Source organism: Collimonas sp. OK607 (assembly GCF_900111995.1).
In the GTDB taxonomy this organism is placed as follows: Bacteria; Pseudomonadota; Gammaproteobacteria; order Burkholderiales; family Burkholderiaceae_D; genus Collimonas.
Map to the genome: position 1 here is coordinate 57672 of NZ_FOKF01000006.1, position 57076 is coordinate 114747.

The 57076-nt window shown below is 57.2% G+C and carries 55 protein-coding genes and 1 riboswitch (2 of these 56 only partly in view); of the genes, 22 read left to right on the top strand and 33 right to left on the bottom strand.

The features are described from left to right. The 4 genes from BM029_RS06295 to BM029_RS06310 form a co-directional block, all read right to left on the bottom strand. Positions 1 to 64 carry the beginning of an SH3 domain-containing protein gene (locus tag BM029_RS06295; RefSeq protein WP_092433687.1) on the bottom strand. Its footprint begins 395 nt before the window's first position, so only the first 64 of its 459 coding nucleotides appear in the window; its start codon is at positions 62 to 64; its stop codon lies beyond the left edge, outside the window. 120 nt (positions 65 to 184) lie between these two features. Beyond that, positions 185 to 694 carry a protein-export chaperone SecB gene (gene secB, locus BM029_RS06300; protein WP_092433689.1) on the bottom strand — a complete coding sequence of 170 codons (510 nt, stop codon included), beginning with the start codon at positions 692 to 694 and terminating at the stop codon, positions 185 to 187. 180 nt (positions 695 to 874) lie between these two features. Then, positions 875 to 1138 carry a glutaredoxin 3 gene (gene grxC, locus BM029_RS06305; protein ID WP_092433691.1) on the bottom strand — a complete coding sequence of 88 codons (264 nt, stop codon included), beginning with the start codon at positions 1136 to 1138 and terminating at the stop codon, positions 875 to 877. Between the two features lie 57 nt (positions 1139 to 1195). Then, entirely contained in the window at positions 1196 to 1597 is a 402-nt protein-coding gene (locus BM029_RS06310) for a rhodanese-like domain-containing protein (RefSeq protein ID WP_092433694.1), read from the bottom strand. Between the two features lie 206 nt (positions 1598 to 1803). Here BM029_RS06310 and gpmA point away from each other — a divergent pair, with 206 nt between their 5' ends. The 5 genes from gpmA to BM029_RS06335 all read left to right on the top strand — a co-directional run bounded on the left by gpmA (position 1804) and on the right by BM029_RS06335 (position 8493). After that, the gene (gene gpmA / locus BM029_RS06315) at positions 1804 to 2550 is read left to right on the top strand and encodes a 2,3-diphosphoglycerate-dependent phosphoglycerate mutase (protein ID WP_092413868.1); all 747 of its coding nucleotides are present in this window, start codon (positions 1804 to 1806) and stop codon (positions 2548 to 2550) included. 80 nt (positions 2551 to 2630) lie between these two features. Next, the gene (locus BM029_RS06320) at positions 2631 to 4079 is read left to right on the top strand and encodes a murein hydrolase activator EnvC family protein (RefSeq protein ID WP_092433697.1); all 1449 of its coding nucleotides are present in this window, start codon (positions 2631 to 2633) and stop codon (positions 4077 to 4079) included. A gap of 3 nt (positions 4080 to 4082) precedes the next feature. Beyond that, the gene (locus tag BM029_RS06325) at positions 4083 to 5603 is read left to right on the top strand and encodes a S41 family peptidase (protein WP_092433700.1); all 1521 of its coding nucleotides are present in this window, start codon (positions 4083 to 4085) and stop codon (positions 5601 to 5603) included. 130 nt (positions 5604 to 5733) lie between these two features. After that, positions 5734 to 6492, top strand: coding sequence for a HesA/MoeB/ThiF family protein (locus BM029_RS06330; protein ID WP_092433703.1), 759 nt, complete (start codon positions 5734 to 5736; stop codon positions 6490 to 6492). Between the two features lie 198 nt (positions 6493 to 6690). Then, positions 6691 to 8493 carry an alkaline phosphatase D family protein gene (locus BM029_RS06335; protein WP_092433705.1) on the top strand — a complete coding sequence of 601 codons (1803 nt, stop codon included), beginning with the start codon at positions 6691 to 6693 and terminating at the stop codon, positions 8491 to 8493. Positions 8494 to 8554: 61 nt separating this feature from the next. Here BM029_RS06335 and BM029_RS06340 read toward each other — a convergent pair whose 3' ends face one another. The 7 genes from BM029_RS06340 to BM029_RS06370 form a co-directional block, all read right to left on the bottom strand. Next, entirely contained in the window at positions 8555 to 9091 is a 537-nt protein-coding gene (locus tag BM029_RS06340) for a 6,7-dimethyl-8-ribityllumazine synthase (RefSeq protein WP_092433708.1), read from the bottom strand. Between the two features lie 153 nt (positions 9092 to 9244). Beyond that, positions 9245 to 9398, bottom strand: a riboswitch (FMN riboswitch). 82 nt (positions 9399 to 9480) lie between these two features. Continuing rightward, positions 9481 to 10245, bottom strand: coding sequence for an ABC transporter ATP-binding protein (locus BM029_RS06345; protein WP_092433710.1), 765 nt, complete (start codon positions 10243 to 10245; stop codon positions 9481 to 9483). Continuing rightward, positions 10238 to 12049, bottom strand: a complete 1812-nt coding sequence (locus BM029_RS06350; protein WP_092433712.1) for a branched-chain amino acid ABC transporter ATP-binding protein/permease — start codon at positions 12047 to 12049, stop codon at positions 10238 to 10240. Before BM029_RS06350 ends, BM029_RS06345 begins: the two co-directional genes overlap by 8 nt. After that, entirely contained in the window at positions 12049 to 13104 is a 1056-nt protein-coding gene (locus BM029_RS06355; RefSeq protein ID WP_092433714.1) for a branched-chain amino acid ABC transporter permease, read from the bottom strand. Before BM029_RS06355 ends, BM029_RS06350 begins: the two co-directional genes overlap by 1 nt. Before the next feature lie 22 nt (positions 13105 to 13126). Continuing rightward, entirely contained in the window at positions 13127 to 14299 is a 1173-nt protein-coding gene (locus tag BM029_RS06360; protein ID WP_170851005.1) for an ABC transporter substrate-binding protein, read from the bottom strand. Positions 14300 to 14383: 84 nt separating this feature from the next. Next, positions 14384 to 14959, bottom strand: a complete 576-nt coding sequence (gene slmA / locus BM029_RS06365; protein WP_092433860.1) for a nucleoid occlusion factor SlmA — start codon at positions 14957 to 14959, stop codon at positions 14384 to 14386. A 141-nt stretch (positions 14960 to 15100) separates the two neighbouring features. After that, positions 15101 to 15799 (bottom strand): HAD-IA family hydrolase, encoded by a 699-nt coding sequence (locus tag BM029_RS06370; RefSeq protein ID WP_092413878.1) that lies wholly within the window; start codon positions 15797 to 15799, stop codon positions 15101 to 15103. Between the two features lie 38 nt (positions 15800 to 15837). Here BM029_RS06370 and BM029_RS06375 point away from each other — a divergent pair, with 38 nt between their 5' ends. Further along, a complete protein-coding gene (locus tag BM029_RS06375) occupies positions 15838 to 16773 on the top strand; it encodes a TraB/GumN family protein (protein ID WP_170851006.1) in 936 nt (311 codons plus the stop codon). Positions 16774 to 16781: 8 nt separating this feature from the next. Continuing rightward, entirely contained in the window at positions 16782 to 18623 is a 1842-nt protein-coding gene (gene mnmC / locus BM029_RS06380; protein WP_244544937.1) for an FAD-dependent 5-carboxymethylaminomethyl-2-thiouridine(34) oxidoreductase MnmC1, read from the top strand. A 91-nt stretch (positions 18624 to 18714) separates the two neighbouring features. Here the strand turns inward: mnmC and BM029_RS06385 are convergent, their stop codons facing one another. Then, entirely contained in the window at positions 18715 to 19032 is a 318-nt protein-coding gene (locus tag BM029_RS06385) for a YXWGXW repeat-containing protein (protein WP_092433718.1), read from the bottom strand. A gap of 269 nt (positions 19033 to 19301) precedes the next feature. On the opposite strand from BM029_RS06385, the gene BM029_RS06390 reads away from it, so the two are divergent. Then, complete coding sequence (locus BM029_RS06390; RefSeq protein WP_092433722.1) at positions 19302 to 20921, top strand: NAD(P)/FAD-dependent oxidoreductase; 1620 nt, start codon at positions 19302 to 19304, stop codon at positions 20919 to 20921. Positions 20922 to 20946: 25 nt separating this feature from the next. On the opposite strand, the gene BM029_RS06395 is transcribed toward BM029_RS06390, so the two are convergent. From BM029_RS06395 to BM029_RS06405, 3 genes are all read right to left on the bottom strand, one after another. Beyond that, positions 20947 to 21228 (bottom strand): type II toxin-antitoxin system RelE family toxin, encoded by a 282-nt coding sequence (locus BM029_RS06395; RefSeq protein ID WP_092433724.1) that lies wholly within the window; start codon positions 21226 to 21228, stop codon positions 20947 to 20949. Then, a complete protein-coding gene (locus BM029_RS06400) occupies positions 21218 to 21466 on the bottom strand; it encodes a type II toxin-antitoxin system Phd/YefM family antitoxin (RefSeq protein ID WP_092433865.1) in 249 nt (82 codons plus the stop codon). The genes BM029_RS06395 and BM029_RS06400 overlap by 11 nt, the downstream gene beginning before the upstream one ends. Before the next feature lie 279 nt (positions 21467 to 21745). Further along, positions 21746 to 22108: a MarR family transcriptional regulator gene (locus BM029_RS06405; protein WP_092413886.1), complete on the bottom strand. Its 363-nt coding sequence runs from the start codon at positions 22106 to 22108 to the stop codon at positions 21746 to 21748. 175 nt (positions 22109 to 22283) lie between these two features. Here BM029_RS06405 and BM029_RS06410 point away from each other — a divergent pair, with 175 nt between their 5' ends. From BM029_RS06410 to BM029_RS06440, 7 genes are all read left to right on the top strand, one after another. Further along, a complete protein-coding gene (locus tag BM029_RS06410) occupies positions 22284 to 22853 on the top strand; it encodes an MASE1 domain-containing protein (RefSeq protein ID WP_092433726.1) in 570 nt (189 codons plus the stop codon). 215 nt (positions 22854 to 23068) lie between these two features. Beyond that, positions 23069 to 23476 carry an ExbD/TolR family protein gene (locus BM029_RS06415; RefSeq protein WP_092433728.1) on the top strand — a complete coding sequence of 136 codons (408 nt, stop codon included), beginning with the start codon at positions 23069 to 23071 and terminating at the stop codon, positions 23474 to 23476. After that, on the top strand, positions 23476 to 24177 hold the full coding sequence (locus BM029_RS06420; protein WP_371329085.1) for a TonB family protein: 702 nt from the start codon (positions 23476 to 23478) through the stop codon (positions 24175 to 24177). The genes BM029_RS06415 and BM029_RS06420 overlap by 1 nt, the downstream gene beginning before the upstream one ends. Before the next feature lie 85 nt (positions 24178 to 24262). After that, entirely contained in the window at positions 24263 to 26659 is a 2397-nt protein-coding gene (locus BM029_RS06425; RefSeq protein WP_092433730.1) for a TonB-dependent receptor, read from the top strand. Positions 26660 to 26758: 99 nt separating this feature from the next. Next, the gene (locus BM029_RS06430) at positions 26759 to 27403 is read left to right on the top strand and encodes a MotA/TolQ/ExbB proton channel family protein (protein WP_092433732.1); all 645 of its coding nucleotides are present in this window, start codon (positions 26759 to 26761) and stop codon (positions 27401 to 27403) included. A 22-nt stretch (positions 27404 to 27425) separates the two neighbouring features. After that, the gene (locus tag BM029_RS06435; protein WP_244544938.1) at positions 27426 to 29156 is read left to right on the top strand and encodes a bifunctional metallophosphatase/5'-nucleotidase; all 1731 of its coding nucleotides are present in this window, start codon (positions 27426 to 27428) and stop codon (positions 29154 to 29156) included. Positions 29157 to 29184: 28 nt separating this feature from the next. Further along, entirely contained in the window at positions 29185 to 30402 is a 1218-nt protein-coding gene (locus BM029_RS06440) for a phospholipase D-like domain-containing protein (RefSeq protein WP_092433734.1), read from the top strand. A 28-nt stretch (positions 30403 to 30430) separates the two neighbouring features. Here the strand turns inward: BM029_RS06440 and ygiD are convergent, their stop codons facing one another. Continuing rightward, the gene (gene ygiD, locus BM029_RS06445) at positions 30431 to 31228 is read right to left on the bottom strand and encodes a 4,5-DOPA-extradiol-dioxygenase (RefSeq protein ID WP_244544939.1); all 798 of its coding nucleotides are present in this window, start codon (positions 31226 to 31228) and stop codon (positions 30431 to 30433) included. 43 nt (positions 31229 to 31271) lie between these two features. Beyond that, positions 31272 to 31676 (bottom strand): DoxX family protein, encoded by a 405-nt coding sequence (locus BM029_RS06450; RefSeq protein WP_092433736.1) that lies wholly within the window; start codon positions 31674 to 31676, stop codon positions 31272 to 31274. Between the two features lie 137 nt (positions 31677 to 31813). Between BM029_RS06450 and BM029_RS06455 the strand changes: the two genes are divergently transcribed. Continuing rightward, entirely contained in the window at positions 31814 to 32728 is a 915-nt protein-coding gene (locus tag BM029_RS06455; protein WP_092433739.1) for a LysR family transcriptional regulator, read from the top strand. Between the two features lie 77 nt (positions 32729 to 32805). Here the strand turns inward: BM029_RS06455 and phaP are convergent, their stop codons facing one another. From phaP to BM029_RS06470, 3 genes are all read right to left on the bottom strand, one after another. Then, complete coding sequence (phaP, locus tag BM029_RS06460) at positions 32806 to 33360, bottom strand: TIGR01841 family phasin (RefSeq protein ID WP_092433740.1); 555 nt, start codon at positions 33358 to 33360, stop codon at positions 32806 to 32808. Between the two features lie 102 nt (positions 33361 to 33462). Next, positions 33463 to 34269, bottom strand: a complete 807-nt coding sequence (locus tag BM029_RS06465; protein ID WP_244544940.1) for a M15 family metallopeptidase — start codon at positions 34267 to 34269, stop codon at positions 33463 to 33465. After that, complete coding sequence (locus tag BM029_RS06470; protein ID WP_092433742.1) at positions 34269 to 35453, bottom strand: patatin-like phospholipase family protein; 1185 nt, start codon at positions 35451 to 35453, stop codon at positions 34269 to 34271. The genes BM029_RS06465 and BM029_RS06470 overlap by 1 nt, the downstream gene beginning before the upstream one ends. A 216-nt stretch (positions 35454 to 35669) precedes the next feature. Here BM029_RS06470 and BM029_RS06475 point away from each other — a divergent pair, with 216 nt between their 5' ends. Continuing rightward, a complete protein-coding gene (locus BM029_RS06475; RefSeq protein WP_092433743.1) occupies positions 35670 to 36704 on the top strand; it encodes a Fe(3+) ABC transporter substrate-binding protein in 1035 nt (344 codons plus the stop codon). 187 nt (positions 36705 to 36891) lie between these two features. Here BM029_RS06475 and BM029_RS06480 read toward each other — a convergent pair whose 3' ends face one another. Further along, positions 36892 to 37968, bottom strand: a complete 1077-nt coding sequence (locus BM029_RS06480) for an ABC transporter ATP-binding protein (RefSeq protein WP_092433745.1) — start codon at positions 37966 to 37968, stop codon at positions 36892 to 36894. Positions 37969 to 38109: 141 nt separating this feature from the next. Between BM029_RS06480 and BM029_RS06485 the strand changes: the two genes are divergently transcribed. The 3 genes from BM029_RS06485 to BM029_RS06495 all read left to right on the top strand — a co-directional run bounded on the left by BM029_RS06485 (position 38110) and on the right by BM029_RS06495 (position 42212). Then, positions 38110 to 39741, top strand: coding sequence for an ABC transporter permease (locus BM029_RS06485; RefSeq protein WP_092433746.1), 1632 nt, complete (start codon positions 38110 to 38112; stop codon positions 39739 to 39741). Between the two features lie 115 nt (positions 39742 to 39856). After that, positions 39857 to 40534, top strand: coding sequence for an outer membrane protein (locus BM029_RS06490; protein ID WP_170851007.1), 678 nt, complete (start codon positions 39857 to 39859; stop codon positions 40532 to 40534). A gap of 163 nt (positions 40535 to 40697) precedes the next feature. Continuing rightward, on the top strand, positions 40698 to 42212 hold the full coding sequence (locus BM029_RS06495) for a B12-binding domain-containing radical SAM protein (RefSeq protein WP_092433749.1): 1515 nt from the start codon (positions 40698 to 40700) through the stop codon (positions 42210 to 42212). Here the strand turns inward: BM029_RS06495 and BM029_RS06500 are convergent. The 12 genes from BM029_RS06500 to BM029_RS06555 form a co-directional block, all read right to left on the bottom strand. After that, entirely contained in the window at positions 42201 to 42446 is a 246-nt protein-coding gene (locus BM029_RS06500) for a DUF3717 domain-containing protein (protein WP_092433751.1), read from the bottom strand. The two genes, BM029_RS06495 and BM029_RS06500, sit on opposite strands and share 12 nt — an antisense overlap. 53 nt (positions 42447 to 42499) lie before the next feature. Beyond that, the gene (rbsD, locus tag BM029_RS06505; RefSeq protein ID WP_092433753.1) at positions 42500 to 42892 is read right to left on the bottom strand and encodes a D-ribose pyranase; all 393 of its coding nucleotides are present in this window, start codon (positions 42890 to 42892) and stop codon (positions 42500 to 42502) included. Between the two features lies 1 nt (position 42893). Next, positions 42894 to 43808: a ribokinase gene (rbsK, locus tag BM029_RS06510; protein WP_092433756.1), complete on the bottom strand. Its 915-nt coding sequence runs from the start codon at positions 43806 to 43808 to the stop codon at positions 42894 to 42896. A 54-nt stretch (positions 43809 to 43862) separates the two neighbouring features. Further along, on the bottom strand, positions 43863 to 44855 hold the full coding sequence (locus BM029_RS06515) for a LacI family DNA-binding transcriptional regulator (RefSeq protein WP_092433757.1): 993 nt from the start codon (positions 44853 to 44855) through the stop codon (positions 43863 to 43865). 133 nt (positions 44856 to 44988) lie between these two features. After that, a complete protein-coding gene (locus BM029_RS06520) occupies positions 44989 to 45954 on the bottom strand; it encodes an ABC transporter permease (RefSeq protein ID WP_092433759.1) in 966 nt (321 codons plus the stop codon). 39 nt (positions 45955 to 45993) lie between these two features. Beyond that, on the bottom strand, positions 45994 to 47589 hold the full coding sequence (locus BM029_RS06525) for a sugar ABC transporter ATP-binding protein (protein WP_092433760.1): 1596 nt from the start codon (positions 47587 to 47589) through the stop codon (positions 45994 to 45996). Positions 47590 to 47707: 118 nt separating this feature from the next. Continuing rightward, positions 47708 to 48664 carry a sugar ABC transporter substrate-binding protein gene (locus BM029_RS06530; RefSeq protein ID WP_092433763.1) on the bottom strand — a complete coding sequence of 319 codons (957 nt, stop codon included), beginning with the start codon at positions 48662 to 48664 and terminating at the stop codon, positions 47708 to 47710. 228 nt (positions 48665 to 48892) lie between these two features. Beyond that, on the bottom strand, positions 48893 to 50071 hold the full coding sequence (locus tag BM029_RS06535; protein ID WP_092433765.1) for a pyridoxal phosphate-dependent aminotransferase: 1179 nt from the start codon (positions 50069 to 50071) through the stop codon (positions 48893 to 48895). A gap of 200 nt (positions 50072 to 50271) precedes the next feature. After that, entirely contained in the window at positions 50272 to 52914 is a 2643-nt protein-coding gene (locus tag BM029_RS06540; protein ID WP_092433767.1) for a DNA topoisomerase III, read from the bottom strand. A 275-nt stretch (positions 52915 to 53189) separates the two neighbouring features. Continuing rightward, on the bottom strand, positions 53190 to 53669 hold the full coding sequence (locus BM029_RS06545; RefSeq protein WP_092413911.1) for a Smg family protein: 480 nt from the start codon (positions 53667 to 53669) through the stop codon (positions 53190 to 53192). Positions 53670 to 53815: 146 nt separating this feature from the next. Beyond that, entirely contained in the window at positions 53816 to 54928 is a 1113-nt protein-coding gene (gene dprA, locus BM029_RS06550) for a DNA-processing protein DprA (protein ID WP_371329086.1), read from the bottom strand. Positions 54929 to 55035: 107 nt separating this feature from the next. Beyond that, entirely contained in the window at positions 55036 to 56109 is a 1074-nt protein-coding gene (locus BM029_RS06555; protein WP_092433771.1) for a LysM peptidoglycan-binding domain-containing protein, read from the bottom strand. A 173-nt stretch (positions 56110 to 56282) separates the two neighbouring features. Here BM029_RS06555 and def point away from each other — a divergent pair, with 173 nt between their 5' ends. Further along, positions 56283 to 56813 carry a peptide deformylase gene (def, locus tag BM029_RS06560; protein ID WP_092433773.1) on the top strand — a complete coding sequence of 177 codons (531 nt, stop codon included), beginning with the start codon at positions 56283 to 56285 and terminating at the stop codon, positions 56811 to 56813. A 99-nt stretch (positions 56814 to 56912) separates the two neighbouring features. Beyond that, positions 56913 to 57076, top strand: partial view of a methionyl-tRNA formyltransferase gene (fmt, locus tag BM029_RS06565; RefSeq protein WP_092433775.1) — the beginning only. The gene runs 790 nt beyond the window's last position; 164 of the gene's 954 nt are visible here — the first part of the coding sequence; its start codon is at positions 56913 to 56915; its stop codon lies off the right edge, out of view.

Genomic DNA, 57076 nt, shown 5'->3' on the forward strand with positions numbered 1-57076 from the left:
CGGCGACACCGAGCAAGCTTGCCAGCAACAAAGCGGTAGAGCCCGCTACGCGTGCAAAATTCATCTATTGCTCTCCAGTTGCGGTAAAACGTCCAGGGTGGGCAGCGCCGCTCATGCCCGCCGCCATTTATTTGACGCCAGGCAAGGCAAAACACCGTCGATCCACCCTGCTTGCTGTGCGAAATTAATTAATCGCTGTAGTACCGTCAACCGCGATGCTATCGCCACTGCCCTTTTGCGCTTGCTCGGCCAGTGCTTGCAGACGTTGTTGGTAGAACACTTCAAAGTTGATTTCGGCCAGGTGAATCGGCGGGAAACCAGCACGAGTGATAGCGTCTGCCAGATTGGCGCGCAGATAAGGATAAACGATGTTCGGGCAGCCGATGCCGAGCAATGGATCCAGTTGTTCGGTCGGGATGTTGCGCAACTCGAAAATACCGGCTTGCTTGCCTTCAACCAGGAACGCTACCTTGTCTTTCACCTTGGCAGTGACGGTAACCGTAACGGTCGACTCGAAAATGCCTTCAGCCAGCGCTTCAGCGCCGACATCTACCGCTACTTCGATTTGCGGAGCATCTTGCTCGAGGAAAATGGCCGGCGAATTCGGTTGCTCAAGCGACAAATCTTTCAGGTAAACGCGTTGAATCTGGAACACCGGTTGTGGTTGTTCAACTTGTTGATTCTCTTCAGCCATGACACTCTTTCAGTTAATTTAAATTAGCCAGATAACAAACACTGCCATCTGGCCGGTTCTTAAAGTCGCTAGGACAGTCTGCAACAATACCTGAATCGCCGGCAAATTGACGAAAATCCGTTGCCGAGAATTAGTTGCTGAAATCCGGCGGCCGAAAATCAGACGTTTTTCAGATGCTTATCAGACGCTTCTTAGCAGGGGCTCAAGCTTGCCATCACGATCGAGCGCATGCAAGTCGTCAAAGCCGCCGACATGGGTTTCGCCGATATAAATTTGCGGCACCGTGCGGCGTCCGGTCTTTTGCATCATCGTGTCGCGCTGTGCCGGATCGAGATCAATCCGGATTTTTTCGATATTTTCCACGCCTTTTGCCCTCAGCAATTGCTCGGCGCGAATGCAATACGGGCACACTGCGGTGCTATACATTACTACTTGGGCAGTCATGATTGTTCCTTGTACTTTCCTTCTGCTGGCCGGATCCTGCGATGGATCCCGGCTGCATTATTTGACGGTAGGCAAACCCTGAGTCTGCCAGGCGGCGATACCGCCTTCCAGGTTATAGGCCTGGGTGAAACCGGCCTGCGCCAGTTGCGCAACGGCCTTGGCCGACTGGTTGCCGGTCTGGCACACTACCAACACGTTCTTTGCTTTAAACTTGTCCAGTTCAGCAATGCGTTGCGGCAAGTCTTTCAAGGGAATATTTTTGGCATCGATCAGGTGAGCTGCGGCGAAAGCAACGCTGTCACGGACATCCAGCACCAGCGTTTTACCCTGGTTGATCAGCTGGGTAGCCTGCAAGGTGGAGACCCGGTTACCGCGTTTTTGCAACAAAGGCAGCAACAGCGCGCCACCTGACAAAATTGCTACTGCAAGCAGAAAAATGTTATCAATCAAGAATTTCACAGTGATCCAATGGTATTAGTTAATCCCGCCATTATAAAATAGAAGCTGAGGCGCCATTCAATTCGTATCAGGTCCCGGTTTAAAAACCTTAAAGCCTTTGCGCTCCGCGCTTGCTTTATATACACAGTCGCCTACATGGGGCGCCCTTAGTTGAATTCCAATGGCGGACAACAGATTTCTTACTCTTAGCAAATAGCAAATATACCATGTACAAAATCGTACTTATGCGCCACGGCGAATCCACCTGGAACCTGGCAAACCGCTTCACCGGCTGGGTCGATGTCGACCTGACCGAAAAAGGCGTGGCCGAAGCCCGTCAGGCCGGCCAGCTCCTGCAACAAGCCGGCTTCACTTTCGACCTGGCTTACACTTCCGTATTGAAGCGCGCCATCCGTACCCTGTGGGGCACGCTCGACGAAATGGACCTGATGTGGCTGCCGGTCCGGCACCACTGGCGTCTCAACGAACGTCACTATGGCGCGCTGCAAGGCTTGAACAAGGCGGAAACGGCTGCCAAATACGGCGACGAACAGGTCATGGTGTGGCGTCGCAGCTACGACACGCCGCCGATGCCGCTGGATGCAGACGATCCGCGCACTTCCTATAACGATCCGCGCTATGCCGGCTTGAAGCGCGAAGAAATCCCGCTGACCGAATGCCTGAAAGATACGGTAGCGCGTGTGTTGCCATTTTGGAATGATGAAATCGCCCCGGCCATCCGTAGCGGCAAGCGCATCATCATCTCGGCCCACGGCAATAGCTTGCGCGCCCTGATCAAAATGCTGGACGGCATCAGCGACCAGGATATCGTCGGCCTCAACATTCCCAATGGCCAGCCGCTGGTCTACGAACTGGACGCCGATCTGAAGCCGATCAAGAGCTACTACCTTGGCGACCAGGCAGCGATAGCAGCGGCAATGAACGCCGTCGCCAGCCAGGGGAAAGCGAAATAAATATCTCGCTGGGTAGGCTCCTGAAGCTCCTGACCTGTAGTAAATCCAGTCACGCCATTGGCCAAGCGCCATCAGCGTGGCTGTTGGCGCTGGCGCTTTTGCTGGCAGCAGCACTGCCGGCTGGCGCCAATGCCGCCCCCAAAATCACTGAGCGCAGCAAGCAAAAGCAAGCGGCAGAAGCGCAGCGTGCCGACCTGCGCCAAAAACTGGACAACCTCAAGCGCGACATCAGCCAGACGGAAACCGAGAAAGACAACGCCAGCGACGCCCTGGCAGACTCCGAAGCAGCAGTTTCCAAGGCCACCCGCTCTTTGCGCGATCTCGGCACAGAACAACAGCAAACCGAAGCCAGGCTGGCCAAGCTGGCGAAGCAGCACGATGATTTGAGCAAAACCGTGGCTTTGCAGCAAACACAGCTAGCCAACTTGCTGCGCCAGCAATATGTTGCCGGCAATGAAGACCGCATCAAGCTGCTTCTGTCGGGCGATAACCCGAATCGCATTAATCGCGATCTGCAATACATGGGTTACGTATCGCAGGCGCAAGTCAAGCTGCTGGAGGCGCTACGCGCCAATCTGGCTGCTGTGGAAGCCAATCAGACCGAAGCCCAGGATGCCAAGGATGACCTGGACGAAATTGCCCAGGAGCAGCGCGATCAAAAGAATCTGCTGGAAAAAGAAAAGGCCAAGCGCGCTACCCTGCTGACCCAGCTTTCCAGCAAGCTGGTTAGCCAGCGCAAAGAAGCCGGCAATATCCAACGCGACGATCAACGCTTGTCAGGTCTGGTCGACAAGCTGGCGCAACTGATCGAAAACCAAAAGAAAGCCGATGCTGCAGCGGCGGCGGCCCGTGAGAAACTACGTCAGCAACAGCTGGCGCAAGCTGCAGCCAAGGCCCAGGCAGCGCTTGAACGCCAGCGCCAGCTTGAACAACAGCGCCAGCTTGCCAACCAGGCCAGGAAACCGCCTGCCACCGATAACCAGGCCCCGCCTGGCCAGGCGGGGCCGAAGGTACCTAACCCGGATGCGATCGACGACGATCAGCCGCCGCCGGTAGCAGCAACGCCGCCCCCGGCACCAACGCCACTGGCCCGCAACGAGCTGACCCCCGAAGCCGATAGCGCCTACGGCAAGCCGTTCGACTCCCTGCGCGGCCAGCTCAGGCTACCGGTGCGCGGCGACGTCATGGCACGCTTTGGCAGCAAGCGCGGCGACGGCCCGAGCTGGAAAGGTTTGTTTATCCGCACTCCGGAAGGTAGCGAAGTGAAGGCAGTTGCCGCTGGCCGGGTTGTCTTCGCCGACTGGCTACGCGGCTTCGGCAACCTGATCATTGTCGACCACGGCAATCAGTACATGACAATTTACGGTAATAATCAGGCATTATTGAAGCGTCCCGGAGATGCGGTCAAAACCGGCGACGTGATTGCCAGTGCCGGCAACAGCGGCGGTAATGAGCAATCAGGTTTATACTTTGAAATTCGGCATCAAGGCCGTGCGTTTGACCCACTCGGATGGGTAACTACTAGGTGAAACATGGGCAGTAAACTCAAGAATATCGGTCTAATCAGCTTAGGCGTCATAGCGGGAATAGGCGCCTCCATCCAGTTCGATGCGATTGCACAGAAAAGCGCTGCAGCGCCATTACCGCTGGAGGAATTACGGCAACTGTCCGATGTTTTCGGCCTGATCAAGTCCGATTATGTCGAACCTGCCGACGATAAAAAGTTGCTGACCGAAGCCATTTCCGGCATGGTGGCCTCGCTCGACCCGCATTCCGCGTATCTGGACAAGAAGGCCTACAAAGAGTTGCGCGAGAGCACCCAAGGCAAATTTGTCGGCCTCGGCATCGAAGTCGGCATGGAAGACGGTTACATCAAGGTGGTATCGCCGATCGAGGATTCTCCGGCCTACCGCGCCGGCATCAAGTCAGGCGATCTGATCACCCGCCTCGACGCCACCCCGGTCAAGGGCCTGACGCTGGATCAGGCAGTCAAGCGCATGCGCGGCGAGCCCAACACCAAGATCACCCTGACCATCTCGCGCAAGGATGAAGACAAGCCATTGATCTTCAGCATCCTGCGCCAGGAAATCCGTGTCCAGAGCGTGAAGGCGAAAGTAGTTGAGCCGGGTTATGCCTGGTTGCGCGTGACCCAGTTCCAGGAACCGACAGTCGACGACATGGCGAAGAAAATTGCCACCATCTATGCGCAAGAACCGAACCTGAAAGGTCTGGTGCTGGATCTGCGTAACGATCCGGGCGGCGTATTACCGGGCGCGATCGGCGTTTCCGCCGCATTCCTGCCGAAGGATTCGGTAGTGGTCACCACCAACGGCCAGTTGCCAAGCTCGAAAGCCTCGTTCTACGCCAAGCGCGAGTATTACGCCAATCCAGGCAATGATCCGCTGGCGCGCCTGCCTGAAGCGCTGAAGAAAGTACCGATGGTGGTATTGGTCAACACCGGTTCCGCCTCGGCATCCGAAATCGTGGCCGGCGCCCTGCAAGACTATAAGCGCGCCACCATCATGGGCACGCAAACCTTCGGCAAGGGTTCGGTACAATCGGTAATCGCGTTGCCGCCGGACCGCAATACCGCAGTCAAGCTGACCACCGCCCGTTATTACACGCCGAACGGCCGCTCGATTCAAGCCAGAGGCATCGTGCCGGACGTGATGGTGGATGAATATGCCGATGGTGACGGCTTGAACGGCCTGCGCCTGCGCGAAGCCGACCTGACCAAGCATCTGAGCAACGATACCGACAAGGGTCCTGAAGTCACTACGCCTAAGGTCGACGAACTGGAAGAAGCGCAGCGCATTGCTGCCGCTGAAAAGAAACGCAAGCCATTGGAGTTCGGTAGCAAAGACGACTTCCAGCTGGCACAGGCGTTGAACCAGTTGAAGGGCCTGCCGGTGCAAGTGTCCAAGGTGAAACCGGAGATCCGCTCGGAAACCGACAAGGACGATAAGAACGGCAGGGCAACCAAAGATGACAAGCCAGTGCCAGCCGAGGACGGCGTCATCAAGAAGGACCTGATGAAGAACGAGAAAAAATAATCGTTTTTCACGCTACACTAAGGCCGCAGCGATGCGGCCTTTTTTATGGTCCCGAGCGATGGCCCCGGGCGCTTGCCTGACGTCGCGGTGAAATTTTCGGAAACCAGTTTTATCTATTTGACAGCGTCCTATGAACGACCAGCAATTACTCCGCTATTCGCGCCACATCCTGCTTGATGAGATCGATATAGACGGCCAGGAAAAAATCCTGGCGGCGCATGCGCTGATCATCGGCGCCGGCGGTCTCGGCTCGCCGGTGGCGATGTATCTGGCTTCGGCCGGGGTCGGCCGCATCACACTGGTGGATAACGACAGCGTCGACCTCACCAATCTGCAGCGGCAAATCCTGCATACCAGCGAGCGCGTCGGCCAAGCCAAGGTCAGTTCCGGCAAGACTGCCATGACGCAAATCAATCCTGATATCCAGGTCATCGCATTAGCCGAACGCGCTGACGAAGCGCGTCTCTCTCAGTTGATCAGCGATGCCGATGTAGTCATCGACTGCAGCGACAACTTCGCAACGCGGCAGGCCATCAACCACGCCTGTGTCGCGCATCAGGTGCCGTTGGTCTCCGGTGCAGCAATCCGGTTCGACGGCCAGATCAGCGTATTCGACTCCCGCGACGCCAGCTCGCCCTGCTACGCCTGCCTGTTCCCGCCAGACCGGGAGTTCGAAGAAATAGCCTGCTCCACCATGGGTGTGTTCGCGCCGTTGGTGGGTATCATTGGCAGCATGCAGGCCGCGGAGGCGCTCAAGCTGATTGCCGGTATCGGCACTTCATTGTCCGGATTCCTGCTGATGCTGGATGCCCGCAGCATGGAATGGACCCGCATCGGCGTCGCCCGCGATGCGAGCTGCACGGTATGCGGCAAACGCCATCATCCCTGAATCAAAAATCCACTTCCGGCGCGCGGCATTGTTGATGCCGTAACGGGTGAATTATAGTGCGCGTGCATTTTAGTGTATTTCTTCTGATTAACAGATTTTCCTTCCCGCAATGACCGCCCGTACCTTAGATTACGGTTTGTTGTCGCGTCACCAAGTGTCGCGATAGCCATCGAATAACCATAATCGGGGGACAAGAAGATGAAGCGCAGGCAGTTTCTGAAAGGCTCGGCATTTTTTACGGTGGTTGCAGCAACGTCTGGAATATTGGGTGCTTGCGGTGGCAGTACCAGTGATGGCGGCGTGGGGGATTTTTCTTTTCCTCAAGGAATTGCCTCCGGCGATCCGAAAGATAGCAGCGTGGTGTTCTGGGGCCGCGTGGTGCGGACCAACGGCGCCGCCGCTGCCAACCCGATCGCCGTGCGCCTTGAAGTGTCGGCCGCCTCGGATTTTTCCTCTCTGGCTGCACAAGTCAACCTGAGCGCCATCGCCGACTACGATTTCACGGTGCGCGCCAAAGTAACGCAACTCAAGCCGGACACCGTCTATTACTACCGCTTTACCGCCGGCAGCGACGTCAGCGTAATCGCCCAGACCAAAACCGCGCCGCTCGCGACAGCCAGCAACAGCCAGGTGCGCTTCGCCTGGTTCACTTGCCAGGACTGGTCGGTTAACCACTGGCAAGCCATGTCGTTGCTGGCGCAGGAAAATTTGGATTTCGTAGTGCATGTCGGCGACTACATCTATGAAACCGTGGGCGCCGCATTCCAGGCCGGCGGCGTGGAGCCGGCACACAAGCCGATCACCATACCGGATGGCCTGGCGCACCCCGGCGGCGGCGTGTATGCCAACACAGTCAACGACTATCGCACGCTGTATCGCACCTATAAGACCGATGCCCGCCTGCAAAGCATTCATCATAAATTCCCGGTGATTGCGATCTGGGACGATCATGAATTTTCCGATGACTGCTGGCAGGATCATCAGGTCTACACCAATCAAAACAAACAGGAAACGGCGCGCCGGCGCAGCGCCACCCAGGCTTGGGCCGAGTACACGCCTATCGATTTCGGCGACCTGTCGTTCGATCTGAACAACACCAGTTACCAGAACATCCGCATCTATCGCGATTTCCGTTTCGGCCAGCTGATGCATCTGGTGATGACCGACGAACGCCTGTACCGGGACGACCATATCGTCAGCGAGCAATCCGTGGCACTCCAGGCGGGGCACGATCCGGTCAACGGCGACGATTCGATTGGCTCGCGCTACTTCGTACCGCAACCGGTCCTGCAGCAAATGGAAGCCCAGGAAACCGCCAAATTGGGACGGTCACCGTCGATACTCGGCCCCACGCAAACGCAATGGTGGAAAGATACGTTGAAAAATTCGGATGCGACCTGGAAAGTGTGGGGCAACGAAATCATGTTGAGCCGCATGTGGGCCGACCTGACCCCACCGGCCTTGGGCATTCCGCCGCCATACAACCAGTTGTATGTGATCAATTGCGATTCATGGGACGGTTACCCCAGCCACAAGGCAGAACTGCTGTCTTATCTGAATACGCAAAACATCAAGAATGTGGTGGCCATCACCGGCGATCTGCATGCATTCCAGTGCGGCGTAGTGCGCACCAATCCAGCCGATCTGAGCAGCACCCCGGTGTTGGTGGATTTTTTGACGGCCGGCATCAGCAGCCAGTCGTTCTACAACTACATCAAATCGGGCGCTGCGGTAGTCAATCCCCTGCTCGGCGCCCTGGTCCAGACGCCGCAGATTTTCGACAGCCTGCTGAAGGGTTTCAATCCCGACTTCGCCTACGTCGACCACGATGCCCAAGGCTATGCCTCAGCCACCGTAACCAACGACAGCATTGTGGTGGTGTTCAATAAAGTGAAACCGCTCGCCGCGGATGGCAGTGCGCCGCCGCAGGCTCTGTTGAAGCGAACCCGTATCACGCTGGCCAAGGGATCGACTACGCCGCAGATTGAAGATAACGTCTGATCAGGTTTCAACTTCGCTATTGCCCGCCATGGTTTGCTGTGGGCGATAGCAAGTTACTTCATCAAGCGCTATGCAAAGCACGTACAGCAGGCGGCACAGCTTTCAGGACACGCAATTTCTGGATGACGTCGGCACAAGCGCGGGCAGCTTCCGCTCCCTTCACCAGGAAATGTTCGAAGAAGTATTTGTGGTGTTCTTCGCCGGCGTGGAAATGATGCGGCGTCAATACTGCCGACAATACCGGCACCGAGGTTTCCAGTTGTACTTGCATCAGGGCATTGATGACTGCCTGCGCCACGAATTCATGGCGATAGATGCCACCGTCCACCACCAGACCGGTAGCTACGACAGCAGCGTATCGGCCGCTGTTGGCCAGCAATTTCGCATGCAAGGGAATTTCGAAAGCCCCGGCGACTTCGAAGAAATCGATGTCTTGCTCGGCATAACCGGCTTTGGCGATTTCGGCAATGAAGCCGATCCGGCATTGATCCACAATGTCACGGTGCCAACCCGCCTGGATGAAAGCGATGCGCTCACCGGTAGCGGCGCCAGGTGTTTTTGTTTTGATATCGACTGCTTGATTGTGTTGCTGTTGCATTTGAAGACTCCTGTTTAGAAAATAAAACAGGGCGTGTTGGATCGAAAGGAAGCGAGAACTTATACGAAGCCCATCAGCATCGCCGACCGGCGACAACGGCGCTGCCGCTGCCTCAGCAGAAGACTCTGATGAATTTCTGACAACTACTGCGCAACCTGTTCTCTCTTTATCCGGACTATACCGTCGGCCCCGGGATCGCACCGGGTCTGCTGACCTTGCCGCGGATACCGCAACAAGCGCTCGCGGGCTATGCGCATTGCACGCAATTACCGCCGGTGGGGAATCGCACCCCGCCCTGAGAACGTTTCGCTCGATTTACTGAGCGAGAGGAGAATTTATCACAGAAGTGGCGGCCTTGCAGAAGCCGCCCAAATCCCGCCAGCGCAGTGTCAGCCGGCTTTCTTCGCCAGTCCGAGATAGGTATCGATCACTTTAGGATCGTGCGCCAACTCTGCAGCTGGTCCCTGCAATACCATATCGCCGGTTTCCAGCACGTAGGCATAGTCGGCAGCCTGCAATGCAGCACGCGCGTTTTGTTCGACCAGCAAAATGGCTACACCAGTCTGTTTCAAGCGCACGATGATGTGGAATATCTCTTTCACGATCAGCGGCGCCAGGCCGAGACTAGGTTCATCCAGCATCAGCAATTGCGGTTTGGCCATCAACGCCCGTCCAAGCGCCAGCATTTGCCGTTCGCCGCCGGACAGGCTGCCAGCCTGCTGCTTGCGCCGTTCCTGCAAGCGCGGGAACAAGTCGTAGACCACCGTCATCTGGTCGGCATAAGCACGGTCACCGGCCTTGTAGCGGCGGTAGCTGCCCAGCAGCAGATTATCCTGCACCGTCATGCTGGCAAACAGCTCGCGCGTTTCCGGCACCAGGCACATGCCGCGCGCGACCCGTGTTTCGATCGCCACGCCGTCGAGATCCTGGCCGAGCAGGCGAACCTTGCCGCGCATGCTGCCGTTGTTCGGCATAGCGCCGGCGATCGCGTTCAGCATGGTCGATTTTCCGGCGCCGTTGGGGCCGATCACCGTCACTATCTGACCGGCCCCAACCTGCAAGCTAGCACCATGCAAAGCCTCGACCTTGCCGTAAGCGACATGCAGGTCAACTACATCGAGCACTAGTGTTGGATTGGCGGCAGCATTATTCATCGATGCCTCCCAGATAGGCTTCCAGTACTGCCGGGTCCTGTTGAATCTCAGCCGGCAAACCTTGTGCGATCTTGCTGCCGAATTCCATCACCACCAGATGATCCGTCAGGTTCATGACAAAATCCATATCGTGCTCTACCAGCAAAATACTCATCCCTTCCGCCTTCAGCTTGCGCAGCAAATCTGCCAGCGCCAGCTTCTCTTGATAACGCAAACCCGCCGCCGGTTCGTCCAGCAACAACAGGGTCGGGTCGCAACATAGTGCGCGGGCAATTTCCAGAATTCGCTGCTGACCGAGCGCCAGGCTGCCAGCTTCTTCATACAGCAAGTGCCCGAGGCCGACGCGCTCAAGTTGTTTTTTCGCTTCAAACAGCAAGGTCTGTTCTTCGCCGCGATTGAGCCGCAACAGGCTGCGCGCAATGCCGATCACATCGTTGCGATGATTCCGCAGGTGCGCGCCGATGGCGACGTTTTCAAGCACCGTCATGCTGCTCATCAGCCGCACATGCTGGAAGGTGCGGGCAATGCCACGTGCGACGATCTGGCGTGACGGCAATCCGGAGATGCGCTGCAATTCGCTCTGGGCACGGAACTTGATCGAGCCGCTGGTCAAAGGCAGGACGCCCGTCACCAGGTTGAACATGGTCGATTTACCGGCTCCGTTGGGACCGATCAAGCCGACGATTTCTCCCGCTTTGACACTAAAACTCATGTCGTTGACCGCCACCAGGCCACCGAATTCCTTACGCGCTTTCTCGATTTCCAGCACCACGTCGGCATCCGCATGCTTGGCTCGGACAGGCAATGCTGCAGCCGTTTGCGGCGCCAGCGCTGTCGGTTTGCCTGGCATCCATCTGCGCAGATACGGCCACAAACCGTCGCGTGCGCGCTGCAGCAACAGCAACATCAGGATACCGAACACAATGGTTTCGAAATTGCCGTTGGCGCCCAGCAGTTTCGGCAGCAGCGATTGCAGCTGATCTTTCAGCAAGGTCAGTAGAGCCGATCCGAGAATCGCGCCCCACACATAACCGGCGCCGCCCACCACCGCCATGAACAAGTATTCAATGCCGGCGTTGAGGCCGAACGGGGTCGGACTTACCGACCGTTGCAGATGCGCATACAACCAGCCGGAGACGCTTGCCAGCAATGCCGCCAGCACAAAGATCAGTACCTTTATCCAGGTCGTGTTGACGCCCATTGCTTCGGCCATCACGGCGCCGCCATTGAGCGCGCGGATAGCGCGGCCGGAGCGTGAGTTCAACAAGTTCTGCAAGCCGATCAGCGCCACCAGCAGGATCGCCCAAATCAGGTAAAACATCTTCCGGCCGTTGTCGAGATCGATGCCAAACAGATTAAGCGCAGGGATACCATTCAAGCCATCGTATTTACCGAGGAACTCCAGGTTGCCGAACAAGAAATACAGCGACAGCGCCCAGGCGATTGTGCCGAGCGGCAGATAGTGACCGGACAAACGCATGGTGATCGCGCCGATCGCCAGCGCCGCCAGTGTCGTCACGCACAAGCCGGCCAGCAAGCCGAGCCACGGCGACAGTCCGAACTGAGTACTCAGATAAGCCGTGGAATACGCACCCAGGCCGACAAAAGCAGCCTGGCCGAAAGAAGTCAGTCCACCCACTCCGGTCAGCAGCACCAGGCCCAACGCCACAATCGCATACAGCCCGATGTAGTTGGCCAGGGTGATCCAGAATTCCGGCGTCGGCAAGATCGGCAGCAAGGCCAGGATCGCCACGAAACCAATCAAGGCCACATTACTAAAGGAGAAAGGGAAAGATTTATGCATCACTGATCCTCCTCATCCACATGCTTGCTGGTCAGCGAACGCCATAACAGCACCGGGATGATCAGCGTAAACACGATGACTTCCTTGAACGCACTGGCCCAGAACGAGGAGTACGATTCCAGCAAACCCACCAGCAATGCACCGGCAGCGGCAATCGGATAACTGCCGAGGCCGCCGATGATGGCGCCGACAAAACCTTTCAGGCCGATCAGGAAACCACTGTCGTAATACACGGTGGTCAAGGGTGCGATCAGGATGCCGCACAATGCTCCTAACGCGGCAGCCAGCGTGAATGCCAGGCGCCCTGCCTGCGTGGTGCCGATGCCAACCAGGCGCGCACCGAGCCGGTTGACGGCCGTGGCGCGCAGAGCCTTGCCGGACAAGGTGCGTTCAAAATAAAGGTAGAGCGCAATAATCAATAACAGCGAGACGACAATGATCACGCAGCTCTGTCCGGAAATGGTCAAGCCACCGATCTCGAAACGTGCATCGGAAAACGGCGTGGTGCGCGAACCTTCGGCGCCGAACATCAGCAGGCCGATGCCGATCAAAGCGTAATGCACCGCCACCGACACTATCAGCAAGACCAGTGTGCTGGCTTCCGCCAGAGGCTGGAATGCCAGCCGGTAAATCATCGGCCCCATCGGCACAACGATCAACAGAGTCAGCAGGACTTGCAATGGCATCGCCAGGGCAGCATGGCCGTACCAGCGAGTGACAGCATAGATCGCCACAGGCAACAGCACGAACTTCAGCAGCGCCACGCCGATCTGCCGGATTTTTCGGTTTTCGCCGCTGCGGCCGAACGCCACGGTCGCAGCTTCCTGGATAAAACTGAGTATGCCAAGCACTACCAGCAGTGTCGCCGACAAGGGAAATTTATCGGCCTGAATTGCCGCCAGCGTCAAGGCGCCGAAGGCAACGAATTCACCCTGTGGGATAAAGATGACGCGGGTTACCGAAAATACCAGCACCAGCGCCAATGCCAGCAGTGCGTATACAGCACCGCTGGTGATGCCATCCTGAGCCAGGATGGCGGCAATTGAAAGATCCATAGATTTATTTTACTGCGTTACTTTACTGCGCAGCGCCTATCAGTTTCCACTTGCCGTTAACAATCTCTACCATCACGCGCGAACGCTGATCGAAACCGACGTGATCGGTCGGGCTCATGTTGACGATGCCTTGCGATACCGGCAGATTCTTGATGGCTTCGATAGCGTCACGCAACGCAGCGCGGAATTCCGGGGTACCCGGATGTCCCTTCTTCAGCGCTGACGGTGCGGCGGCACCGAGCAACATGCCCGCATCCCAGGCGTGTCCGCCGAAGGTCGAAATACTACCAACGCCGTAAGCCTTTTCGTAGGCGCTACGATAAGCCATGGCGGATTTCTTGACGGGATTGCTGTCCGGCAGCTGCTCGGCTACCAGCAATGGTCCGGCCGGCAGGAAGGTGCCTTCGCAATCCTTGCCGCAGACGCGCAGGAAGTCGTTATTGGCGACACCGTGGGTCTGATAAATCTTGCCTTTGTAACCGCGCTCCTTCAATGTCTTTTGCGGCAGTGCTGCCGGGGTGCCGGCGCCGGCGATCAGGATCGCGTCAGGATTGGCGCTGACCATCTTCAGCACTTGCCCGGTGACCGAAGTGTCGTTACGGGCGAAGCGCTCGTTGGCGACAATCTTGATCTTGCGCAGCTCGGCCAGCTTGGAAAATTCACGATACCAGCCTTCTCCGTAAGCATCCGAGAAGCCGATAAAGGCCACGCTCTTGATACCGGCATCGGCCATGTGCGCGATGATCGCGGTCGCCATGTGCGAATCGTTTTGCGGCGTCTTGAAAATCCAGCGGCGCTTGGCGTCTACCGGCTCGATCAACGAAGCCGAAGCTGCCATCGAAATCATCGGTGTGCCTGACTCTGCGGCGACGTCGCTCATCGCCAGCGAACCAGGAACCGCGGTCGAACCGATCAGCAGGTCGACCTTTTCTTCACTGATCAGTTTGCGTGCATTCTTGACGGCTGTAGTGCTGTCGGTGGCATCGTCGAGCACGATGTATTGCACCTTCTGGCCAGCGATTTCTTTGGGTAACAAAGCAAAGGTATTTTTTTCCGGGATGCCCAGCGAGGCTGCAGGCCCGGTAGCGGAAACACTCACGCCGACCTTGATCTGCGCGATCGCGCTGCTGTAGGCGGTCGCCAGCGCTACTGTCATTACTGCGGAAAGGGTGGTCCCCAACCATGCTTTTTTCATTGAATCTGCTCCATTATTTGTAAAGACATCGATCAATATCGATTCGGTGTCGGTTAAACCAGTGTTAGTTACTTACCTGGTTCGTCAGACCAGCATCAACGCAATCTGCTGCGCGGCGTCGTCGCCCGGTTTATGGTGGAAACGGCTTTTGGCAAAGCGCTGCCAGCGTCCCAGCACGAAGCTGGTCAGTATGTTGGCGCGCAATGCCGCTTCCGCTTCATTCGCGTCCCCTTGCGACGCCGCAATCCGCAGCGCCTGCTTCAGCGCCAGCTCGATGCGGTCGACGAATTGATTCATGCGCAATTGCAAACGCTCATCCTCATTGATCAGCGCATCGCCGATCATGACCCGGGTCATGCCCGGATTGCGTTCGGCAAAATTGAGCAGCATCAGTGCTATCGCCTGCGCCTGATGCAAGCCTTTTTCCTGTTGTTCGGTAATCTGGTTGACCAGGCCGAAGACGCTGCTCTCGATAAAATCGATCAAGCCTTCGAACATCTGTGCCTTGCTGGCGAAGTGCCGATACAGCGCCGCCTCCGATACTTCGATCCTGGCCGCCAGCGCGGCGGTAGTAATTTTTTCGCCCTTGGGCTGTTCCAGCATGGTGGCCAAGGTCTGCAGAATCTGGAGTTTGCGCTCGCCGGGTTTGGTAGTTGCCATGATTTTTATTTTAGTAATGATGGAAAAAAACTGCGCTTGCTCCCTGCTCAAGCGGCTTCAGTTGCGTCATTCAGTTAATACAGCGCGGCTTCCCTGCCGCTTTCCGCTCTACTCCGCTCCGCACTACGTAAGCAAATCGCCTCAACGCAAGCGGTGCAGATTCCGGGTTAGCTGTCGCACCGATTTTACTTTGACATCGACGTATTTGGGGCGCTTTATCACATTTGACTGGTCAGCCAGGTATTGCGTAACCCAGGCCGTACGCATGCCGACCCATTTGGCCGCTTTGAGCGTAGCAATCGTGTCTTCCACCAAAATGCAGCGTCGCGCCGGGATTTTTTCCCTTGCCAGCAGCTGGCGCAGCATGTGGCGCGACGGTTTCGGCCGCAGCTGCCGGTGGACATGCATGGATTCGATTGAAATATGTTTACCGAAATGGCGCTGCAGGCGCAGGTGACGCATGACGTCGCCCGAGTAACGCAGCGGTGCATTGGTCAGCAGGATCTTGCGCCCCGGCAGGCGCTTGAGCAAATTGATCAAGCCGCGTTCGGCCCGGATCATGCTCTGCAGATCGTCAAACCGGTGCGCTTCGCGTAGGAAATCCTCGGGCCGCACCTGATGATGCTTGACCAGGCCCAGCAAGGTCGCGCCGTAGCGCCGCCAATAGAACTCGCGGGCGGCATTGACCGTGGCAGCATCGGCATCGACGCCGTCGCTGCCCAGCGTGCGCGCCATGAAGGCGTTCATGTTGTCGTGAATCGCCGGAAAAATTGCATGCGATGCGTTGTGCAGGGTATTGTCCAGATCGAACAGCCAGAGCGCTGTAGTATTCGTTACCATTGTGCAGGGAATTGCATTTGTTTTACCAAGGAGAAAGTGTGCTTCGTCAGATTATAGTGACATTGTGCTGGTTGCCGCTGAGCTTGCTTGCCCTGACCGGCCAGGCCAACTCTGTCGAGCCCGCTGCAGTGCAAGCCGGAGCTGTGCCCGAGCGCCAGGGTGGCGCCTTGTTCAAGATACAGCGCGCCGGTCAAAGCGCCTACGTATTCGGCACCATCCATGTCGGCCGCGCCGACTTTTACCCCTTCGACGACAAAGTCTTGCAAGCGTTGCAACACTCTTCGTCAGTAGCGTTGGAAATCGACCCCGGCAATACGCAGGGACTATCCGCCCTGATGACTAAATACGGAATCTACGCCGATGGCAAATCACTGGCCAAGGAATTGCCGCAGCCTTTGCAAAAGCAGCTCAATCCGCTGCTGGAAAAATATGACCTGACCCCAGCCGCATTGGCAAACATGAAACCGTGGCTGCTGGCGACCGTGCTGGGTATCAGCGAATACACCTATCAAGGCTACCTGCCGCAATATGGCGTCGACAGTACATTGGCGGCTTTTGCGAAAAGCCACGACAAACCCCTGGTTGAACTGGAAACCGCTGAACAGCAATTGTCCTTGCTGGGCAAGCTGACTTCAACTGAACAGATCCAGTTCCTGCAAGACAGCATCGATGAAATACAAGATCCGGAAAAAGCGCGACGTTCAATGCAATTGATCACGCTGTGGCGCAATGGCGATGTCGAGGGCTTGACCACCATGCTGGCGGAAATGACCAGCGACGATACTTTCACCGGCAAATTCGTGCAGCGCGCTTTGCTGGTTGAGCGTAATCCCGGCCTGGCCGGCGGCATCGAGAAACTGGCTGGCACGACGCCGCATGCTTTCGTCGGCATCGGTATGCTGCACCTGGTGGGTAAAGACAGCGTGCTGGCGATATTGCAACAGCGCGGCTATACGGTAACCCGCATTTATTAACCGCCATCTTGATCCCGAATCCAGTTACCGTGCCGACCGATACCGATCTTGCACTCCATTGGCGTGAGCGGGACAGCTTCGTGCTGCTCGATAGCGAATTCGGCAGCGGCGAACATTTTTTCGCCGCCTGGCAAGCATGGCGTGACGATCCGCAACGTCCCCGGCAATTGCATTATCTGGCGCTGCTGCCGCAACTTGCTGCACTCCACGACCTGCAGCAAGCCGCGGAAAGATTTCCGGAATGGCAGGCCATGTACGCCGAACTGTGCAGCGCGTGGCCACCCGCGGTGCCGGGGTTTCATCGGATTTTCCTGCAACATGAGCAACTGGTCCTGACGCTGATGATCGGCGATGGCGCGGCGTGTTTGCGTCAGATAGTCGCTAAAGTGGACGCCTTCCAAATGCTCGGGCGTAGCTGGAAAGCCTGGCCAGTCGCTGCGCTAGGCACCCTTGGAAAATTAGCTGCTCAGCATGCCACCCTGGATATCTGCGGATTGGAAGCTGCGGCGCGCAAGCAATTGCAGCAAGCCGGATTCGTGTTTGAAAATGACGTCGATAACAGGTCTGAATCAGACACCCATTCAATCATTTCATGCGCCCGTTTTGCGCCACGTTTTACCGCGCGGTCGGCAGCAGCAATTATCCATGGCGACCGCCGCGCGATCATCATCGGCGCCGGCCTGGCCGGTAGCGCCGCTTGCCAACGCCTGGTGCAACGCGGCTGGAGTGTCGACCTGATCGAAAGCCATGCGGTGCCGGCACAGCAAGCCTCCGGCAATATCGCTGGCATTTTCATGCCTGTGCTGTCGCGCGACGACAATCCCGGTTCGCGCCTCAGCCGCAGCGCCTATCTGTTTGCCCTGCAGGCCTGGCGCCGGCTGGGCGGCATAGGCACAACCTTTACCGGCGCTGCCTGCGGTGTCCTGCAAATCGCGCGCGATGCCGAACATGCTAACGGTCAGCAGCAACTGGCAGCTTTTTGGCGCTACCCCGCCGACTATGCGCAGTGGCTGGATCAGGCCGCAGCGAGCCACCTCGCCGGCTGCCCGGTCAGCGACGGTGGCTGGTACTTTCCCGCCGCCGGCTGGGTACAGCCGCGCAGTCTGTGCCAGGCGATGCTGGATGACTGCATAAGTCGTCAGCAAACCCAACGCCTGCAAACCCATTTTGGACGGCACGCGGCGCTACTCGAACGCAAGCAGGACAGCTGGCTCATACGCGATCAACACGGAACCGAGATAGCCAGCGCACCGGTGGTGATTCTGGCAAATGCCTGTGACGCCCTGCAGTTTCCCCAGGCAGAAGATCTGCCCTTGACGGCCATCCGTGGCCAGATCACCTACATTAAAGCCGGGCAAGTTCCAGCCATCGCACCGGTGATATGCGGCGAAGCCTACCTGACGCCGGCTTATGAAGGGTTGTGCAGCGCCGGTGCTTCGTATGACAAGGATATGCAGCAGACGCTGCGCCAGGACAGCCAGGACGACAATCTGACGCGCCTGGCCAACATCTTGCCGGGCTGGCAGGCGGGGGCATTGCCGCTAGCCGGACGTGTCGGCTTTCGCTGTGTCGCCAGCGATCGCCTGCCTTTGGTTGGCGCCTTACCGGATAAAACCGGTGCATGTGCCGTGCGCGAAGCGAAATTGAAAGACCTGGCCCGTTTTCCTGGCTTATACAGCCTGCTTGGCTACGCCTCGCGCGGTTTGATATGGGCACCGCTGGCGGCTGAATTGCTGGTGTCGCAACTTAATGGAGAGCCGTTGCCGATTGAAGCCGATCTGGCGGCAGCACTCGATCCGGCGCGATTTTTATTGAAAAAACAACGTCGAAGTGAGCCGCCAGGTCGATAACGGGAAGTAGGGTGGGCAAGCTTTTTTGCCCACGCGTTGCCGCAAAAACTTATGGTGAATTTGAGGTCACGCGTGGGCACAGGTGCCCACCCTACCGATCCCACCGGTATGGCCGCATCCGCCAGTCGCCGCGCGGGCCTTGTTCCCAGCGTGGCGGTACATAGCGGTAACCTGGCCGCGCTCTCATCCATGCACCGCCCACCCACACGTGGCGATGGCCGGTCCAGCGCCAGTATCCTGGCGCCCAGACGTAGCCGTAGCGTGGTGGCGGCACCACTTCATAACGTGGCGGTGGCGGCCGCCCGATCTGGACCCCGACATAGGTTGCCGCCTGGACCTGAGTCAGCGGCGTCATCATGCCGGCGCCTAGCGTCAGCAAACTGATGCATAAAATCGATTTGATCTTCATTAGATACCTCCTTCATTCATTTAGGAACATCTGGTGACGATTAAAATATAGGCTACAAAAATACCGGCACTTGTAATTTTGTGTTTCCAAAAGATACAGGGCAGGCCAGAGCCTGGCTGGCTTGCAGGGGCGCCCGGACTGCCATTCCGCTCCCGCTAAGGTAAAATGGCGGCCTGCCACACGGCATTGTCGTTTTATAAAAATAATTGCGGGATAGTGCAGCCGCAATGCGACCACACACTGTCCCCACCTGATTTCCCGGAATACCCATGTTGCGATTGAATGAAATACAGCTTCCCCTCGACCATCCTGAAGACGCGCTGCAGGCAGCGATTCTGGCGCGGCTGGGAATTTCCGCTGAAGAAATGCTTGGTTACACAATTTTCCGCCGCAGTTACGATGCCCGCAAAAAAACCGCGGTGATCCTGACTTACAGCGTAGATGTCGATCTCAAGGACGAGAGCGCTGTCCTCAAGCGGATGAAGGGTGATCGCAGCGTAGTGCCGACACCTGACTCCAACTACCATTTTGTAGCGCAGGCGCCCGGCCAGCTGAAATCACGGCCGGTGGTTATCGGCACCGGGCCATGCGGCCTGTTTGCCGGCTTGATCCTGGCGCAGATGGGATTCAATCCGATCATCCTGGAACGCGGCAAGGCGGTGCGCGAACGCACCAAGGATACCTGGGGACTGTGGCGCAAACGCGAGCTGCAGCCGGAGTCCAACGTCCAGTTCGGTGAAGGCGGTGCCGGAACGTTTTCCGACGGCAAGCTGTGGACCCAGATCAAGGATCCCAAGCATTACGGCCGCAAGGTACTGACCGAATTCGTCAAGGCCGATGCGCCGGACGAGATCATGTACGTCAGCAAGCCGCATATCGGCACTTTCCGGCTGGTCAAGATGGTGGAGCAAATGCGCGCCAGCATCGAAGCGCTGGGCGGCGAATTCCGCTTCCAGCAAAAAGTCGAAGACATCGACATCAAATGGGAAAACGACCAGGGCCAGGTGCGCGCGATCGTGCTCGCCAGCGGTGAAACGATCATGACCGACCATGTGGTCTTGGCGATCGGCCACAGCGCCCGCGATACCTTCCAGATGCTGTACGACCGTGGCGTGTATATCGAAGCCAAACCGTTCTCCCTCGGCTTCCGCATTGAACACCCGCAATCCTTGATCGACCGCTGCCGCTTCGGCCCCAGCGCCGGCAATCCGATACTGGGCGCGGCTGATTACAAGCTGGTCCATCACAGTACAAATGGTCGTGCGGTCTACAGCTTCTGCATGTGCCCGGGCGGTACCGTGGTGGCCGCCACCTCGGAACCGGGGCGCGTGGTAACCAACGGCATGAGCCAATATTCACGCAACGAACGCAATGCCAACAGCGGCATCGTGGTCGGCATCACGCCGGACGATTATCCGGGCCATCCGCTGGCCGGGATCGCTTTCCAGCGTCAGTGGGAATCGCGCGCATTCGAACTGGGCGGCGGCACCTATGATGCCCCCGGCCAGCTGGTAGGCGACTTTATCGCCGGCCGGCCATCGACCACGCTCGGTTCTGTGATCCCTTCCTACAAACCCGGTGTCCATCTGGGCGACCTGAGCACAGCCCTGCCTGATTACGCAATTGCCGCCATCCGTGAAGCGTTGCCGGTATTCGACAAGCAGATTCGTGGCTTCGCCATGAACGACGCGGTGCTGACCGGCGTCGAAACCCGCACTTCATCGCCGGTGCGCATCAAACGCCACGACGACAACCTGCAAAGCTTGAATACGACTGGTTTGTTTCCGGCCGGAGAAGGCGCCGGGTACGCGGGCGGTATCATGTCGGCGGCGATTGACGGGATCCGGGTAGCGGAAGCGGTGGCGTTGAGCATGCTGAACAAACAGTAAACATGCTCGATGGGGAATTGTGGGCTTAACGTTTTTCTGCTGTCTTGTACACGGCGTTCCGCTCGCGCTTACCCACGGCTATGACTAGTACGACCAACTCTTTGTCGCGCACTTCGTAGACTAGCCGGTAGCCCGCGTGGCGCAACTTGATTTTATATCGATTTCCGGAGCCGGACAGCTGCGCTGACGGCACTTGGGGACTGAGCAACCGTTCTGCCAGTTTCTTTTTGAACTGCTCCCGCATGTCCTGATCCAGCTTGCGCCATTCCTTCAATGCTTCCTCCAGGAAGGCTAGCTCAAAGCTCATCCAGCCTGACCTGGACCACAGCTTGACCTTTCCGGGAGTCTGCGACGGCATTCAACTCCATGTCTTCCAGCTTGTTCATCAGTACTTCATAGGCTTTTGCCGGAACGCAATAAAAAACCGGTTGGTTCCGGTTTAATATCGCCACAGGAAATCCTTCGCCGGCAGAAACGGTTCCCATCGGATCTTTTTTTAACTCGGAAACGCTCGCTGTCGTTTCGGCAAGAATCATGTGCACCATAGAAATACGTTTAAAGGCATTGTTAACAGCACCAATAATAGCATCATTCATAGTACTTTCATGCATATCGTCCACCTCTTGAAAGATCCCAGTATGGCCCAACTTTCACAGCCAATTTGAACGCATGCGGTAAGTTTTGGCTGAATTTCTATCTCGTGCTGACGACGTACAGTACAGATGCAAAACCGAGGGCGTGCCAGGTGTAGGTGGACAAAAAAAATACGCGAGAACGCGTATTTTTATGACAGAGCCCTATGCATCGATCGACAGCCGGAATAGCTATTTACTGGCATCCCGCGTCGCCTGCAGCAAGCACTTCGACAACTTATCGAAATGCAGCCACGCCGCCTGGCTCAACTCCACCTGCTTGCGGCGCGTATCGTCGGTATCCGTCAATACGATCCAGCCTTTTTCCCGCATCGACTTCAGGCGTGCGTGCAGCATGGCAGGCGAACCGAGTTCGCTTTGCGCCATCATGTCGCGTACCGACAAGCGCTCCTTGGCTTGTCCCGCGCGCGCAACAAATGCCAAAATACGATCTTCCAATGGGTCTAGCGATGGCAGCGACGGCAGGCCGCGCAGCGCATTCGCCAGTTGCAAAAAGCGCACATAGATATCTGCAGGTCGATTATTTTTTTCCATAACTCTATTGTAAGCTGTTGCCAGAAACATCAGAAATAATCTGCAAACGCTGTTGCATCGTTATTAATTCGCTGCTGAATCGCTGTTAATTTTATATCGATAATACCCGTCATTTCACCGCAATCGCAAGTATCTTCCAACGCCCGCGCAGATACTTCGGTAATATACGCGCGTCATGATCACTATCCCGTCCACTGTCGAGAAACTGCGGCTTAACCTGCTGACCGTCACCGCTACAGTGATGGTCTATATGCTGGTGTACATGGCCAACGACTGGCTATTCAAGCACATCGAATTTACCCAGGGAATTGCCTGGATCTATCTGCCGGCGGGGATACGGCTTATCTGTACTTTGCTATTTGCCGAGGCGGGCGTGCTCGGCATCCTGATCGGCTCAGTGCTGACTTCCAGCCTCTACGCCCTCTTTCCCGGTGATCCGGTCACCACCATCGGTTACAGCATCATCTCAGCGCTGGCGCCTTATCTTGCCTACAGATTCACATTGCAAGAGATGCGTCTGCAACGGTCGCTGAGCAATCTGACCACGATGCGCCTGCTGGCCTGCATCCTGTTATACGGGCTCGCCAATCCGCTGTTGCAGCTGGTGTGGTTTGTATTGCGCGGCGTCTCCTATCATTTCTGGTCGGGCCTGGTCGTGATGTCGATCGGCGACCTGACCGGCTCTCTGATCGTGGTCTATGCAATCAAGCTCCTGCTGTCTTTCGTTCCGTTGCCGCGCCTTTAAGCAAGCCCGGCACACGTAACACGCGACGCGCACAGCGCCCTTTCTCCAAAATTCTCTCGCCGATCTTCTGCTTAACTTTTCGTAGCGTCATCACCACATCGCCGCCGATTGTAATACTGCCGAAATAATTCATCGCTATTCTGCCGACAGTTATAGAAATTATAGCGGTTAGCGAATTCACGCTATCACCGCGCATCTTTCATCGGGGTAGTGCAATGCGTAGTTGGGACGAACCAAAAAAGCGGAAAGCTCGCGTCGAAATCATTCCTATGATCGACGTCATGATGTTTCTACTGGTGTTTTTTGTGCTGATCAGCCTCAACGTCATTCCTGCGCTCGGCATGAAAACGCATTTGCCGACGGCCAGCAGTTCACAGGATCTGAAACCGCAAAACAAGGCGGTCGTCACACTCGGTCTCAACGACGCATTGCAAGTCGACGGCGTCGACACCAAAATCGGCGAGCTGCCGACGCGCTTGAATCTGGCAAAGAAGAACGGTGAAAAACTCAACGTCATCGTCAACAGCGATCGTGGAGTCGAAGTGCAGCGGCTGGTGGAAGTGATGGACACGCTGAAACAGAACGGCTTCGAATCGATCTCCATTGCTACCCGCAAGCCGTGATGCAAGCGATGACGACCATGCCGTTCTTCTATCGATTTCGAGATGCGCTGGCAACGCTGCCATCGATACTCATACTCGCCATCCTGATCTTTGCCGGCATCCAGAAAGCGACGAAGATTGAAGCGCATACCGAGGATTCGCTGGTGCAGATTGCGTTGATGGAACCGGAACCTCCGGCGCCGCCCATAACCATACCCACGCCGCCGCCGGCACCGCCGACGTCGCAAGTGGTCAAACCACTGCCGGTACCACTGATGCAGCCGGTCCGGCAACCGACGCCACCGCAGGCAGTGAGCGCCACACCGGTCAGCAACGCACCTGGCGCAGAGGCAGCGGCCCCGCCAACGCCACCAAAAGCCATCGCGGCGCCGGTCGCGGCCAAACCGAACAGCGCCAGTGTCGAGGCCGGGTATGTCTCCAAAGTGCGGGCACATCTGAACAGCATCAAGCGCTATCCGACCGGCCGCGAGGCCAGCCAGCAGCGTCCGCAAGGCAAGGTCAAGGTCTGGTTCGTGCTGAATCGCGACGGCACCTTGGTGGAGCAAGGGATCGATGAATCATCAAACTCGATGCTGCTCGACGAAGTTGCCCGCAAGACCATCAATCGCGCTACTTTTTCCGCCTTTCCCGAATCTAGCTGGACCGGGGAAGCGACACATCGATTCAGCGCCGAGCTGGAGTTCATCCCCGGAGCGGGGTAGCGCAACAGCGAGCAGCGGTTTGAATACTTAGCAGCATTAATACTTAATTTTCACATCTCATAAAAATCGTACAGGGAGTAATGCTATGCAATTCAAAGTCACCCGGCTGTCACTGCTGATCTCCGGGTTATTTATCGCCGCCAGTCCGCTGGTTTACGCTGCGGATACATCTGAAGTCGGAAAAGTTACAGTGCAAGGCGATGCCGGCGGCGGCCAGAGCACCGGTTTGATCCAGCAGGAAGAGTCGGCAAAAGCGCGCAGCTCGGTCAATCGCGACTACATGGACAAGCAAAGCACCACCAGCAATCCGTTCCAGATGATCAACCTGCTGCCAGGCGTAAACAGCTATGATAACGACGGCACCGGCCTGTTCGGCGGCAACGTCCGGGTGCGCGGCTTTAACAGCGACCAGCTCGGCTTCACCGTCAATGGCGCGCCAGTCAATGATTCCGGCAGCTTCGCCGTCTATCCGCAGGAATACACCGATGTGGAAAACCTGTGCGACATCTTCGTCACGCAAGGTTCCACAGATACCGAAGCACCGCACGTTGGCGCCACCGGCGGCAATATCGGCATGACCATGTGTACGCCGGAAGACCAGCGGCGTTTCCGCACGCAATATACTTTCGGTTCGGACAACCTGTGGAAAGGTTACGTGCGTCTCGATTCCGGCAAGCTGTTCAACGATCGCTTCAAGTTCTTCATCTCTTATTCCAAAGCTCAGGCAGACAAATTCAAGGGCACCGGCCGCGCCGACAAGGAACACGTCGATTTCAACAGCAAGCTGGATCTGGGCGGCGGCAGTTTTGTCGATACCGGCTTCATGTACAACTCGACTCTGAACAATAATTACCGTTCGCTGACCAAAGCCCAGATCGCTCAATACGGGCCTAACCTGGACTACGGCACTGTGGCGCCGGTACATCAACCGGGCGGCCCTGGCGCACAAAACGACTCGACCTACGGCCCAAACGCCGGTATCAATACCGGCAACAAAGACCTGTACTACGGCTACAACCTGAACCCGTTCAAGAACTGGCTTGCCACCATGAACGCACACTTCCAGCTGGCGCCGCAATCCAGCGTGGATGTCAATCCATACATGTGGTACGGATTCGGCACTGGCGGCAATCAGTTGCAGACCGTCAGCGAAGGTAACTCCGGCACGCTGCTGGGCGGCGGCGCTCGCGACGTCAATCACGACGGCGACACCAAGGATACCGTGTTTGCCTATGAAGGCAGCCGCACGCGCACCTACCGTCCTGGCGTCACGATCAAGTACAACCAGCAGATCGACAACCACAAACTGATGGTCGGCTATTGGTACGAACGTGCACGTCATCAGCAAACCGGTCCTTATTCGCCGATCGATAACAACGGCAACGCTGCCGATGTCTGGCTAAACAATCCCGATGCCTGGCTCAAGAACCAAGACGGTTCTTACGTTCAATACCGCGACACACTTACCATCAGTACCGGCAAATCAGCTTTCGTGCAAGACAACATCAGCCTGATGCAAGACAAGCTGAACCTGCAGCTCGGCGCGCGTTATTCGAGCATAGACCGTGACGTCACCAACAACCCAAGCCAGAGCTCGCCCGGCTTTTATACTGTGCAGAAATCGTATTCCGACCTGCTGCCTAGCCTCGGCATTCGTTATCAGCTCGATCAGGCGCAATCGGTATTCTTCAATGCTGCGAAGAACTTCAAGGCGCCGGGCAATTTTTCATTTTTCAATCTGATCTCGGGCGGCAATTTTGTCAACGGCGTATATACCGGCGGCACTGTGCGCAATGTGCCGGTGGATAAAGAAACTTCCTGGAACTACGATCTCGGCTACCGCTACGCGGCTGACAAATGGACGTTTTCCGGATCGCTCTACTATGTCGATTACAAAAATCGCATAGCCAGTTCGTTCAACCCCGATACCGGCAACCGCACCGACTACAACGTCGGCGACTCGACCTCCAAGGGCCTGGAACTGGAATCCGGCTACTCGCTCACCAAGAACCTGAGCCTGTACGGTTCGCTGTCCTATATCAAGAGCAAGATGGATAAGGACATGCCTTGGGCAGCCAACTTCAATCTGCCAACCGGTGGCAAAGAGTTTCCGGATACGCCGAACTGGTTGAGCGGCTTGAGCCTGCAGTACGCACAAGATAACTGGTATGTATTCGGCCAAGGCAAATACACCGGCAAGCGTTACACCACTTTGGTCAACGACGACAGCCTGGGCGGCTACACGGTGTTCAATGCCGGCGCCGGTTATACCTTCCCGTCCACTACCTGGCTGAAGAAACCAACAGTGCGCTTCAACGTCAACAACATCTTTGACAAGCAATACCTGAATCTGAATGCCGGCAGCGGTAGCCAGTTCACCAGTAATGCGGTCGCGATTAACAGCAGCGCGCCGGCAGTTCCGCCGACTTTCTACGTCAGTGCGCCGCGTACTTTTAGCGTCACTCTGATCGCGGATTTCTAATCCGGCAGTAGTAATTCTCAGACTGCAATCCATGGCGGCGGATCTAGTACCAGGATCCGCCGCTGCAACAAACGCGCATTCGTGCGCAGAGAGGTCACCATGAACATGCAATTATTCCACGAACTCGCTTTCTATCTGATGTACGCCTGTGCCGCCCTGGCGATATTCGTGATTGTCGAACGCGGACTGTTTTTCAACTACACTTTGCGCCAGGCAATCGGCCTGGAAAAAGCCATGACGCACGCTGTGCAGCATGTGCAAGAGCTGCCGACGGCGCTGACAGCCCGCTCCAGCTTGCCGCTGACGCTGGTGTCCGACATCCTCGCGGAAAAACATCAGCTGACCAGTGAAAAAGACCTGGAAGATTTCAGTGAATCGGTGTACATCGCCAACCGCGGCGAAGTGCAGCACCGGTTGTGGATTCTTGACACCATCGTCACCGCCGCCCCCCTGCTCGGCCTGCTCGGCACGATTTTGGGTATCATCGATACTTTCAAAGCACTGGCGGTATCCGGCGTATCCGATCCGGGCCAGGTGTCGCAGGGCATAGGCACCGCTTTGTACGCGACCGCCCTGGGCATCGGCATCGCGGTGGTCGGCATGTTTTTCTTTAATATGTTCCAGGAACGGATCGAGCGCATCAACGATCATTTGAAAGTATTGATGTTGCGTGCCTGCGTCGGCCGTGTGGTTGGCAATGATGTGAAAGCGCCGGTGGAACCCGGTAAATTGCATCTCGCCTGACCAGGATTGAATCGAGGACGGCTTGAAACATATACGTGCAAAATCTGTAATCGGGACCGGGCTGCTGTGCGGGTTGGCGCTTGCATTCCTGAGTTCGTGTACCAGCTTGGAAAACGCAACGCCAGGTGCGCCGATTGAAATCAATCTGGTTGCGATTAACGACTTGCACGGTCACCTGGAAGCGGAAACCAGGAGTTATGCCAGCATCACCGACGCCGCGCCGCACAAGTTCAAGGTCGGCGGTATAGATACCATAGGCGGTGCGCTCAAAACATGGCGCGCCGAGGATCCGCAGCTGCTGCTGGTCGGTGCCGGCGATTTGATTGGCGCCAGCCCTGCCCTGTCATCAATCTGGGCCGATGAACCGACCATCGACGCACTCAACCAGCTAGGCATGCGTGTCAGCTCGGTCGGCAATCATGAATTCGACCAAGGTAGTACCGAACTGCTGCGTTATCAGCATGGCGGCTGCAATTCAAACCGCCCCGACAAGGCGTGTCAATTTGAAGATCATTTCGCTGGCGCTAAATTTCCCTACCTGGCTGCCAACGTCATCAACAAGAGCAGTGGCCGGCCATTGCTGGCGCCCTATCGTATTGAACAGGTGCGCGGTATCAAGATTGCTTTCATCGGCGCGGTGGTGCGCGGCACGGAAAAAATGGTATCTGCCGACGGCATAAGCAATGTCAGCTTCATCGACGAGGCCGACGCCATCAACCGCTGGGTCCCTGAGATCAAGGCGCAAGGCGTCAGCGCCATCGTGGTTTTGATCCATCAAGGTGGCGAAACCCCCGAACCTTTCGACATGGCGGCATGCACTCAGTTGCGCGGCCCTATCGTCGATATCGTCAAGCGTCTCGCCCCTGCGATCAGGCTGGTCATCAGCGCGCATACCCATAACGGCTATACCTGCCAGGTCGACGGCCGCACTGTGACGCAGGGTGAATCGTTCGGTCACATGCTGACGCGGATCAAGCTCACCATCGATCCGCGCATCGCCGATCTGCCGCAAAAAATTACGGCGATCCAGGCCCGGAACGTATTGATGGACAACCAGCGCTTCGCGCCCGATCCTTCCTTGTCGACGTTCCTGCAAGCGTTAAAGGCGCGTAGCGACGAAGTGCTGGCACAACCGATTGCCCGCATCGCAGTTGCTCGCATCGATAACAAGATCAACGACGCCGGCGAATCGCCTCTGGGCGACGTCGTCGCCGATTCGCAACTGGCGGCGACGCGCAAGCTCGGCGCCCAAATTGCCATGACCAATCACAAGAGCATTCGCGAGAGTCTGGACAGCGGTGCGGGCGGCGCCAACTATGCTCAGGTCGCCGCCACCACACCCTACAGCAATACGCTGATCCTGTTGACGCTCACCGGCAGCCAGTTGCTTGCCTTGCTGGAGCAGCAAAGCTGGCTGGATCAGGACCGCCCCGGCGGCCGTATCATGCTGCAAGTTTCGCGCGGCCTGAGTTATCGCTGGGATGCCAGGCGGCCGCTGGGACAGCGGGTGCTGCCCGGCAGCGTCAAGCTGAACGGCGTCGCTGTGAATCCACATGGACAGTACAGGCTTAGCGTCAACAGCTTTATCTCTCAGGGCGGCGACGGCTTCAGCCTGTTGACGCAAGGCGCCGACCGCGTCGATACCGGCATTAACGACCTGGATGCGTTAAGCCACTACCTGATCGCCAGCGAACGTGACGGCCACCCGGCCGGCAGTACACAAGCAGCCGGACGCATCGTCCGCGTGCATTGACCTCAACTGAAAATTTTTCGGAAGCACCATGCGCAAATTGATCGCTCTGATAGCAATGCTGCTCGGCTGCACCGGCAGCGTCCATGCCGAATTCAGCATCCCCGGTTATGAACTGGTGCACACCGCTCCGGTGGAAACAACCTTGGCAACACCCGATTTGCGGGAACCGCTGCAAGTCTGGAGCGAGATGTTCGACGCCGCCAGACAGCAGATCGTGCTGGGCCAGTTTTATGTGGCGAGCCAGCCTGGCGCGGCGTTCGAGCAGGTGATAGCGCGACTCGCCGCCGCCGGCTCGCGCGGCGTCAAGATCCGTTTTCTGATGGAGGAAAAAGGAAAATTCGCCTCCGACATGCCAACCATCGAACGGCTCAGGCAGATTCCCAATCTGGAATTCCGTTATCTCGATTATTCCAGGTTGACGGGCAACGGCATCATCCACGCAAAATATATGGTGGTCGATGGCAGCACCGCCTACGTTGGCAGCCAGAATTTCGACTGGCGCTCGTTTGCCCACATCCATGAGACTGGCCTGCGCATCACTGACGCCGTGGTTGTCAGCCAGCTGCAGAATATTTTCGAACACGACTGGCATGCGCAGGAGCTGATTGCACAGGGCAAGGAAGTGCCAAAACTCAATCAGAGCGTGGTTGCCGCCAATGACCGGCAAGCGACATTCCTGGTGGCTAGCCCGAACGCTTTTAACCCGCCCGGCGTCGGCGATTCGGAGACTGAATTACCGAAGCTGTTGGCGGCGGCCAAATCCGAAGTCCGGATCCAGTTGCTTGACTACGCGCCCTTGAGCTACGGTCTGAATCGCACACGCCCTTATTATGCGGTGATTGATAATGCGATCCGCGCGGCATTGGCGCGCGGCGTCAAGGTCAAGCTGATGGTATCGAACTGGAATACCGAAAAACCGGCGATCGCTTATTTGAAAAGCCTGGCGCTGCTGCCTGGCATGGAAATCAGGATCGTCACGTTGCCGCAGGCCAGCACCGGCTTCATTCCTTTCGCCCGCGTAATCCACAGCAAGACCATGGCTATCGACGGCCAGCTGGCATGGATCGGCACCAGTAACTGGAGCGGCGGCTATCTGGATAATTCGCGCAATCTGGAAATCGTGCTGCGCAATGAGAAGATGGCGCAACGGATCGCCGAGTTACACCAGCAAACCTGGGACTCCGCATATGCGCAGCCGATCGATGTGATGAAGGATTACCCCAAGCCGGTGAAGGGCAAGGAATAATCCTGCTTGCGCCTGAGCTCAGCTAGCGTCAGACTGCGCCGACCACGGCGGTCAGCATGCTGATAGAGCCGATATCGATGCCATCCACTGCAATCGAAATCGTTTCGTCATCCTGCTTGGCGCCGGCGACGTACAGCAAAGGCAGATAATGCTCTGGCGTCGGCACTGACAATTGCGCATCCTGCCCCTGGTCGGCATAGTCGATGACCGATTGTATATCGCCGCTCACCAGGCTCTCGCGGATATGATCGTTGAAGCGTTGCGCCCAGCCAGGCACCGGCACGTCCTGGCCGCGGCTCATCAAGCGCAGGTTATGCACCACATCGCCACTGCCGATGATGAGCACCCCCTGTTCGCGCAATACCGCAAGTTTGCGCCCCAGGTCAAAATGGAACTGCGCCGGCTGGGTCGCATCGATACTTAGTTGTATCACCGGGACATCGGCCTTGGGAAAGGCTTTGACCAGCACCGACCAGGTACCGTGATCAAGTCCCCAGGATTGATCCATGGCGACCGCTACCGGCGCCAGCAGATCGCGCACTTGCGCCGCCAGTTGCGGATCGCCCGGCGCCGGATAACGAACATCGAACAACGCTTGCGGAAAGCCGCCGAAATCGTGGATGGTCTTCGGCTGCGTCATCGCGGTGACGCCAGTGCCGCGCGTGTACCAATGCGCGGACACCGACAGGATCGCCTTCGGCTGCAGCCGCGCCACGCTGGCGCCCAGTTGAGCCCATGCGTCGGTGTAGCGATTGTCTTCAAGTGCATTCATCGGGCTGCCGTGGCCGAAAAAAATCGCCGGCATGCGGGTGGCATTAGTGCTCATCTTGATCTCTTTCAATCAGCTTGTTGTCAGGTTGCTTGTCAGATCACTTCTCGACCTTGGCCGAGCCTAGCGCAAACGCGCCGTTGCCCAGCAAGGCAACTGAAATTGCGGTGACCACCATGAATGCAGGGTATTCCCAACCGCCGTTAGGGCTGGTGAAAACCCAGCCGTTGCCAGCATGTACCGATAATGCACCTAATAGTACCGGCAACGAAATCACGGCGGCAATCCGCGCCTGCAGGCCAAGCACCATGGCAATCCCGGTCAGCACTTCAACTGCCACCACAGGGTAAACCGACCAGGCCGGAAAACCCTGGCTGGCAAAGAAACCGGCAGCACCCGGCAAAGTGAAAACGAAAACCTTGAGGTACGCATGCGCCAACAGCGCGATACCTAAAGTGAGTCTAAGCAAGGTGGCAGCGTAGTTGCCTGAATTGTTGGTGTTCATGATAGAGCTTTCGCAAGAAATGGTTAAAAGTCAGAGAATTTTATAGATCCTGCCTGACTATATATTCTTGCAATGGAAAGAAAAATAGGGTTTTATTGAAATACTATTTCCGAATTCCAGAATAATAAGGCCTTGCGATGAATCTGTTCGAAGCCATGAAAGTGTTTGTCAAAGTGACGGAAACCGGCAGCCTGTCTGGTGCGGCACGCATCCTGAACCTGTCGAATCCATCGGTGACGCGGCATATCGCCGACCTTGAGGAATATCTTGGTGCGCGCCTGTTGAACCGCAGCACGCGCCGCATCAGCCTGACCGATACCGGCAGCGCCTACCTGGAGCGCTGCAAACAGGTATTGGCCGATCTCGAACAAGCCACACTTGCAGCCGGCATGCATGCCGCCAATCCGAGCGGAGTGTTGCGCATCAATGCGCCGGTATCCTTTTCCGTCAATCATCTGGGCGCGCTGTTACCGCTGTATGCGCAACGCTATCCCAATGTCGAACTGGATGTGACTTTATCGGACCGGATTGTCGATCTGGTAGAGGAAGGTTTCGATCTGGCGATACGCATTGGCAGATTGCAAAATTCCAGCCTGGTGATGCGCAAACTGGCGCCCGCGCATGTGCTAACCTGTGCCGCGCCGGCCTATCTTGCGCAGCACGGCACGCCACAGCATCCCGACGACCTGGCCCGGCATACTTGCCTGACCTATGCTTACTTACAAGCAGGCAACGAATGGCGCTTGCAACGCAACGGCAAGATCCACACGGTACGCATCAGCGGCGGCTTGCATTGCAATAACGGCGACTTGCTGCTGGCAGCGGCAGTTGCCGGCATGGGCGTGATACGAGAGCCGACTTTCATCATCGGCGATGCGATCCGCGACGGCCGCCTGGTGCCGATCCTGACGGACTATCGTGGCGATGCGCTGGCGATTCACGCGGTGTATCCGAGTCGTCAGCACTTGTCGGCAAAGGTCCGGACTTTTGTCGATTTCCTGGCGCAGCAGTTCGGCGAAGCGCCAGCCTGGGACCATGCTTTGCCGATATGAAAAAAGGCCGCATCTGCGGCCTTTAGCTTGGATCAAGAATCGGCGTTTGCCTTGCTTCTCTGCCTTGTTTCTTTATCCTACTTCTTACTCTTGGGCGCGGTAGCCTTGGCCACTTGCTCACTGGCGTTGTTCAGGTTGGCTTCCAAAGTCGCAACAGCCTGCTTGGCATTCTTGGTCAGCTGCTCATAACCTGCGTTGGCGTTGCTGATCACCGATTTCAAGATCGAGATCGCATTTTCCGAACCGGCTGGCGCGGTCTTGCTGACCTCATCTATCAAGGCATTGATCCGGCGGCTGGTTTCTGCAACTTGCGCTTCTGCCGCACGGGTGTATTCAGCCTGGGTGCCGGAGGCGATACCGGCCAGGTGACGGCCGTAGGTAGCTGCCTTTTCGGCCTGTGGCTTGGCTTGCGCGGCCGAGATGTTAAGGAATTCCTGTGGATCTTTGGCGCTCAGCAATTGCTTGGTCGCCTCACCGGATTCTCCCATTGAAGCCTTCGCTGCATTGAGATTGAGTTCGATGACTTTTTCAACGCCCTCGAAGGTTTTTGCGGTCAGGGTATTGAGCAATGCCAGCTGGGCTTCAAAATGTGCTTTGGTTGCTTCGGCAAACTTTTCATGAAACGAAAACATGGCCTTCTCCTGTGTGAACAAATCATCTGTTGCTATTAATATGGCAATATTGCACATTCACAAACAAAATGTACATCTGCCTCCGCTAAATCTGACAATGCCCTAACTATCTGCTGCGGCGCAAACCTTCCGGTCTTTCGGCTGGTTGCCATGACCGCTACGACATGCGCGGTAGGCGACAATCGCACTTTCAAACAACTGGCGCGCCTGCGGCACCGGCATTTTCGCCATCCGCTCCGCCAGTTTGCGGCTGACCTGGAAATGCTGGTAATCGACAGGCTTTTTCCAGTCGCCTCCCCAAATCAGAAAGCCATGTTGCGCAATTAGTTCCACAATTTGTTCACTACTTCCAGGCCGGCCAGCAACCCGCTTGCCGTATGCCTGGCCCGCCGGCGGACTGTAAGCCAGCCGACCTTGTGCATCGCGCAGCACAAACGGATTTTGCAAGGGATTAATATCGATCGCTAAACCGTAGGCATGCAGGGACACTGCGCCACCGCCGGTAATCGGCCGGTCGTTAAAGGCCGAGGTATTATTTTCCGCCATCGATGCGTCGTCGTTGCCTTGATAATGCTCCATCAAGCGGGCCTGCGCAAGCGGGAAACGGCGCTTGAGAAGTTCGTCGAACAACGCCTTCACCTGTGGAGCAACCGCGGCCATGACCATGATCTCGCCGTTATCGTGCCGTACCTGGTCAAAGTCGACATACGAGAAACGCACTATTTGCAGTTGCGGGCAATCGACCGGCGCCCCAGGCTGCAGCACGCGCTGCTTCAGGAGCGCGCACTGTTCGACATCAAGCCCGGAAGCGCCGGATTGTGCATGCGCCTGCTGCAGGCCGGCCAGCAAGGGCAACACCACGAGTAGACGCAGCACAGAGGCCGGTATGGAGAAAAGCGCCATCGGCATCAGCTCACCGGCGGCATGACCAGTTCATGCACCACGAGGCCGGCATCGGAATTGCCAAAGGTCTCGCCGTTGGCCCGGATCCGCTCGCGAGCCTGCATGGCATCTTCGTAGCCTTGTTCCCAACGCCATTCGATCGAGCCGCGCGAAAAATTGATGTCCTTGGATGGCATGTTCCAGTCGTGGCCGCCGTACCGCAGGCGCACAATGTGAATCGTGCTGTTGTCGTTCAAGCCCGCGAACTCCTTGAGGTCGGACTTGCTGCGCAACGCCGGCGGCAGTTTGTCATACAACGCTTTCGCGGCGCGCCGCAGTTGATACATGCGCAAATAATTTTCGATGTGGCGCTCTGAACGTGAAGCAAAGGTCACGTCTTTTTGACGATTGGTGATCTGGTCCAGCGTCGCCGGTTCGGGGCCGCTGGCACTCCACAAATCCACCATGACACATAGCGTATTACCGTCGACGTCGGTCTTGGATTCATCGTCCAGCACCACCTCCAGCGGCGTATTCGAATACAAGCCGCCATCCCAGTACAGTTCGCCGTCTACCCGTACCGGAGCAAAACCGGGCGGTAAGGCGCCGCTGGCCATGATGTGCTCAACCCCGATCGGCTGATCCCGGGAATCGAAATTGACCAGGCTGCCGCACGCCACTTTCATCGCACTCACTGTCAGCCGCATGGCCTCGGGAGAGTTCAGATGCTTGAAGTCGACCAGGCGAGCCAGCGTTTCAGCCAGCGGGGTAGTGTCGTAAAAACTGGCTTGCTCGGGCGCGACCGGCAAACCCAGTACGAAAGGGTTCGGCGAACGAGGCGAGAAAAATCCCGGCACTCCTCGGGCGGTGACGTCATTCGTGGTCCACCAGGTATTGAAATGACGCACGCTGTCGCTGACTTTACTCATATCCATCAGGTCGCCATGACCGACCAGCTCCCAGAACTCCTTGAGCCGCGATAAGCGCAGATCGCGTTCGTTGCCGGCAATGATGGCGGCGTTGATGGCGCCGATCGAGGTTCCCACCACCCAGTCCGGGGTCAAGCCGTTTTCGTGCATCGCATGATAAACCCCCGCTTGATACGCCCCCAGAGCGCCACCGCCCTGCAGCACCAGCGCCACTCGCGGAGTGACGGATTCGGCTTTGGTTTTAGTGCGGATGTTTGCTTTGGAAGTGGTTTTATTGCTCATTTGATACCCATCTTGTGTTGGGAGGAACAATCATATTAACCGATCGCGCCGAGAGACAACTACGGCTGCGCATATGTCATCGAGCTGTCATCAAACCATCATCAAATCACCACAAACAGTAACGATTCTCATTTGTGTTATAGTAAGCCAGCTTTAAATGTAACAATTTGTTACCAGCAACAAACCACCATTTCCATCATCAAAAGAGGAGTTTCCATGCTTTTGCGCTCTATCATCGCCAGCACCATTCTGGTCGCCAGTTCAGCCACTGCCATCGCGCAGGATCAAGTGCTGAACCTGTATTCCGCACGCCACTATCAAACCGACGAAGCGCTGTATGGCAACTTCACCAAAACCACTCGCATCAAGATCAATCGCGTCGACGGTGACGACGCCGGCACCATCGCTCGCCTGAAAAGCGAAGGCGCGGCCAGCCCGGCGGATGTGATTTTGCTGGTGGATGCGGCGCGTCTGTGGCGGGCAGAAAACGACGGCCTGTTCCAGCCGGTGAAATCGGCCATCCTTGATGAACGTATCCCGGTCAACCTGCGCGGCAAGGATGACGGCAAGGGCTCGCAATGGTTTGGCTTTTCGACCCGCGCCCGCGTGATCGTCTACAACAAGCAAAACATCAAGCCGCAAGACGTTGAAACCTACGAAGCGCTGGCCGATCCGAAGAACAAGGGCAAGTTGTGCACCCGTTCCGGTTCGCATCCTTACAATGTGTCGCTGTTCGGTTCCTTGCTGGAGCATCACGGCGAAGCCAAGACCGAAGCGCTGCTGAAAGGCTATGTCGCCAACCAGGCGCGCTCGCCGGTCGGTGGCGATACCGATCAGATCAAGGCAGTCGCTTCAGGCGAATGCGGCGTGGCGATTTCGAACTCCTACTACGTTGCACGGCTGATGAAATCGAGCAAGCCCGAAGATATCGAAGTAATGAAGAAAGTCAGCGTGATCTGGCCTAACCAGAAAACCACCGGCACCCACGTCAATATCGCCGGCGCCGGCGTCGCCAAGCATGCACCGCATCGTGAAGCGGCAGTCAAGTTCCTGGAGTACCTGTCCAGCGACGATGCCCAGCGCTATTTTGCCGAAGGCAATAATGAATCGCCGGCAGTCAAAAGTGTCAAGAGCGGCAACCCGGCACTGGACGCGCTCGGCCCTTATAAAGCCGAGGTGATCGATGTTTCTGCGGTTGGCCGCAACCAGCAGAAAGTGCAGCAATTGCTGGATCGCGCCGGTTACAAATAATGGATCTCGGCTGACAGAAATTCGATGTGGTAAAAAAGGCTGGAGCACGATGCGCCAGCCTTTTTAACATCTGCGAATAGTCTATTTTTTCTTGATCATATAGATGACGAGCGCCACCATCAGTACCACGCAAAATTCCAGGCCGACCACAATATATTGCGTCATGATGATTATTTATTCAAAAAAGTCATGCAATTGATAAAGGAAAGGTCACCACGTGACTCACATCCAGTTTGATGCCGATCCACTCGTCGATCGCATGATCGTGATGGGATGGCACCAATGCCAGCAACTCCTGGCCGCTCGCCAGTTGCAGCGTGTATAAAAATTCAGAACCGCGGAAAGACTTGCGCCTGATCCGCGCCTTGAACGGAGAAGCATCGTCATGCACGATATCATCCGCGCGCAGCAATACGTCAAACGGATCGCGCCCGTGAACCTGGAGCGCTTGCAGCACCGTCGCGCTGATATCCTGCAGATCGCCCAATACCGTCGATACCGCCAGCCCGCCGCCGCTGTCGATCAGACGGCCCGGCAGCAACACTCCGTGGCCGATGAAATCGGCAACAAAGCGTGTCGCCGGACGGTGATACAAATCGTAAGGCGTCGCCCATTGCTGCAGATGGCCGTGCTGCATCACGCCAACCACATCACCGATGGCGAAGGCTTCCAGTTGATCGTGAGTCACCATCAGTGCCGTAATGCCGGCTTGCTTCAGAATCTGCCGCACGTCTTGCGCCAGACGCTCGCGCAACTCGATGTCCAGGCTGGAAAAAGGCTCGTCCAGCAGCAGCAAACGCGGCTCGGGCGCCAAGGCGCGCGCCAACGCTACCCGTTGTTGCTGGCCGCCCGACAATTGATGCGGATATTTTTCGTGCGCACCTTCCAGCCCGACCAGGGCCAGCATTTCTTCGACCCGCCGCACGCGTTGCGAGCGCGGCAGGTTATGCAAACCGAAGCCAACGTTGGCCGCAATACTCAGATGTGGGAACAAGGCAAAATCCTGGAACACCATGCCGATGCGGCGCTGTTCGGCATCGACCCTGGTTTGCGGCCCGTCCAGCACGACCTGATCCAGAGCGATCTCGCCGCTCTGCGGCTGCTCCAGGCCCGCAATCGAACGCAGCAAGGTGGTCTTGCCGCTGCCAGAGGGGCCGATCAGCACCCCGAGCTGGCCCGCCGCAAGCTGCAGCGACACGGCCTCCACCGCCGGCGCCGGTGCGCCTGGATAACTGACACTAATTTGATCGAGAGTGAGGAACATGGGGAAAGAGTGCATGAAGCTGGTTACAATTCGGCTGGTTCGGGATGAACGCTTGCCTGCCGTTCAAGTCGAAATTCTCTACGCATTGTCGTAGTTTACAGCACTCTCATTTAAATCCAGCATTTCCCTTCTTTCGTACACATGCCACTGATCGCCATAATCGCACTGTTGATCGCTCTCCCCATACTCGGTATCGTCGCAGCCTGGCTGCAGCTGGATGCCGCGACGCTTGATCTGCTATCGCAACAGATGCAGACGGTGTTGCCGGCTTATCTGGGCACATCCGCCTGGCTGGCGCTGGCGGTAACTACCGGCGTCGTGCTTGTCGGCGCCGCTACCGCGGTCACGGTCAGCCTGTTCGAATTCCGCGGCCGCCGCTTTTTCCAGTGGGCGCTGTTGCTGCCAATGGCGATGCCTGCCTACGTGTCGGCCTATGCCTATACCGATTTCCTGCAATACAGCGGCTTGCTGCAAAGCAGTTTGCGCGAACTCATCCCGGGTTTACGCCTGCCGGAAATACGCAGCCTGCCAGGTGCCATCTTCCTGTTCATTTTTACGCTCTATCCCTACACCTACCTGCTGGCGCGCAACGCCTTGAACGAACGCGGAGTGCATCTGATGGAAGCCGCGCGCTTGCTCGGCACGCCGCTAGCTGCGCGCATCCGGCGCGTGGCGCTGCCGTTGGCACGACCGGCGCTGATGGCGGGCGCTGCGCTGGCGTTGATGGAAACGCTGGCCGACTATGGCGTTGGCGCTTACTTCGGCCTGAGTACATTCACCACCGGCATCTACAAGGCCTGGCTGGTCATGGACAGCCACATGGCGGCCGCACAACTGGCATCGGTATTGCTGGCTATCGTCGCACTGTTGCTGTGGGTCGAACGCAAGGGCCAGCAGCGCCTGCGCTTTTCCAGCGTACGCGGACAACGCAGCGATGCGCAGGAAACCCGGCTCACCCCCTTGCACGGCGGCCAGCGCCTGCTGGCATGGCTGATCTGCGGCTTGCCGATCATGCTCGGCTTCATCTTGCCGGTACTGATCCTGCTGCGTCTGATGTGGAACGAATTCCTGCATCAGAGCGACGATCCTTACCTGAACCAGGGCGTCGATCTGCTGCGCTATGCAGGCTGGGCCTGGAACAGTTTCCGTTTCGGCGCCATCGCCGCAATACTGGCGGTCGCGGTGGCGCTAGCGCTCAGCTACGTGCAACGGACGCGCAATTTACCGCCGTTCAAACTTTGGCTGCTACGCCTGGTGACGCGGATGGCGGCGATGGGCTATGCCGTGCCCGGTTCCGTCATTGCGGTAGGTATCCTGCTGCCGTTGGCATGGCTGCAAGCGGTTGCGCCGCAAAACCAGGTCGGGATTCTGGTGACGGCCACCTCGCTCGGCATTTTGTACGCCTATCTGGTGCGCTTTAGTGCGGTTGCAGTGCAATCGATCGAGGCCGGCTACGCACGCATCCCGGCTACCCTGGATGAAGCGGCGCGCACCCTCGGCAGCAGCGGCTGGCGCATCGCCCGCATCTTGCATGCACCTCTGTTGTGGCGCTCGATGGCGACTGCGTTCCTGATGGTGTTCGTGGATGTAGTCAAAGAGTTGCCTGCCACCCTGCTGCTGCGGCCGTTCAACACCGATACCCTGGCGGTAATCGCCCACAACCTGGCGCGCGACGAGCGGCTTGGTGAAGCGGCACTACCGGCGCTGACCATTGTTGCGGTGGGGTTGATCCCGGTGTTGTTGGTAACTAAAGCACTAACCAGGCGCGAATAGGAAACGTCTCAAAAAACGCCCACGAAATTCCTTGAACTTGTTAAAAAGACCACATCTGATGTATTATTTAAAACTTAATATTATCTTTTTATTAATTATATCTTTAAGGAAAATAATGCATCGCCGAATTCTGCTTGCCCTGGCCGTAACAGGTCTCTTCGCCTCCACCGCACACGCGAACAATCTCGACAACGTCTACGTATCCGTCAAGGCTCTCAGTGCGCAGCAGTCTCTTACGGACATGCAACCGTACAGCGTCCGTGCACAGCAAATGCTCTCCGGCCCTGGCACCGTTCGCAGCGGTGGCGCCTCTATCGCACTGGGCTATGCGTTGCCAGCCGAGTGGCGTGTCGAAGCGGAATATACAGCACCGCAAAAATCGCAATTCAACAGCTTCTGGTCGCCTTTCAGCGCCAACGTCCAGCACATGGAAACCAAGTCGCAACGTTTGATGGTCAACGGCTACAAGGATTTCCCATTGAATAACCAGGTGTCCTTGTACGGCACGGTTGGCGCTGGTCTGGCAATGATCAAGGCCGATGGTTTCCAAGGTAATCCGGGACGTCCGTTCGACCAGAAATCACAAACCAACTTCGCCTACGGCCTTGGCTTCGGTGCTGATTATCATGTAAGCAAGAAGGTCACGCTCGGTATCGGTTATCGCTACACCGACATGGGTAAAATCAAGACCGGCCTCAATGACTTCGCGAATGTTGCATCCGCCCGCGATGAACAGTTGAATGGCAAATTGAGCCAGCGCGATCTGTTCCTGGAGCTGCGCGCCCGTTTCTGATTTCCTTATCGCTTCACTCATCGGCTAAATTATCCGCTGAACAATCCAATCAGATTTCCAATTTCGCTGCAAAGCGAAATTGCTGGTTGGGCGGCCTGCGTAGATTGGGGCGTAAAATGGCGCATTCTGCAGTTTCCGCCGCCAATCTTTCCGCTAGCCAATTATGACAATCTTGCTGTCCACGCTCAACGCGCGTTACTCCCACGCTTCTCTCGGGCTGCGCTATTTGCAAGCGAACATGGGCGATCTGCGTGACGCCACGCAACTGCATGAATTTGTCATCGGCGCCAAAACCACCGATATCGTCGAAAAACTGCTGGCGCACAAGGCCGATACCGGCACCACCATCGTCGGCTTCGGCGTGTATATCTGGAATATCGAAGAAACCACCAAAGTGGTGGCGATGCTGAAACGCGTGGCGCCGGACATGGTGATCGTCCTCGGCGGACCGGAAGTGTCCTACGAATCTGCAGAACAACAAATCGTCCAGCTCGCCGATTATCTGGTGACCGGCTGGGGCGACGTTACCTTGCCGCAGCTATGCCAGCAGATCCTGCATGGCCCGAAACCGCTGATGAAAGTCCACGTCGGCGTGCAGCCGCCGATGGCTGATATCGTATTGCCATATAGCTTGTACAGCGACCATGACATCGCCCATCGCACCTTGTATGTGGAAGCTTCGCGCGGCTGTCCGTTCAAATGCGAATTCTGTTTGTCGGCGCTGGACAAGACTGCATGGCCTTTTGCGCTCGATAATTTCCTGGCTGAGATGGAATCGCTGTATGCGCGCGGCGCGCGGCTGTTCAAGTTCGTCGATCGCACGTTCAACCTGAACGTCAAGACCAGCCTCAAGATCCTGCAATTCTTTCTCGACAAATTAGCGGCCGATCCGGGCGATCCGGTGTTTGCCCACTTCGAGCTGGTACCGGATCATCTGCCCGATGCATTGAAAGAGTCGATCGCGCAATTTCCGCCCGGCGCACTGCAATTCGAAATCGGCATCCAGAGCTTCAATCCGGAAGTACAGGCGCTGGTCAGCCGCAAACAAAACAATGAAAAAGCTGCGGAGAACATTCGCTGGCTGATACAGCAATCGCAGGCGCATCTGCATGTCGACCTGATCGCCGGCCTGCCGGGTGAAGATGTCGCCAGCTTCGCCCGTGGCTTCGATCGCCTGGTGGAACTGCAGCCGCATGAAATCCAGTTCGGCATCCTCAAGCGCTTGCGCGGTACGCCCATCATTCGCCATACCGAACCCTACGGCCTGATCTTCGATCCGCATCCGCCCTATACCATCCTGGCAACCAACAAGATCGATTTCCCGACCATGCAACGGTTGCAACGTTTCTCGCGTTACTGGGATCTGGTCGCCAATTCAGGGCGCTTCGCCCACACACTGCCGATCTTGCTGGGCGAGACGCCGTTCGATAATTTCATGGCGTTTTCCGACTGGCTATACGGCAAGACCGACGCCACCCACCGGATCGCGCTGGATCGGCTGGCGGGGCTGGTCGGCCAGTGGTTACGCTTGCAGGGAATGAGCGAGAGTGCGGTCAACGCGGTGCTCAGTACGGACTACGCGGGTAAAGCGGCGAAACAAACGGATTTGCCGCAGCCCGTTGTCAAACCTGAGGGACTGGTTGCCCCCAAGCGCCAGGCACGGCATCTAGCCCATTGACTGGTTGCCGGTGCTGACATCCAGCTTGGTTTGCCGCCATGCGCCGATCAATTGCTGCGCAACGCTGCCCATGGAGGCCAGCGCGACGCTGCTGCTGTGATTGATGATCATCAAGGCATACACGTCGGCGAGCGCATTGACCTCGGGTGACAATGCGCACTCTTCCCCTACCGCAGGCCGTTGCAGACGCCAGTAATTAATGGCTTGTTCCAGTTCGGGCATTGAGATATTCATGGCTTTATTGTACCTGCAGGGACGTTCTTGTCAGGTATTTGAGCAAATTGTTATCAAAACACTACGCCGGCGACCAGGATGATGTTTGCATAAGGCGTGAACTCGCCGGTGCGGATAACGGCTTTGGCGCTCTGGGTCATACGCTTGAAATCGGCGTGCGACAAAGTACGTTTGTCGGCCAGGCCAAGAGCTTCGATCTGTCGCGCCAGCTGCGGGCTGTGTAGCGGCAACTCGTCGGCCAGCACATGATGCTCGACCTGCATTTCAGTCAACACCGTTTGCAAGGTCACCATGAAGCCGGGCACCCCGCGCGTCAACGCCAGATCGATCAGCGGCACACCGGGCGGCACCGGCAAACCGGCATCGCCAATCACGATACTTTCACCGTGGCCCAGCGATGCGATCAGTTGCGACAACGCGATATTCAATAACGGGCTTTTTTTCATCTCAAGCGTCCAGTTCGTGACGATAAGGAATCGAGGTTTGCGCACCGACTCGCGCCACGCTCAAGGCGGCCGCGCGTTGGCCGAAAGCGATGGCGTCGATTTCGCTGCGCCCTTCGGCCAGCGCGGCGACAAAACCGCCAATGAAGGTATCGCCGGCGGCGGTGGTATCGACCGCCTTGGTCGGCTGTGCGGCAAAATGGACGGAGCCGGACGACAGTGCGGCATAGACGCCCTTCTCACCCAGCGTGACCAGCACATTGGCGCTGCCGGCGGCGCGCAATTTGGCGACCGCTGCTTCGATTGCGGTGTCGCTATCAAGACTGGCAGCGCTCAGGCCGGCCAGCATCGCGGCCTCGATTTCATTCGGAATCAGGTACTCCACCTGCGCCAGCAAATCGGCTGGCAAGGCTTGCGCGGGCGCCGGATTCAACACCACGATCTTGCCTAGTTCATGCGCCAGCTTGATCGCATGGCGGACCGTGGCCAGCGGCGTTTCCAGCTGCAACACGACGATGCGCGCCTGTTCGATCAAGCTGCGTGCAGCGTCGATATGGGCCGGGCTCAGCGCGTCGTTGGCGCCGGCGGCCAGTACGATACTGTTCTGGCCGCCGGCATCAACCAGGATCGAGGCCACGCCTGAAGCTTCGCCTGCTATCGTGCTGACATGGCTGTCGTCGATGCCGTCGTTGCGCAATGCCGCGCGCAGTTCTAGGCCGAAGGCATCGTCGCCGAGACAGGCGATCATTGCTACCTTCATGTTGTCGGCGCTGAGGCGCGCGCAAGCGACTGCCTGATTCGCGCCTTTGCCGCCCGAGATGGTCTGGAAGCGGCCACCGGACAAGGTTTCACCGGGATGCGGCATGCGCGGTACGCGTAGCACCAGGTCCATGTTGATACTGCCGATGATGACGATCATGTGTGTTCTTAAAAATAAGGGTTACCCAAACAGGGATTACTAAAGTTCAAGCCGTCACGACTTTACAGTCGAGTCGCGGATGTGCAGTTCTGGCGCGATTGAAATCCGTTGCAAGGGACGGTCTGGCGTTGCAATCCGCTGCAACAGACATTCGGCGGTAATTTGTCCCAGCCTGCGGGTATTCTGCGCCACGCTGGTCAAGGTCGGATGGACAAACTGCGCAAGGTCGATATCATCGAAGCCCACCACCGCCAGCGCTTCAGGCACCGCGATACCGCGCTCCGCGGCAGCACGCAAAGCACCGATCGCCATCAGATCGTTACAGCAGAAAATCGCATCCGGTGCTTGCGGCAAAGCCAGCAGGTTGCGTGCCGCCAGATAACCGCCGGCGCTGGTGAAATCGGCATAGGCCAGCAAGGCTTCCGGTAATTCGACACCTGCATCCAGCAAAGTCTGGCGTAAGCCGCCAATCCGTTCGCGCGAAATCGCGATGTCTTGCGGGCCACCGATACAAGCGATGCGACGCCGCCCCAGACCCAGCAAATGGGCGGCTGCCAGCGCGCCGCCGGCGGCATTGTCGACCGCCACCAGATCGATCGCCATGTCTTTCGGCGCACGGTCCAGCAGCACGGTCGGCACCTTCATCTTGCGCAACAGTTCGCCATCGGTCTGCGCCAGCGTAGCCACGATCAGGCCGTCGCAACGCTTGGTCAGCAGCACATTCAGATAGTCGCGCTGCTTGGCCGGGTCGTCGTCCGAGTTGCACAGGATGACGCTGTAGCCTGCGGCATAACAACTGTCTTCGATACCGCGCGCCACTTCCGAAAAATACGGATTGGTGTTGTTCGGGATAATCAGGCCGATACTGCCGGTAGTCTTGCTTTTCAGGGACCGCGCCAGCGCGCTAGGCACATAGGCCAGCGATTCCACCGCCGCCAGCACCCGCGCCCGGGCATCGTCGCTGACCGGGCGGGTGTGGTTCAGGACGTGCGAAACCGTGGTGTATGAAACCCCGGCCGTGCGCGCCACATCCTTGATGGTTGCCATATTAGTTACTCAATATTCAAATGCGTATATCAGTCGTAGGGTGGGCAGGTCCTTTTGCCCACGCGTTGCCGTATTAAACGGAGTGGGAATTCCGCGTGGGCACCAGTGCCCACCCTACTCGCTTATGTATGGATTAGTGGGTAGAACGCTCACCGCGGCGGCGATAAGTATCCAGTACCACTGCCGCAACGATCACCAGTCCGGTGATGATGCGTTTCATCGGCTCGCTGACGCCGACTTGCGCCAGGCCCGCTTCCAGCACCGAGATAATCAACACGCCAATGAAAGTGCTGATCACCGAACCGCGCCCACCCATCAGGCTGGTGCCGCCGATCACCACCGCCGCAATCACTTGCAATTCCAAGCCGACGCCGCCATTCGGATCGGCCGCTTCCAGCCGTGATACCTGGAACAGCGCGCCGACACCAGCCAGCAAACCCATCAGTGCGAACACCAGCACCTTGCTAGGCCGTGGATTGATGCCGGACAAACGCACCGCTTCTTCATTGGTGCCGATGCCGATCCAGTGGCGCCCCAGCACCGTCTTGGTCAATACCAGATGGCCGACGATGACGATCAGGATGGCAGACAGGAAAGCCGGCGACATACCGAACAAGATCGGCGAGCTGATACCGTCCACCGCGCTGCCGATATATTCAGTGCGCGAATTGGTGACCTGATAAGCCAGGCCGCGCGCCATTTCCAGCACGCCCAACGAGACGATGAACGAAGGAATCCGCCAGCCGACCGAAATCAAACCGGTCACCATGCCGCACAGGCTAGCCACGAACACACCCAGCACCGCGGCCGCAAACAAGGGCCAGCCCCAGCGCACCATCGCCATCGACAGCACCGAGGCCGCCAGCGCCATCACCGAGCCGACCGAGAGGTCGATGCCGCCGATGATCAGCACAAACGTCATTCCGACTGCCATCACCACCAATGTCGGAATGTCGTTAGACAAAGTAGTAAACGTGGCGGCGGTCAGGAAATTTTCGCTTAAGAAAGAGAACAGCACGCACATGGCAAGCAGCGCACCGACCAGGCCCAGGTAATTCTTCAGGCCAGACATGCTTCGGGTAAAAGAGAGAGTTGTCATGATTTTCGATTATGTTGATTGCAGTGCTTCAGGTGCACTTTAGGCGGCTTGCGCAGTTGTCGAGTTTGCAGGATCACTGCCGCTGCCATTCACGTAGCCGCTGAACGCTGCCGCCAGGATCTTTTCCTGACTCCATTCGCCGCGCTCGAAGGTGTCGACCAGCTTGCCGGCGCTCATCACTGCGATGCGGTCGCAAATCAGCATCAGTTCGCGCAGGTCGCTGGAAACGATCAGCAGTCCCTTGCCTTGCCGCGACAGTTCGGCCAATAGTTTGTAGATATCGAACTTGGCGCCGATATCGATGCCGCGGGTCGGCTCGTCGAACAGCATGATCGGGCAATCTCGATATAGCCAGCGCGCGATAACCACCTTCTGCTGATTGCCGCCGGAAAGTTCTCCCGCTGCCTGCAGGCCGTTGCGCGAGCGGATCCGCAAGCGCTTGATGTAATCGTCGGCAACCTCGGCTTCTGCCTGCTGATCCAGCACTCCGAGCTTGCTGACAGAAGATAGCTTGGCCAGCGTGGTGTTGAGTCCGATCGATTGCGACAGCAGCAGTCCCTGGCTCTTGCGGTCCTCGGTGATCATGGCGATGCCGGCTGCGATGGCTTCTTTCGGCGATGAAATTTTCGCCGCTTGCGTTTGATCGCCGATGAATACTTCACCTTGATCGGCACGATCCGCGCCAAAAATCAGGCGCAGCAATTCGGTACGGCCGGAGCCGATCAAGCCGGCGACGCCTAGAATTTCACCGGCACGTAAATCGAATGAGGTTGGCGCAACCACTGCGCCGCGGCCAATATCACGCACGCGCAACAAAGGTGCGCCAATGGTGCGATGGCCAAGGTCAAGCTCGGCTTCCGCGGCGCGACCGACCATCAGCTGCACCAGCGCGTCTGTGCTGTAGCCGCCGATAGCGTCATCGCATACCAGCTGGCCATCGCGCAATACGGCAATACGGTCGGCAACCCGCTTCAACTCTTCCAGCCGATGCGAGATATAGATGATGGCGACGCCTTCCGACTGCAGTCGCGCAATCTGCGTGAACAGTAATTCGACTTCACGATTGGTCAGCATGGCGGTAGGTTCGTCCAGCACCAGCAAGCGGCAACTGCCGATCAGGTTGCGCGCAATTTCCACCATTTGTTGATGACCCACACCCAGTTCGCCGACGGGCGTCCAGGGATCGATATCGGCCATGCCCACCGCCGCCATCTGGACTCGCGTAGCCTGCGCCAGTGCAGCCTTGTCGATCCAGCCGAAGCGATGCGGCAGTTGGTTGAAGTACAGGTTTTCGGCAACGCTCAGGGTTGGAATCAGGTTCAATTCCTGCATCACCATGCGGATGCCGAGATGTTCGGCTTCCTTGCGCGAACCCGGCTGATAACTCTGGCCGTCAAGCAGCATGCTGCCTGTGGTTGCATCTACCAGGCCGCAGACGATTTTCGACAGCGTGCTTTTACCGGCGCCATTTTCACCGGTCAGGGCCAGTATCTGACCCGGGCTGATGCTGATTGAGACGTCGCTCAATACCGGTTCGACGTAGGTTTTGCCAATTCCGGTCAAACTTAATAAGGGAACTTCAGATGCAGCGGCACGCACCTCAGACTGATGCGCCGCAATGTATTCGTTGGACATTCTGTCCTCCACCATGACAGCTGTACTTAAGCTGATTGGGAACAGGGTAAACCGCCACGCGCCTGGCTTGGCGGCTCTTCAACCCTGTCCCGCAATTACGTTGCGCAGTTACCGCTAATTACTTGCTGTCTTTGGTCACCAGCGCGACCTTGGTTTCAACAGTACCGCCGAGCGTGTTTTGGGCTTTCTTGTCGGCGATCGCCTTCAATACCGTTTCGATGCCGAACACCGCTTGTTGCGAAGCAAACTGATCGGCTGTCGCCAGCACGCGGCCATCTTTCAACATCGGCTTGATGGCGTTGATATTGTCGTAGCCGACCACCAGTACTTTGCCGGTCTTGCCGGCAGCCTTGACGGCGGCAACAGCGCCCAGGGCCATGTTGTCGTTACCAGCCAACAATGCCTTGATATCCGGATGCGCATTCAGCATGGCGGCAGCAATCTGGTTGCCCGGCGCCATTTCCCATTGACCGGATTGCACGCCAACCACGTTCGCGCCAACCGCGCTCATGGCGTCCTGGAAGCCCAGGGTGCGCTGCTGTGCATTGATGGTGGTGGACACGCCTTCGATGATGCCGACCTTGTCGCCCTTCTTGATTTGCTTGGCCAGGTAGTCGCCGACCAGCTTGGCGCCCTTGCGGTTATCCGGGCCTACGAACGGTACCGTGATGCCTTTTTCCTTGAGTGCTGCGTCATCCAGCTTGTTGTCGATATTCACCACAATGATGCCGGCGTCGATGGCTTTCTTGATGACAGGCACCAGCGCTTTCGAATCGGCGGGAGCGATCACCAGGCCGTTGACTTTGGAAACGATCATCTGCTCGACGATCTTGATCTGGTTCGATGTGTCTTGTTCGTCCTTGATGCCATTGGCAATCAGGTCATATTGCGCGGCGTGGGCTTTCTGGTGCTCCTTGGCGCCGTTTTCCATGGTCAGGAAAAATTCATTGGCCAGCGATTTCATCACCAGCGCAACCTTAGGTTTGGCAGCGGTCTGCGCCATGGCAGGCAGAGACGGCAAGGCGCAGACCAGAACGGTGGCGGCAATCAGCTTGAGGCGGATACGGGTATTCATCGAAAGTCTCCTGAAAGTTTTTATTAACTGCGGTTATTAAATGCGTCGTTGAACGGCATATCCGTTCGGATCGGCATGCCACCATTTGCAACGCGCAAACGTTTGCGCGTTTTGATGATAGCACCAGATCCGGGGAAAATTCAAGGTCGCCGCATTGCTTGACAAAACGACAATGAAGCTCCCGGAATGCTAATTTGAAAAGATTTTGATCTTTAAGCCGAGTCCTGATCAGGCCGACAGGTAACGCTCCAGGCGTTGCGCGCCATCTTCCAGGCGCTCCAGCGAACTGGCAAAACACCATCGGACATAACCCTCGCCTTCGGGACCAAAAGCGTTGCCCGGCGCCAGGCCCAGTCCGGCATCGCGCACCAGTTGCTTGCACAATTCCAGGCTATCGTCGACACCGTCGACGCGGAAGAACAGATACATCGCACCCTTCGGCCGCGGCGCAGTAATCCCCGGCAAGGCATTCAAGCGCTGATACAGGAAATCACGCGCTGCACGATAACGGGCCACCGTGTTGCCGATGATTTCATCGCCGCGCTCGATGGCGACGACGCCGGCGCGTTGTATGAAGCCCGGCGCGCAAGAAGTGTTGTACTCGATCAGCTTGCCGATATCCGTCATCAGGGTCGGCGGCGCCACCAGCCAACCGAGCCGCCAACCAGTCATCAGCCAGGATTTGGAAAAACTGTTGGATGAAATCAGCCTGTCTTCGGCAGTAGCTATGTCCAGGAAGGATGGCGCACACTGCGGTGCATCGGCGTGCTCGGTGTACACCAGCCGCTCATACACGTCGTCGGCAACAATCCAGATGCCGTGCCGGCGGCAGTGCGCCAGCACGATTTCCTGCTGCTCGCGCGGCATGACCCAGCCGGTCGGATTGTTCGGCGAATTCAGCAAGACGGCGCGGGTATCCGGCGTCAAGGCGTCTAGCAACTGCTGCAGATCGAGCTCCCAGGTCTGGCCGAACTGCAAGGCCACGCGCACTACTTCGGCGCCGAGTATTTTCGGGATTTCGGCGACATTCGGCCACAGCGGCGTTACCGCCACCACCCGGTCGCCGGGGTTGATGATCAGCTGCGACAACACCATCAATGCCGATACGCCGGAAGACGTGACCGCTATCCTGCTGGCGTCGACCGGTTGGTGCAGAGCGGATAAATAACTGGCAATCGCTGCGCGCAAAGGCGGGATGCCATAGTTGTGGGTGTAAAACGTGTCGCCGTCATCCAGCCCGGCCTTGGCCGCATCGCGAATGAAGCTCGGGGTCACCTGGTCCGGCTCGCCGAACCAGAACGGCAATACGTCGTCACGGCCCATGCCGACGTTGGCGACCTCGCGGATGCGCGAGGCTTCAAGTTGGCGCACCACGGCGCGGGCGACAGCAGGATGATCCAGAGGCATGGCAATATCCGGTAAGCGGTAATTGAGCGGAAATCAATGCGGGCGAAAGCTGGTCCGCGACAACGGTGCATGACAGGAAGTGTAGCCGAAAGCATGCGGAGTTGTGGCACGGCGAAATCACCAAGCCAGTCGTCGAGTGATCGTAGCGGCAATAAAAAAAGCCGCTCAATTGAGCGGCTTCTTCAAAAGTAAATCAACGCTTATGCAGCTTTACGCTTGGCGACAACTTTCTTGGGTGCTGCCTTTTTAGCCGCCGGTTTTTTTGCCGCGGGCTTTTTAGCTGCCGGCTTCTTCGCTACCACCGCTGCCTCGCCATCTTCACCTTCGACTACAGCTGCTTTCGCCTTACCCTTGGCTGGCGCCTTGGCTTTGCGTTCTTCAAACTCGAAGCTGACCTTGCCATCCTTGCCCTTGACCAGGAAGGCCTTGAATGGACGACGCGTACGCTGCGAAATAAAACCTGGCAACAGATCGGTCTTGCCATCGTTGAGCAGCTTGACCATTTGCTCCGGCAAGATCTCTTGCTGGAGAATGATGCGGCCGCTACGGAAGTCACAAGCTTTCGGTTTGGCTACAGTCTTTTCGCAAACATAAGCCAAGCCCATTTCGTAGACGCCGCTGCCACATTTCGGACATGGTCCAAGCGCGGTCTGACCGGTGAAATCGACACCCTCGCCATCTTCGCCTTCGCCATCGTTCTGGCCGAAATCAAATTCCAGCTTGAAGTTCTTGATCTCTTCGTCGCGACTGATTTTCAGGATTGCGGCAAACGGCCGGCCCATTTTCGAACGGAACCCTTGCAGCGGACCGATGGTGCGCTTAGTCAGCAATTCCTCGACTTCAGGAATTTCAAACTGACGGCTGCCCGGCGTCTTGCTCATCGAGAATTCGCATTTGGTGCAGGCGAAACGACGATAGTTTTCCTTGACCACGCTGCCGCAATTCGGACACGGCGCTAGCAAGGTTGCGTAGTCGCCAGGGATGGTGTCGTTATCGTATTCCTTGGCGCGCTTGACGATGATCTGGGTCAGCTGCGCGATTTCGCGCATGAACTCTTCACGGCTGATGGTGCCGCGCTCGATCTGCGACAGCTTATGTTCCCATTCGCCGGTCAGTTCTGGCTCGGTCAATTCATCCACACCGAGACCGTGCAACAAGGTCATCAACTGGAATGCCTTGGCGGTCGGTATCATTTCCCGGCCTTCACGCAGCAGGTACTTTTCGTTCAGCAAACCTTCGATGATGGCAGCGCGCGTCGCTGGCGTACCGAGACCTTTGCCGGCCATGGCTTCCCGCAGATCGCCATCGTCCAGCAATTTCCCCGCGCCTTCCATCGCCGACAGCAAGGTCGCTTCAGTGTAGCGCGCAGGCGGCTTGGTAACCAGGCCGTTGGCTGTAATCTTGTCGGTCTTGACCTTTTCATCCTTGGCCACGGCAACCAGCGTGCCGCTGTTTTCCGGATCCTTTTCATCCGCGGCTTCCTTGCCGTAGATCGCCAGCCAGCCCGGATTCGTCATGACCTTGCCTTCAGTCTTGAACTGGTGGCCGGACACTTCGGTGTAGCGGGTAGTGACCTGGAACTCGGCGGCCGGGAAAAACACTGCCATGAAACGGCGGGTAACCAGGTCGTACAGCTTCTGCTCCGGCTCCGACAGATTTTTCGGCGCCTGCGTTGTCGGGATGATCGCAAAGTGATCGCTGATCTTGGTGTTGTCAAAGATCCGCTTGTTCGGCTTGACCCAGCCCTTGTTCAGGATCTGTGCAGCGAACTGTTGATAGTTATTGTTCTCCGACACCGTTTCCAGCGTTTGCTTGACGGTGCTCAGGTAATCTTCCGGCAGGTGACGCGAGTCGGTACGCGGATAGGTCAGTACCTTGTGCTTTTCGTACAGCGCTTGCGCCAGGCCAAGCGTGTTCTTGGCTGAGAAGCCAAAGCGCGAGTTGGCTTCGCGCTGCAGGCTGGTCAGGTCGAACAGCGCCGGCGCCATCGAGGTGGTCGGCTTCGACTCTTCGCGCACGTTGCCCAGTTTGCCGCGGCAGGCGGCAACGATGGACTCGGCGGCAGCTTTGCTCCACAGGCGCTCGGCGCGTTTTTCCGGATCGGTTTCATCCTTCTTGTGCGCACTGTCGAGCCAGCGGCCTTCGTAAATACCGGCGGCGCAGACGAACTCTGCGCGCACTTCCCAGAAATCGCGCGACACGAACTTCTTGATCTTCTCTTCACGGTCGACCACGATCGACAAGGTCGGCGTTTGCACGCGGCCGACGGTGGTCAGGTAGAAACCGCCTTCCTTCGAATTGAAGGCGGTCATGGCACGCGTACCGTTGATGCCGATCAGCCAGTCGGCTTCGCTGCGACAGCGGGCGGCGTCGGCCAGCGGCAACATGTCCTTGTCTTCACGCAAATGGGTGAAACCGTCGCGTATCGCGCCCGGCGTCATCGATTGCAACCAGAGCCGCTTGACCGGCTGCTTGGCTTTCGTATATTGCGCGATCAGGCGGAAAATCAGCTCGCCTTCACGCCCGGCGTCACAGGCGTTGATCAGTGCGGTGACATCCTTGCGCTTGATCAGCTTGTTGAGCACCTTGAGGCGCGACTCGGTCTTGGCGATCGGGTTCAGCGCGAAGTGCGGCGGAATCATCGGCAGATGGGTGAAAGTCCATTTGCCGCGCTTGACGTCGTATTCTTCAGGAACGGCGATTTCCAGCAGATGGCCGACCGCGGAGGACAGAACATATTCGTCGGATTCAAAGTACTCATCGTGCTTGGTGAAGCCGCCGAGCGTCTTCGCGATGTCGTTCGCGACAGATGGTTTCTCAGCAATGATGAGGGTCTTGCTCATAGTGTTGTCTCGAAAGTTACGCGCATCAAATTAAGGATAAAGAGCGCATGTTTTTGCTTGTGCACGTAAGTGGCAGCCTGTAAATTTAGTTGCCGACGGGAAATCACCCGTAATATATCAGCAAACCCATCAGCAAACTCATTGCAGTAACTTGCAACAAATTTCACAGCCTGCGCCGCATTAATGCGGCCAATGATAAGCGGGTTGTTGGAAAAATCGCAAGCGCCGTGACCCGGTTTGCGGTCTGGCCAGCCTGCGGCAGGTGTAAGCAGTGTTTAGTGCAGCTGGCGTGGCTCGGGATCGTCGTCTTCGTCGATAAACAGTTCGTCGAACATCAAGCCGTCCGGCTCCTTGCCCTGGCTCCATAGCACCATCAACACGATCACCTTGAGTTTATCGAGCGGGACCGGCGTCTCGCTGACAGACAACGCGCGTTCAATGACAATCTCGCGTTGCACCGGGTTGAGCATCTTGGCCGACTCCAGGAACTGGATGAAACCGATCGCAGGAATGCCCAGCACGTCGATTTCCTGCTGAGCATAAATGCGGATGCCAAAAGAAAAAGCGGTTTGCTGCGGGTATTTATCGGCGAACTCGTGGTTGGTTTCTGCCAGGTCGGTCAGCCAGCCGAGCGCCTTGGTGATTTCGTCTTCTTCAAAGCCGATGGCCGACAGCTTCTTGACCAAAGCCTCCGGTTCAGGGCAGGCGTCGGGCCGATAATAAGTTTCATACAGATAAACAAGGACTTCAAACATGGTTCTACTGTATCGCTAAGGTAAGAATATGACAAGGTAAGACAGGTAAAGTACAACGGTAACCGTGAAAACAACGACAAACTGGTGCTTCCGACCATCCTGTATACGTATACAAGTATCGCAGGATTTATGCAATGCCGCCCGAATCAGCCGATACGGCGATAAATTCCACCGGGCAAAACTTCAATCAGCCCAGCCAGTTCCAGCTCAAGCAACTGGCCGCTCAGGTTGGCTACATCGTTGCCGCTGCGCTCCGCCAAAACGTCGAAACTGACCGGATCATACCCGAGTACGGCAAGTAACCCCTGCAACTCCTGACCGGCGCCACCGACAGCCGCGGCGACCGGTGTCGCAGGAGCGCTTGCTGCAACAGTGGCCGCCACCCCGTGCAAAGGCCTCAGCTCTTCCAGAATATCCTGCGCCGACTCCACCAGCTTGGCTCCCTGCTTGATCAGTTGATGGCAGCCTTTGGATAACGGCGAGTGAATCGAACCGGGAATCGCGAACACATCACGCCCCTGCTCGGCCGCCATCCTGGCAGTGATCAGCGAGCCGGACTGCGCTGCGGCCTCAACCACGAGCACGCCGCGCGCCAGGCCCGAAATGATGCGGTTGCGGCGCGGGAAATTGGCAGCGATACCGGGCATCCCCAGCGGGTACTCGCTGACGATGCAACCGGCCTCGGCAATCTGATGCGCCAGGCCGCGATTGCGCGCCGGGTAAACAATATCGGCGCCGGTACCGATTACCGCCACCGTGCTGCCGCCGTCAGGATTGCCTGCAGCCCCGCGCAAAGCGCCTTGGTGCGCAGCTGCATCCACTCCCAAAGCCATGCCGGAGATGATGGTCAGGCCACGCTGACTGAGGATTTCGGCGAAACGATCGGCGTTGGCGATGCCCTGCGCTGTAGCGTTGCGACTGCCGACCACGGCCATGGCCGGCCGCGTCAGCAATTCTGCACGCCCCTTCACGTACAACATGAGCGGTGGGTCGGTAATATCCAGCAAGGCTTGCGGATAGGCGCTGTCGGCCAAGGTGAATACCTGATTGCCGGGTTGCTCCAACCATTCGAGCGTCCTTGCCGTCAGTGCCAGGACAGCATCCGAAGGCGCCGCCAGCAAGGCGTAGGCAATCCGCTCTGGCACGACTTTGTGCAAGGCCGAGAAGGAAGAAGAAAAAATGTTTGCGGGTAAACCGAAGGCAACCAGCAGCCGGCGCGCGGTTTCCGCGCCGACACCGGCAGTCTGCTCGAGACGCAACCAGGCTGCCAGTTCGTCTACATCGATTGCATTGGTTGCAGCGGAAGGACAGCAGTTTATCCCGCCGCCGTCGTCATGAAGATTATCTTTATTAACAGCAATTACCTTTATTCTGGCGATCTGGCGATGTCACCAATATCGACCGCGTTCTGGACTTCCATGATCAGGCCATACGAAATATGGTTGAACACGCGGAAAATGAACAGGGTACCGTATTGTTCGTCCGGCAGCTTGACCTTGTTGTTATGATCGTCCGGATCCTTAATGGTTTTACCGAAACGGTACAGTTGCAGCACCGTGCCGATATCGATATTGTCAGCCTTGCCGCGGTTGATGGTCAGGATCTGGTTCTGCGCAGCAGTTGCCACACCACCATAGACCGAGACCACTCGGGCGTTGACTTCGCTGGCCGGTGCATGCGGCACATAATTCAGGATCGGTTCGACCGGCCGTGGAATGATGCGATCGCCGACCTGCATTTCTTCCTTGGTGTCGACCACGCTGAATGTCGCCGCCTCGTCAGGAGTCTTGCCTCTGCGCTCCAGTTTCAGGGTGCCGAGGTACAGCGCTTCATTGGCGATGACCTTGCCGGTATCCGGATCCGTGAGCGGATTGCCGGGACGGAAAACCTGGAACGCCGTAGCGTCGCCCAAGTCGCCACGTACATAGGCTTTATCGCTCTTACCCAGATTCAGATGGCCATCCTGGACCGCCACGATATGCGGTGCAGTGTGTAAATCATCGCCTTCGATGATCAGCGGTTGCGACAGGAAAGGGCCGATGGCATCGGTCGAAATGGCGGTGATCGCATCGCGTCCGATACCTTGCACGCGTGTTTGAGGCGACAATTTCACCACGCCAGGTTCACCGCTGGTGGTATTACCAAGGCGCAGGCGGCCGTTGGCGCGGTCGAAATAAACGATCTGGCCTGGATAAATCCAATGCGGATTACGGATCTGGTCCTTGTTCAAGCCCCATACTTGTGGCCAGCACCACGGATGTTGCAAGAATTTTCCGGAAATTCCCCACAGCGTATCGCCGCGCACCACTACATGCTGATCCGGAGCGTTGGCTAAAAATTCACAACGCATGGTCTTGGCGGCTTGGGCGTGAGCCATGCCCGAGAAGCCAAATCCGGTGCTTAAAGCAAGAAGGAGTGCAGCTGTGCTAAACTTTTTCATATTGTTTCCGGTGAATACTGCGTTAAATTGGCGCTTACAAGCTGGTTCGTCGCCACGGCTGTGATCGAGGCAAAGCAAAAAACTTGCCATAGTGAATCAAATTTTGCCCATAATCGATTGAACTAGCAAGAGAAACCCCCTTCCAAATCGCCTAAATTGTTACGTAACCTTGTATGTCTTTATTAAATATCCTGCGTTACCCTGACGCTCGTTTGCACAAAATTGCCAAACCAGTGACAGTTTTTGACACTCGGCTCAAAAAATTGATCGCCGACATGGCCGAGACCATGTACGAAGCGCCGGGCGTCGGCCTGGCTGCGTCGCAAGTCGATGTCCATGAACAATTGATGGTCATCGACACGTCCGATGCCGGCAACGACTTGCGCGTTTTCATCAATCCTCAGATTCTCTGGGCCAGTGAAGAAAAACAGATTTACGACGAGGGTTGCCTGTCGGTGCCTGGCGTCTACGATGGCGTCGAACGCCCGGCGCGGGTGAAGGTGCGCGCACTGGATGCCGACGGCAACCCGTTCGAAGTCGACGCCGATGGCTTGCTGGCGGTGTGCATCCAGCATGAGATGGATCACTTGATGGGCAAGGTATTCGTTGAATACCTGTCGCCTTTGAAGCGCAACCGGATCAAGGCCAAGATGCTCAAGGAAGAACGCGAGCAGAAGCGCGACAAGCAATACGCTACAAGATAAACAACTTTTCCATGTTGCGGGACAAAGTGTGAGAAGCGCCTGGCGACTCTTGCAGTTTGTCCCGCGATCGTTTTTGGCCTGCTGCTGTACCATCGCCCCATGAAAATCATCTTCGCCGGTACCCCCGAATTCGCCGCCGTGGCGCTCAAAGCCTTGCACGACGCCGGCCATCAGATCCCGCTGGTGCTGACCCAGCCCGATCGCCCGGCCGGCCGCGGCATGCAACTGCATGCATCGCCAGTCAAGCAATTTGCATTGGAACA

Bases quoted from the DNA above. Each gene is read 5' to 3' on its own strand.
- BM029_RS06500 (WP_092433751.1), bottom strand. From the start codon at position 42,446: ATGAATATCTCAATGCCCGAACTGGAACAAGCCATTAATTACTGGCGT.
- BM029_RS06440 (WP_092433734.1), top strand. From the start codon at position 29,185: ATGCGCAAATTGATCGCTCTGATAGCAATGCTGCTCGGCTGCACCGGC.
- BM029_RS06515 (WP_092433757.1), bottom strand. From the start codon at position 44,855: ATGGCAACCATCAAGGATGTGGCGCGCACGGCCGGGGTTTCATACACC.
- BM029_RS06360 (WP_170851005.1), bottom strand. From the start codon at position 14,299: ATGAAAAAAGCATGGTTGGGGACCACCCTTTCCGCAGTAATGACAGTA.
- BM029_RS06465 (WP_244544940.1), bottom strand. From the start codon at position 34,269: ATGCCGATGGCGCTTTTCTCCATACCGGCCTCTGTGCTGCGTCTACTC.
- ygiD (WP_244544939.1), bottom strand. From the start codon at position 31,228: ATGAGCACTAATGCCACCCGCATGCCGGCGATTTTTTTCGGCCACGGC.
- BM029_RS06485 (WP_092433746.1), top strand. From the start codon at position 38,110: ATGCCACTGATCGCCATAATCGCACTGTTGATCGCTCTCCCCATACTC.
- slmA (WP_092433860.1), bottom strand. From the start codon at position 14,959: ATGGCAACTACCAAACCCGGCGAGCGCAAACTCCAGATTCTGCAGACC.
- BM029_RS06495 (WP_092433749.1), top strand. From the start codon at position 40,698: ATGACAATCTTGCTGTCCACGCTCAACGCGCGTTACTCCCACGCTTCT.
- BM029_RS06490 (WP_170851007.1), top strand. From the start codon at position 39,857: ATGCATCGCCGAATTCTGCTTGCCCTGGCCGTAACAGGTCTCTTCGCC.
- BM029_RS06420 (WP_371329085.1), top strand. From the start codon at position 23,476: ATGCAAGCGATGACGACCATGCCGTTCTTCTATCGATTTCGAGATGCG.
- def (WP_092433773.1), top strand. From the start codon at position 56,283: ATGTCTTTATTAAATATCCTGCGTTACCCTGACGCTCGTTTGCACAAA.
- rbsK (WP_092433756.1), bottom strand. From the start codon at position 43,808: ATGATCGTCATCATCGGCAGTATCAACATGGACCTGGTGCTACGCGTA.
- BM029_RS06425 (WP_092433730.1), top strand. From the start codon at position 24,263: ATGCAATTCAAAGTCACCCGGCTGTCACTGCTGATCTCCGGGTTATTT.
- BM029_RS06340 (WP_092433708.1), bottom strand. From the start codon at position 9,091: ATGCAACAGCAACACAATCAAGCAGTCGATATCAAAACAAAAACACCT.
- BM029_RS06370 (WP_092413878.1), bottom strand. From the start codon at position 15,799: ATGGTAACGAATACTACAGCGCTCTGGCTGTTCGATCTGGACAATACC.
- secB (WP_092433689.1), bottom strand. From the start codon at position 694: ATGGCTGAAGAGAATCAACAAGTTGAACAACCACAACCGGTGTTCCAG.
- grxC (WP_092433691.1), bottom strand. From the start codon at position 1,138: ATGACTGCCCAAGTAGTAATGTATAGCACCGCAGTGTGCCCGTATTGC.
- BM029_RS06345 (WP_092433710.1), bottom strand. From the start codon at position 10,245: ATGAATAATGCTGCCGCCAATCCAACACTAGTGCTCGATGTAGTTGAC.
- BM029_RS06450 (WP_092433736.1), bottom strand. From the start codon at position 31,676: ATGAACACCAACAATTCAGGCAACTACGCTGCCACCTTGCTTAGACTC.
- BM029_RS06350 (WP_092433712.1), bottom strand. From the start codon at position 12,049: ATGCATAAATCTTTCCCTTTCTCCTTTAGTAATGTGGCCTTGATTGGT.
- BM029_RS06335 (WP_092433705.1), top strand. From the start codon at position 6,691: ATGAAGCGCAGGCAGTTTCTGAAAGGCTCGGCATTTTTTACGGTGGTT.
- BM029_RS06430 (WP_092433732.1), top strand. From the start codon at position 26,759: ATGAACATGCAATTATTCCACGAACTCGCTTTCTATCTGATGTACGCC.
- BM029_RS06390 (WP_092433722.1), top strand. From the start codon at position 19,302: ATGTTGCGATTGAATGAAATACAGCTTCCCCTCGACCATCCTGAAGAC.
- BM029_RS06530 (WP_092433763.1), bottom strand. From the start codon at position 48,664: ATGAATACCCGTATCCGCCTCAAGCTGATTGCCGCCACCGTTCTGGTC.
- BM029_RS06400 (WP_092433865.1), bottom strand. From the start codon at position 21,466: ATGGTGCACATGATTCTTGCCGAAACGACAGCGAGCGTTTCCGAGTTA.
- BM029_RS06325 (WP_092433700.1), top strand. From the start codon at position 4,083: ATGGGCAGTAAACTCAAGAATATCGGTCTAATCAGCTTAGGCGTCATA.
- BM029_RS06545 (WP_092413911.1), bottom strand. From the start codon at position 53,669: ATGTTTGAAGTCCTTGTTTATCTGTATGAAACTTATTATCGGCCCGAC.
- BM029_RS06540 (WP_092433767.1), bottom strand. From the start codon at position 52,914: ATGAGCAAGACCCTCATCATTGCTGAGAAACCATCTGTCGCGAACGAC.
- BM029_RS06415 (WP_092433728.1), top strand. From the start codon at position 23,069: ATGCGTAGTTGGGACGAACCAAAAAAGCGGAAAGCTCGCGTCGAAATC.
- BM029_RS06520 (WP_092433759.1), bottom strand. From the start codon at position 45,954: ATGACAACTCTCTCTTTTACCCGAAGCATGTCTGGCCTGAAGAATTAC.
- phaP (WP_092433740.1), bottom strand. From the start codon at position 33,360: ATGTTTTCGTTTCATGAAAAGTTTGCCGAAGCAACCAAAGCACATTTT.
- BM029_RS06470 (WP_092433742.1), bottom strand. From the start codon at position 35,453: ATGAGCAATAAAACCACTTCCAAAGCAAACATCCGCACTAAAACCAAA.
- BM029_RS06475 (WP_092433743.1), top strand. From the start codon at position 35,670: ATGCTTTTGCGCTCTATCATCGCCAGCACCATTCTGGTCGCCAGTTCA.
- BM029_RS06405 (WP_092413886.1), bottom strand. From the start codon at position 22,108: ATGGAAAAAAATAATCGACCTGCAGATATCTATGTGCGCTTTTTGCAA.
- gpmA (WP_092413868.1), top strand. From the start codon at position 1,804: ATGTACAAAATCGTACTTATGCGCCACGGCGAATCCACCTGGAACCTG.
- BM029_RS06555 (WP_092433771.1), bottom strand. From the start codon at position 56,109: ATGAAAAAGTTTAGCACAGCTGCACTCCTTCTTGCTTTAAGCACCGGA.
- BM029_RS06355 (WP_092433714.1), bottom strand. From the start codon at position 13,104: ATGGATCTTTCAATTGCCGCCATCCTGGCTCAGGATGGCATCACCAGC.
- BM029_RS06535 (WP_092433765.1), bottom strand. From the start codon at position 50,071: ATGCCTCTGGATCATCCTGCTGTCGCCCGCGCCGTGGTGCGCCAACTT.
- BM029_RS06395 (WP_092433724.1), bottom strand. From the start codon at position 21,228: ATGAGCTTTGAGCTAGCCTTCCTGGAGGAAGCATTGAAGGAATGGCGC.
- BM029_RS06410 (WP_092433726.1), top strand. From the start codon at position 22,284: ATGATCACTATCCCGTCCACTGTCGAGAAACTGCGGCTTAACCTGCTG.
- BM029_RS06330 (WP_092433703.1), top strand. From the start codon at position 5,734: ATGAACGACCAGCAATTACTCCGCTATTCGCGCCACATCCTGCTTGAT.
- BM029_RS06480 (WP_092433745.1), bottom strand. From the start codon at position 37,968: ATGTTCCTCACTCTCGATCAAATTAGTGTCAGTTATCCAGGCGCACCG.
- rbsD (WP_092433753.1), bottom strand. From the start codon at position 42,892: ATGAAAAAAAGCCCGTTATTGAATATCGCGTTGTCGCAACTGATCGCA.
- BM029_RS06385 (WP_092433718.1), bottom strand. From the start codon at position 19,032: ATGAAGATCAAATCGATTTTATGCATCAGTTTGCTGACGCTAGGCGCC.
- BM029_RS06525 (WP_092433760.1), bottom strand. From the start codon at position 47,589: ATGTCCAACGAATACATTGCGGCGCATCAGTCTGAGGTGCGTGCCGCT.
- BM029_RS06455 (WP_092433739.1), top strand. From the start codon at position 31,814: ATGAATCTGTTCGAAGCCATGAAAGTGTTTGTCAAAGTGACGGAAACC.